The organism is Paraburkholderia sp. BL23I1N1 (assembly GCF_003610295.1).
Taxonomy (GTDB): Bacteria; Pseudomonadota; Gammaproteobacteria; order Burkholderiales; family Burkholderiaceae; genus Paraburkholderia.
The window spans coordinates 1-56,577 of the sequence record NZ_RAPV01000001.1 but is presented as its reverse complement, the minus strand read 5'-3'; the positions used below and the strand labels follow the sequence as shown (position 1 = coordinate 56,577).

Here is a 56,577-nt window from a genome sequence, read left to right as displayed (position 1 = left end):
CCGACCAATAGCACCGCCGCCCAGATTGCCAGCGCTGCGCCGATACCCCGGCCGAGCCTGCGCCAGACGGAAGCGCCCGCCGCTGGTGCCGAGAAAAGACCGAGCCCGGCCGCGGCGACCAGCAGCCACAGCGCGCTCAACAGCATGGTTGCGGTCGCACCGAGCACCGGCCAGACGATCCACAGGGCCGCCGCAAGCAGCACCACGCCGAAGAACACCTTGACCCCGTTCATCCATGCGCCGGCGCGCGGCAGCAACGTACCGGCGCCGAGCCCAATGATCAGGAGGGGCACGCCGAGCCCGAGTCCCATTGAAAATAGCGCCGCTCCGCCGAGCAACGCGTCGCCCTTATGCGCGATGAATGCCAGCACGGCAAATAGCGGTGCGGTCATGCAGGCGCCGACCACCAACGCGGACAGCGCGCCCATCACAGCCACCGCGGCGAACTTGCCGCCGGAACGCCCGGTCGACGCACGCGACACGCCGTCCTGCCAGCGCTGCGGCAATGCGATGTCGAAGCCCGCGATCAGCGTCAACGCGAAAACCGTCAACAGTACGCCGAACGTCCCGAGCACCCATGGGTTCTGCAGCCACGCGCCGAGACTTTGCCCAACGAGCGCTGCCGCAATGCCAAGCGCCGTGTACACGAGCGCCATGCCGATCACGTACGCAAGCGATAGCGCAAAGCCACGGGCACGCGTCACCCGCGCGCCTTCGCCAATGATGATTGCAGAGAGGATCGGAATCATCGGATACGAGCACGGCAGCAGACTGAGCACCGCGCCGGCCAAGAAATAGAGCCCGATGATCGCGAAAAAGCCACCACCTTGCAGTAGCGACTGCGCATAGTCGGCGCTGGTGGCACGCTCATACCATGACGCGCCCGCTGCCGCGGATGGTTGCGTGGCGGCAGCGGGCGCTACGCTACCGGCCGCCTGCAACGCCTCACCGCTCACGTGATACACGCGCTCCATCGGCGGGTAGCAGATGCCGGCATCGGCACAGCCTTGAGACGTAACGGCGAGATCGAACGGCCCGGCCGCCTGCTTGACGGGAATACGGATCGTCAGCTCATTGCGATAGGTTTCGACGTTCTTGTTGAAGGTCTGATCGAACTTGACGTGGCCAGCCGGCAATTGCGGCTCGCCGATCGTCGTCGTCCCGTTACGGGTCGCAAACGCGAAGCGCTCGCGGTACATGTAGTAACCGTCCGCGATCTTGTAGGTGACGTTGATCTCGCCGGGTTTCTCGGTCGCGCTGAATTTGAAGGCGATGGCGGGATCGAGGAAGTCATCCGCAGCATGGGCAAGCGTGCCGAACTGCGCGAGGATCAGGCAGCCAAGCAAGAAAAGAACGGTGCGCAGTGCATTGCGCGCACCTCGGTTGAGACCGTTAAACATGGAGAGGACGTTGGGTTTCAGCGGTGATCCACTGGCCGTATGCGGCCGATGCCGTAGCTTGCCACGAGAGGATTTCCGGCGTGTCGTAGGGATGGTGCGCCTGAATGTACTGCTCGAGTTCCAGCGCGCGTGCGGCGCTCGTCTTGAACAGTAACTGAATCTCCTGCGCCGCTTCGATCGTGCCCTGCCAGTGATAGCTGGACAACACGGTGCCCAACTGCGTGACGCAGGCGCATAGCCGCGCGGCCAGTGCATCCTCGGTGAGCTTCTGAGCAACGCCGGCATCGGGTACCGTCGTCAGAATCAAGGTCACATTCATGCTCACAAAGGCTCCGCACAGGCACGATTCAGGTGCCGATATCGTATCACCTAGCCTTGCGATGCCGCAGACGCCGCCGCCGTGTGCATGCGGCATTTGGCCGCCGTGATCGACATGCCACTATGAAATTCGCCGCCATAAAACAAAAAAGCCAGGCTCGATGCCTGGCTTTTTTCTTCGATGCTAAAAAGCTTACTCAGCTTCTTGCACTTCAACTTCTTCGACTTCCGGACGGTCGAGCAATTCGACCAGTGCCATCGGTGCGTTGTCGCCGACGCGGAAGCCGAACTTCAGGACGCGCAGGTAGCCGCCCGGACGGGTAGCGTAACGCGGGCCGAGGACTTCGAACAGCTTCGTGACCGAGTCACGATCGCGCAGGCGGTTGAACGCCAGACGACGATTTGCCAGCGACGGCTTCTTGCCGAGCGTGATCAGCGGCTCGACGACTTTACGGAGTTCTTTCGCCTTCGGCAGCGTCGTCTTGATGACTTCGTGCTCGATCAACGAGTTGGACATGTTACGGAGCATTGCCAGACGGTGGCTGCTCGTGCGGTTCAGTTTCCGCAGACCATGACGGTGACGCATGTTAATTCCTTTGATTCAAAGTTTTGGTCCAGCTCTTCTATCGCGCTCGGTCGACCCTCGGTTTCCCAATGATGACGAGTGCACGGGCCGGTAGTGAAAAAAGACAAGACGCGGATTTTAAAGGAAAATCCGCGTCTTTGCCAGTTCAGCAGCGGGTTCTGTCCCGAGATTACTTCTCGACTTACTTGTCCAACCCTGCAGGCGGCCAGTTTTCGAGTTTCATGCCGAGCGTCAAACCACGCGACGCCAGTACTTCCTTGATTTCGTTCAACGACTTGCGACCCAGATTCGGGGTCTTGAGCAACTCGTTTTCCGTACGCTGGATCAGGTCGCCGATGTAGTAAATGTTCTCGGCCTTCAAGCAGTTCGCCGAACGAACCGTCAGTTCGAGATCATCCACCGGACGCAGCAGGATCGGATCGATCTGCGGCGCACGCGACGGCGCTTCTGCCGTAGCTTCGGTGCCTTCCAGAGCAGCGAACACCGACAGTTGATCAACCAGAATACGCGCCGATTGACGGATCGCTTCTTCCGGGGAGATCACACCGTTGGTCTCGATGTTCATCACGAGCTTGTCGAGGTCGGTACGCTGTTCGACGCGCGCGCTTTCAACGGCGTAGCTCACGCGGCGAACCGGAGAGAACGACGCGTCCAGCACGATACGGCCGATGATCTTGGCCGATTCTTCGCCGTAGCGACGCACATTGCCCGGCACATAACCACGGCCCTTTTCGACCTTGATCTGCACGTCGAGCTTGCCGCCCTTCGACAGATGCGCAATCACGTGATCCGGGTTGATCACTTCGCAATCGTGCGCGAGTTCGATGTCGCCAGCGGTGACAACGCCTTCGCCTTCCTTGCGCAGCGTGACCGTCACTTCGTCACGGTTATGCAGCTTGAACACTACGCCCTTCAGGTTCAACAACAGGTTGACCACATCCTCTTGCACACCGTCGAGCGTCGAATACTCATGTACGACGCCCGCGATCGTCACTTCGGTCGGCGCGTAGCCGATCATCGACGACAGCAGCACGCGCCGGAGCGCGTTACCCAAGGTGTGGCCGTAACCGCGTTCAAACGGTTCCATGACCACTTTCGCGTGGCTCTCACCAAGCGATTCAACTGCGATGATCTTGGGCTTCAACAAACTGGTTTGCATAGGTTTTCCTTTTCAATACCCTCGGCTCGTTACACCGATAAGGCTGACCGGTAACAACCTGAAAATAAACAGCCGAGACGCCCCCTTGCGCAACGCAATCGGGGTGCCCCGGCCGTTAATCCGATTACCGCGAATACAATTCGACGATCAGGCTTTCGTTGATATCGCCAGCGATGTCGCTGCGTTCCGGCTTGCTCTTGAACGTGCCTTCGAACTTCTTCGAATCGACAGCGACCCAGCTCGGCAGACCACCTTGCTCAGCCAGCGACAGCGCTTCGAGAATACGCGCCTGCTTCTTCTTTTGTTCGCGCACTGCGACGACGTCGCCTGACTTCACTTGCATCGACGGGATGTTCGACACGACACCGTTCACCGTGATCGCCTTGTGGCTCACGAGCTGACGCGCTTCAGCGCGCGTCGAGCCGAAGCCCATGCGATACACGACGTTGTCGAGACGCGATTCGAGCAATTGCAGCAGGTTTTCACCCGTGTTGCCCTTCAGGCGGTCGGCTTCAGCGAAGTAACGGCGGAATTGACGCTCGAGGACACCGTAGATGCGCTTCACTTTTTGCTTTTCGCGCAGCTGCGTGCCGTAGTCGGACGTACGTGCACCCGACGTGCGGCCGTGTTGGCCAGGCTTGCTGTCAAGCTTGCACTTGTCAGCGAGCGAACGACGGGCGCTCTTCAGGAAGAGGTCAGTGCCTTCACGGCGGGACAGCTTGGCCTTCGGGCCGATATAACGTGCCACGTTGATTCCTTCTATGATTAATCACACGAATGCATGCACTCGTGCTAGTCCGAACCCTTTGGGTCGAACGGTGGGCTTAGTCAATTCAATAGCGCAAGCAGCCTGTGGTCGCCGGCTTACGAAGGCCGACGGCAACAGGCGCTAGCGAAAACAGCGTCTTAGATACGACGACGCTTCGGCGGACGGCAGCCGTTGTGCGGGACCGGAGTCACGTCGGAGATCGCGGTGATCTTGATGCCAAGACCATGCAACGCGCGCACCGCCGATTCACGGCCAGGACCGGGGCCCTTGATCCGCACTTCGAGGTTCTTCACGCCGTATTCCATCGCCACGCGGCCAGCCGATTCGGCCGCCACCTGGGCTGCAAACGGGGTCGATTTACGCGAACCCTTGAAGCCCTGACCACCCGACGTTGCCCAAGCAAGTGCATTGCCTTGACGATCAGTGATCGTGATGATGGTGTTGTTGAACGACGCGTGAACGTGAACCACGCCCTCGGCGACGTTCTTCTTGACCTTCTTGCGAACGCGTTGCGCCGCGGAGTTGTTCGAAGCCTTAGCCATTACGTTTTCCTGTAACTGTCAATTCCGCTTACTTCTTCAGCGATTGCGCTGCACGACGCGGACCCTTGCGCGTACGGGCATTCGTACGCGTGCGTTGGCCACGCAGGGGCAAGCCCTTGCGATGACGCACGCCACGGTAGCAGCCGAGATCCATCAGGCGCTTAATGTTCATCGTCGTTTCACGGCGCAGATCGCCTTCAACGATGAACTTGCCGACTTCTTCACGCAGCTTTTCGAGGTCTGCGTCGTTCAGGTCCTTGACCTTCTTCGAAAATGCCACACCAGCAGCGACGCAAATGTCGCGCGAGCGCGTGCGGCCGACACCGTAAATAGCCGTCAGGCCGATTTCGGTATGCTGGTGATTCGGGATGTTAACCCCTGCGATACGAGCCATTGTTTTTCCTCAAACAAAAAGCGCAGCAAAAAGCGCGGCGTTCAGCCTTGACGCTGTTTGTGGCGCGGATCAGAGCTGCAAATCACGCGCACAACGCCTTTGCGCTTGATGATCTTGCAATTGCGGCAAATGCGCTTAACCGATGCCATCACTTTCATGATATTACCCTTTTTTCAAATCACTTCGCCCGGAACACGATCCGCGCACGCGACAGATCGTAAGGCGTCAATTCAACCGTTACCTTGTCGCCCGGCAAGATTCGGATGTAGTGCATCCGCATCTTGCCGGATATGTGTCCCAATACGACATGGCCGTTTTCCAGCTTCACCCTAAAGGTAGCGTTAGGCAGGTTTTCGATGACTTCACCCTGCATCTGGATAACATCGTCTTTGGCCATAAGTCCTTTCAACGCATCGGGACGCCGCCGCCTTTGAAATTAGCTTTCTTCAGCAGCGATTCATACTGTTGCGACATAACGTACGACTGCACCTGCGCCATGAAATCCATTGTGACGACGACAATGATCAGCAGCGACGTTCCACCAAAATAAAACGGCACGTTCCAGCGCAGTACCAAAAATTCAGGCAGCAGACAAACAAACACGATGTAGATCGCACCAGCCAGCGTCAGACGCGTCAGGATACGGTCGATATATCGCGCAGTTTGATCGCCCGGGCGGATGCCTGGGACGAAAGCGCCACTCTTTTTCAGGTTGTCGGCCGTTTCCCTGCTGTTGAACACCAGTGCGGTGTAGAAGAAGCAGAAGAAGACGATCGCCAACGCGTACAGCAACACGTACACGGGTTGACCGGGCTTGAGGGCTTCGGCCACGTTGTGCAACGTGTCTGCGAACCAGCTGGTACGCGACCCCGAACTAAACCAGTTCAGGATGGTTGCCGGGAAGAGAATGATCGACGATGCAAAGATCGGCGGAATCACACCCGACATATTCAACTTCAGCGGCAGATGCGAAGACTGTCCGCCGTAAATCTTGTTACCGACTTGCCGCTTGGCGTAGTTCACAAGAATCTTGCGCTGGCCACGTTCGATGAACACAACCAGATACGTCACAGCAGCAATCAGCGCGACCACGATAATCGCCGAGATGATGCTCATCGAGCCGGTTCGCACCAGTTCGAAAAGACCACCAATTGCGTTCGGGAAGCCGGCCGCAATACCGCCGAAAATGATGATCGAGATACCGTTACCAAGCCCACGTTCCGTGATCTGCTCACCCAGCCACATCAGGAACATCGTGCCGGTCACCAGCGTCACGACCGTCGTCAACCGAAACACCATCCCCGGATCGATCACGAGGCCTGGCTGATTTTCCAGTGCGACGGCGATGCCGAACGCCTGGAATGTCGCCAGCAGGACCGTAAAGACACGCGTGTACTGCGTAATCTTCCGTTGACCCGCCTGCCCTTCCTTTTTCAGCGCTTCCAGCTGCGGCGAGACAATCGCCAGCAACTGCATGATGATCGACGCCGAAATGTACGGCATGATCCCCAGCGCAAAAATCGTGAACCGCGAAAGTGCGCCACCCGAAAACATGTTGAACATGCCAAGGATGCCGCCCGACTGGCTTTGGAACAACTTTGCCAGCTGGTCCGGGTCAATACCCGGCACCGGAATGTGCGCGCCGATACGATAGACGATCAACGCCAGCAGCAGGAACACTGCACGCCGACGCAGATCGCCAAACTTCGCCGCGCTGCGACCGGGTTTTGCGAGACTCGGACTGTTAGCCAAGTACCTTCTCCGATGCAAATGCTAGTGACGGCAAATAACTTGCGCGTTACTCGGCAAAAGAGCCGCCGGCTGCTTCAATCGCAGCGCGCGCACCCTTCGTCGCACCCAGACCCTTCACAACGACCTTGCGCTTCAGCTCGCCCGTCGCGATGATCTTGGCGCTCTTGATCAGCTCGCCGACCAGGCCGGCTTGCTTCAGAGCCAACAGATCGATTTCGTCGACCGGCAGCTTTTCCAGATCGGAGAGGCGCACTTCACCGACGAATTCCTTCGTCAGCGAGGTGAAGCCTCGCTTCGGCAGGCGACGTTGCAGCGGCATTTGACCGCCTTCGAAGCCAACCTTGTGAAAGCCGCCCGAACGCGACTTCTGACCCTTGTGACCGCGGCCAGCCGTCTTGCCCAGACCGGAGCCGATGCCACGACCGACGCGACGCTTAGCGTGCTTCGAGCCTTCAGCCGGCTTCAGGTTATTCAATTCCATTATCAACTCCTTGAGTCCTGGTCAGCCGCTTAGCTGATGACCTTAACGAGGTACGAAACCTTGTTGATCATGCCGCGCACAGCCGGCGTGTCCTGCAACTCGCTAACCGAGTTGAGTCGGCGCAGGCCCAAGCCACGCACCGTTGCACGGTGCGTTTCACGGGTGCCGATCAGGCTCTTGACGAGCTGGACCTTGACAGTTTTATCAGACATGGTGTCCACCTTAGCCCAGAATATCTTCGACGGACTTGCCGCGCTTCGCCGCGATATCACCCGGCGTGGACTGCTTGCGCAGACCGTCGAGCGTTGCACGAACGAGGTTGTACGGGTTCGTCGAACCGTGGCTCTTGGCCACAACGTTCTGCACGCCCATCACGTCGAACACTGCGCGCATCGGACCGCCAGCGATCACACCGGTACCGTCCTTCGCCGGAGCGAGGAGGACCATGGATGCGCCATGCTTACCGTGCACTTCGTGTTGCAGGGTACCGTTCTTAAGCGGCACCTTGAACATGTTGCGGCGAGCCTGTTCCATCGCCTTCTGAACAGCGACCGGCACTTCCTTCGCCTTGCCCTTGCCCATACCGACGCGGCCATCACCGTCGCCAACCACGGTCAGTGCGGCGAAGCCGAGAATCCGGCCACCCTTCACAACCTTGGTCACGCGGTTGACCGAAATCATTTTTTCACGAAGGCCGTCGTCGCGTTCGTCAGCCTGAACTTTCGCTTGCATCTTTGCCATGACGAATTCTTCCCTTAGAACTTGAGTCCGGCTTCGCGCGCCGCATCAGCCAGCGCTTTCACGCGGCCGTGGTAACGGAAACCCGAACGGTCGAAGGCGACGGATTCGATGCCGGCAGCCTTAGCCTTTTCTGCAATGCGCTTACCGATCAGGGTCGCAGCATTGACGTTGCCGCCCTTGCCGGTCTGATCAGCCAGTTGCGCACGCACTTCGGCTTCGAGCGTCGACGCGCTGGCGAGCACCTTGGTGCCGCACGGCGAGAACACTTGCGCATAGATGTGCGTGTTCGTGCGATGCACGGCGAGACGCGCGACCTGCAGCTCAGCGATCTTGATACGCGTCTGACGAGCGCGGCGCAGGCGAGATTGAGTCTTATCCATGATTGCGCACCCTTACTTCTTCTTCGTTTCTTTGAGGATCACAACCTCGTTGGCGTAACGCACACCCTTGCCCTTGTAGGGCTCCGGCGGGCGATAGCCGCGCACTTCTGCAGCGACCTGGCCAACTTGTTGCTTATTGATCCCCTTGATCACGATTTCGGTTTGCGTCGGGGTTTCAGCCTTGACGCCTTCCGGCATCTGGTGCACCACGGGGTGCGAGAAACCCAGCGACAGGTTCAGCTTGTCGCCTTGCGCCTGTGCGCGGTAACCGACGCCAACCAGCGTCAGCTTGCGCTCGAAACCCTTCGTCACGCCGTTCACCATGTTCGCAACCAGTGCGCGCATCGTGCCCGACATCGCATTCGCTTCGCGGCTTTCGTCCACCGGCTCGAACTTCAGCGTGCCGTTGTCGTTCACCACCTTCACGAGGCTGTTTGCAGCCTGCGAAATCGTACCCAGCGGGCCCTTGACGGTAATGCGTTCGTCGCTAAGGGCCACTTCTGCGCCTTGCAGCGCGATCGGGCTTTTACCTACTCGAGACATGTTTCTCTCCTTTCGGCCTTAAGCGACGTAGCAGATGACTTCGCCGCCAACGCCCGTTGCACGTGCTTTACGGTCCGTCATCACGCCCTTAGGCGTCGACACGATTGCCACGCCGAGGCCATTCATGACCACGGGGATGTCGTTACGGCCGCGGTACACACGCAGACCAGGCTTCGAAACGCGTTCAATGCGCTCGATCACCGGACGGCCAGCGTAGTACTTCAACACGATGTTCAATTCAGACTTCGCACCTTCGGACTTCACTGCGAAATCATCGATATAGCCTTCGTCCTTCAGGACCTGCGCAATCGCAACCTTGACTTTCGACGAGGGCATTGTCACCGAAACTTTCTCAACCATCTGCGCATTGCGGATGCGAGTCAGCATATCGGCGATAGGATCACTCATGCTCATTTACGTTTCTCCTATTACCAGCTCGCCTTGGTCAGGCCAGGGATCTCGCCGCGGAACGCGATTTCGCGAATCTTGTTACGCGCCAGCCCGAATTTACGGAACGTGCCACGCGGGCGACCGGTAATTGCGCAACGATTGCGCTTACGGGTCGGGTTAGAGTTGCGCGGCAGTTGTTGCAGTTCAAGACGTGCTACGTAATGCTCTTCGTCCGACTTGCTCATATCGCCAATGATCGCTTTCAGCTCAGCACGCTTGGGAGCGTACTTAGCGGCCAGGCGAGCACGCTTCTTTTCACGTTCGATCAGTGCCAGTTTAGCCACGGTAACCTCAGTTTCTGAACGGGAACTTGAAGCTGGCGAGCAGAGCCTTTGCTTCGTCGTCGGTCTTCGCAGTTGTCGTGATGCTGATGTTCAGCCCACGCAGTGCGTCGATCTTGTCGTAGTCGATTTCGGGGAAAATGATCTGCTCTTTCACACCGATGTTGTAGTTGCCGCGACCATCGAATGCACGACCCGACACGCCACGGAAGTCACGCACACGGGGGAGCGCAACCGTCACGAAACGGTCCAGAAATTCGTACATTGCCTGACCACGCAACGTGACCATTGCACCGATCGGATAGCCCTGACGGATCTTGAAGCCAGCGATTGCCTTGCGTGCCTTCGTGATCACCGGCTTCTGGCCTGCGATCTTCGTCAGGTCGCCAACGGCGTTTTCGATGATCTTCTTGTCAGCAACCGCTTCGCCAAGACCCATGTTCAGGGTGATCTTGGTGATGCGCGGCACTTCCATCACGGACTTGTAACCGAACTTCTCGATGAGGCCGGGTACAACCTTCTCTTTGTAAAACTCTTGCAAACGAGCCATTTTTTTACTCCGCAGCGTCAGGCGCTCAGCACAGCACCGGTCGTCTTAAGGAAACGGACCTTCTTGTCTCCTTCGACCTTGATGCCTACACGCGACGCCTTGCCATTCGCGTCGACCAATGCGACGTTCGAAATTTGCAGCGGCATCGTCTTGGCTTCCACGCCACCCGTCGTACCCTTCATCGGGTTCGGCTTGACGTGCTTCTTGACGAGGTTGATACCCTCGACAATGACTTTGCCTTCGCCAACGGACAGCACGACGCCGCGCTTGCCTTTATCTTTGCCGGTGATGACGATAACTTCGTCACCTTTGCGAATCTTGTTCATCGCGACTCCTTACAGCACTTCAGGTGCCAACGAAACGATCTTCATGAATCGTTCGCTGCGCAACTCGCGCGTAACAGGCCCGAAAATACGGGTGCCAATAGGTTCGAGCTTGGCATTCAACAGCACTGCAGCATTGCCATCGAACTTGATCAGCGAGCCGTCCTGACGGCGCACGCCCTTGGCGGTGCGAACCACCACGGCGTTGTAAATTTCGCCTTTCTTCACGCGCCCGCGCGGCGTTGCTTCTTTGACGGTCACCTTGATGATGTCGCCAATGCTGGCATAACGACGCTTCGAGCCGCCGAGAACCTTGATGCACATGACTTCACGCGCACCGGTGTTGTCGGCCACTTCAAGCCGAGTTTCGGTCTGGATCATGGTTTATCTATCCCAACTTAATCCGGTCACACCACCATGGCGTACCCGGTCAGTCTTGGTCCCGTCAGCCAATCGGCTGCTTGGGTATGAACAGCAGCGACGGCAAACGAAACCCGCCATCGCAATCCGGTGAATCCTTCGGAACAGACTGGCGCCTGAACCGCTTCCCCCACCAACTTCGCCCGCGACGGGGCTCCCATAAAAGAGGGAAGACCGAGATTATAACTGATAATCTCGGTCTTGCAAGCGAAACTTACTGCGATTTCAACTACTTCTACAACTTTGCGGCGTCAGATGACGCGAGCAGCCTCGACCAGGCGAGCCACAACCCAAGCTTTCGTCTTCGAAATCGGACGCGTTTCCTGGATTTCAACGAGGTCACCCTCGTTGTACGTGTTCGCATCGTCGTGCGCGTGGTACTTCTTCGAACGCACAACGTACTTGCCGTAGATCGGGTGCTTCACGCGGTGCTCAACCAGCACGGTGACCGTCTTGTCCATCTTGTTGCTGACGACCTTGCCGACCAGCGTCCGCTTGAGCGAGGTTTTTACGCTATCGTTCATTTCTGGTTCGCCTTCTCAGTCAGGACGGTCCGCACACGAGCGATGTCGCGACGAACCTTCTTCAGCTGGCTCGTATTCGTGAGCTGCTGGGTCGCGAGCTGCATGCGCAGGCCGAATTGCGCCTTCAACAGGTCCGTCAGCTCCTTGTTGAGCGCGGCCTGATCTTTCTGGTGAAGTTCGGAAGCCTTCATCATTTACTCCTTAGGCGCCGAGCTGACGCACGATAAACGTCGTCTTGAGCGGCAGCTTAGCTGCAGCCAGACGGAACGCTTCGCGTGCCAGCTCTTCGGTTACGCCGTCCATTTCGTACAGCATCTTGCCCGGTTGAATCTCCGCGACGTAGTACTCAGGGTTACCTTTACCGTTACCCATACGTACTTCAGCCGGCTTATGCGAGATCGGCTTGTCCGGGAAGATGCGGATCCAGATGCGGCCACCACGCTTGATGTGACGCGTCATTGCACGACGTGCCGCTTCAATCTGGCGCGCGGTCAAGCGACCGCGACCGACAGCCTTCAAGCCGAACTCACCGAACGACACCGCGTTGCCGCGGGTAGCGATACCGGTGTTACGACCCTTCTGCTCTTTGCGATACTTTCTGCGTTTCGGTTGCAGCATCGTTATTCTCCAGTCTTCCCGCCGTCGCCGGCACCGCCAGCACGACGGGGAGCGCCACGGCGTGCACCTGCCGGGCCACCACCTTCACCATCGCGACGCGGACGGCGATCGCCACCCGGACGTGCGTTGCGGCGCGGACGCTTTTCTTCGGCGACTTCTTCAACCACCGGTGCGTCGTTGCGGCCGAGCGTATCGCCCTTGTAGACCCACACCTTCACACCGATGATGCCGTACGTCGTCTTCGCTTCCGAAGTTGCGTAGTCGATATCAGCACGCAGCGTATGAAGGGGGTACGCGACCTTCGCGATACCATTCCGTACGAGCGATTTCGATACCGTTCAGGCGGCCAGCGCTCATGATCTTGATGCCTTGGGCACCCAGACGCATTGCGTTTTGCATCGCACGCTTCATCGCGCGGCGGAACATAATCCGGCGCTCGAGTTGTTGCGTGATCGAATCCGCGATCAGTTGCGCATCGGTTTCCGGCTTGCGGATTTCTTCGATGTTGACGTGGACCGGAACGCCCATGCGGCGTTGCAGTTCCGACTTCAGCAGCTCGATATCCTCGCCCTTCTTACCGATGACGACACCCGGACGCGAGCTATAAATCGTGATGCGCGCGTTTTTCGCCGGACGCTCGATAACGACGCGACCAACCGAAGCGTTTTTCAGCTTCTTCTTCAGGTATTCACGAACACCGATGTCTTCCTGCAACATCGCCGCGAAATTGTTGTTGTTCGCGTACCAACGCGACGCCCAATTGCGGCTGACGGCCAAACGGAAGCCAGTCGGATGAATTTTCTGTCCCATCGTATGACCCCTTAATTCCCGACCGTCACAGTGATGTGACAGGATTGCTTCTCGATGCGGTTACCACGGCCTTTAGCGCGCGCGGTAAAACGCTTGAGCGATGCAGCCTTGTCGACCATGATGCTCGTTACTTTGAGCTCGTCGATATCGGCGCCTTCGTTATGCTCCGCATTCGCGATCGCCGACAGCACGACCTTTTTCACGATTCCCGCAGCCTTCTTCGGCGAGAACGTCAGAACGTTCAGCGCCTTGTCGACCGGCAAACCGCGGATCTGGTCAGCCACAAGGCGCGTTTTCTGCGCCGAGATGCGGGCACCGCGATGAATTGCTTTCACTTCCATCATGAGCCCCTTATTTCTTAGCCTTCTTGTCGGCTGCGTGACCCTTGAACGTCCGGGTCAATGCAAACTCGCCAAGCTTGTGGCCGACCATGTTTTCCGAGATGTACACCGGGACGTGTTGACGGCCGTTATGCACGGCAATCGTCAGACCGATGAAATCCGGCAGAATCGTCGAACGACGCGACCAGGTTTTGATCGGCTTCTTGTCACGCGCAGCGGCTGCCGACTCAACTTTCTTCAGCAAATGGGCGTCGCAGAACGGACCTTTTTTTACAGAACGTGCCATTGCCTACTCCTTAACGCTTGTGACGGCGCTGGACGATCATGCTCGTCGTGCGCTTGTTGCTGCGGGTGCGATAACCCTTAGCAGGCGTGCCCCACGGGCTCACCGGATCGCGACCTGCAGCCGTCTTGCCTTCACCACCACCGTGCGGGTGATCGACCGGGTTCATTGCAACGCCACGCACCGTCGGGCGGATACCGCGCCAGCGGTTCGCGCCAGCCTTACCGATTTGACGGAGGCTGTGCTCTTCGTTGCCAACTTCACCAATCGTCGCGCGGCATTCAACGTGAACGCGGCGGATTTCACCTGAGCGCAGGCGGACCTGTGCGTAGATGCCTTCACGAGCCAGCAACATCGCCGACGTGCCAGCCGAACGCGCCATTTGCGCGCCCTTGCCCGGCAGCATTTCGATGCAGTGAATCGTCGTACCGACCGGAATGTTGCGGATCGGCAGCGCATTACCTGCGCGGATCGGAGCTTCCGAACCCGACATCAGTTGCTGGCCAACTGTCACACCCTTCGGAGCGATGATGTACTTGCGCTCGCCGTCTGCGTACAGAACCAGCGCGATGTTCGCGCTACGGTTCGGATCGTACTCAAGACGTTCGACCTTCGCCGGAATGCCGTCCTTGTTGCGACGGAAATCGACGACGCGATAGTGATGCTTATGACCACCACCCTTATGGCGCGTGGTGATGTGGCCGTTGTTGTTACGGCCGGCGGTCGTGGATTGCGAATCGAGCAGCGGTGCGAACGGCTTGCCCTTATGCAGATCCTTGTTGACCACCTTGACCATCGCACGGCGACCCGGCGAAGTCGGCTTAACTTTAACGATTGCCATGATTACTTGGCCTCCGCTTCAAAGTTGATTTCCTGGCCGGGCTTCAGGCAGACGTACGCCTTCTTCACGTCCTTGCGCTTACCCATGAAGCGGCCAAAGCGCTTGGCTTTGCCCTTCGAGACCAGCACGTTGACGGAATTGACTTCCACCTTGAACAGCAGCTCGACTGCAGCTTTCACTTCCTGCTTCGTGGCATCGGGCGCGACTTCGAACACAACTTGCTCGTTCTTGTCGGCCACCAGCGTCGCCTTTTCGGAGATCACCGGCGCGAGCAGGACCTGCATCAAACGATGATCGTTCTTGCGAATCTCGCTCATGACAGCAACTCCTCGATCTGGGCGACCGCAGCCTTCGTGATCAGGATCTTCTTGAAGTAGATCAGCGACAGCGGGTCGGCGTAACGCGGCTCGACAACCGCCACGTGGGCGAGGTTGCGTGACGCGAGGTACAGGTTTTCGTCAACCGTGTCGGTAATCACCAGCACGGAATCGAGACCCATCGCCTTGAATTTTTCGGCCAGCAGCTTCGTCTTCGGCGCTTCGAGCGTCAGCTCGTCGACCACCGAGATGCGGCCTTCGCGGGCCAGCTGCGAGAAGATCGAGCAGAGACCTGCGCGATGCATCTTCTTGTTGACCTTGTGCGAAAAGTTTTCTTCCGGCGAATTCGGGAAGATCCGGCCACCGCCGCGCCACAGCGGGCTCGACGACATACCGGCACGGGCGCGGCCCGTACCCTTCTGGCGCCACGGCTTCTTGGTCGTGTGCTTGACTTGCTCACGGTCCTTCTGCGCGCGGTTACCGCTACGGGCATTCGCTTGATACGCCACCACAACCTGGTGAATCAGGGCTTCGTTATAGTCGCGGCCGAACACTACGTCCGACGCGCTAACGCCTGCACCTTCCTGACCATTGGCATTCAGGAGCTTAAGTTCCATTATTTCGCTCCTTTCACGGCACGCGTCTTCACGGCCGGCGTAACGAATACCTTGCCACCCTTCGCACCCGGAACGGCGCCCTTGACCAGCAACAGCTTGCGGTCAGCGTCGATACGAGCGATTTCGAGGTTTTGCACGGTTACCGTATCGTCACCCATGTGACCGGTCATGCGCTTACCCGGGAAAACACGACCCGGATCCTGCGCCATACCGATCGAACCCGGCACGTTGTGCGAGCGCGAGTTACCGTGCGATGCACGGCCGGATGCGAAGTTGTAACGCTTGATGGTACCGGCGTAGCCCTTACCGATCGACACGCCTTGCACGTCGACCTTCTGGCCTACTTCGAACAGATCGGGACCGACCACGGTGCCGTTCGACAACTCGGCAGCCTTGGCAGCATCGATCTGGAATTCTTTGAGGATTTCACCGGCTTGAACACCGGCTTTGGCGAGATGACCGGCCAACGGCTTCGTCACACGCGATGCACGGCGCGTACCGAATGCAACCTGCACGGCGGTGTAGCCGTCGGTTTCAACAGTCTTGATCTGCGTCACGCGGTTGTCGGACACGTCCAGCACGGTAACGGGAATCGAATCCCCTTCTGCCGTGAAGATACGGGTCATGCCAACCTTGCGACCTACGAGTCCAAGGCTCATCGTTTTCTCCATTCCCGACTGCGATTGGTCGGGGCTAATTTACAAAATGCCGGTGCCGTTTCAGGCATGCGCTTCGGGTGAAGCCATGCTGCAGCACACCGACTTTTTTGCGCAAATGCGCGAAAAGCCCACTATTATAGCGAGGCCTTTCGTTTTTCGCAAGCAATCAATGACTTAGCGCTGTCCAGCATACTGGGCAACGCTCTGAAGCCTTATTGGAGCTTGATTTCCACGTCCACGCCAGCCGGCAGGTCCAGCTTCATCAGTGCGTCGACGGTCTTGTCCGTCGGATCGACGATGTCCATCAGGCGCTGGTGCGTACGGATTTCGAGCTGATCGCGCGACGTCTTGTTAACGTGCGGCGAACGCAGGATGTCGAAACGTTGAATGCGGGTCGGCAGGGGCACCGGACCACGAACGATTGCGCCAGTCCGCTTTGCCGTGTCGACGATTTCAGCTGCCGATTGATCGATCAGGCGATAGTCGAAAGCCTTCAGGCGAATGCGGATTTTCTGGTTCTGCATGACAATTCCTTGGAAAGAGCGAGGCGGTATTGCGCCGCCAGATAGTAAAAGAACGTAGAGCCGGGCACCCGCTGTGGGCTGGCGCCCGGCTCCGGGCACCACTTACTGCAACTTCAGCCCTCGATTTTACTCGAGAATCTTGGCAACCACACCTGCGCCGACCGTACGGCCGCCTTCGCGAATTGCGAAGCGCAGACCTTCTTCCATCGCGATCGGGTTGATCAGCTTCACCGTGATCGACACGTTGTCGCCCGGCATGACCATTTCCTTGTCCTTCGGCAACTCGATCGAGCCCGTCACGTCCGTCGTACGGAAGTAGAACTGCGGACGATAGTTGTTGAAGAACGGCGTGTGGCGACCGCCTTCGTCCTTGCTCAGCACGTACACTTCAGCCGTGAAGTGCGTGTGCGGGTTGATCGAACCCGGCTTCGCCAGAACCTGGCCACGCTCCACGTCTTCACGCTTCGTGCCGCGCAGCAGGATACCCACGTTGTCGCCGGCCTGACCCTGGTCGAGCAGCTTGCGGAACATTTCCACGCCCGTGCACGTCGTCTTCACCGTCGGCTTGATACCGACGATTTCGATTTCTTCGCCGACCTTCACCACGCCGCGCTCAACGCGACCCGTCACCACCGTGCCGCGACCCGAGATCGAGAACACGTCTTCCACCGGCATCAGGAACGCACCGTCAACTGCGCGCTCCGGCGTCGGGATGTACGTATCCAGCGCGTCGGCCAGGTTCATGATCGCCACTTCGCCCAGCTCGCCTGCGTCGCCTTCCAGCGCCAGCTTGGCCGAACCCTTGATGATCGGCGTGTCGTCGCCCGGGAAGTCGTACTTCGACAGAAGTTCGCGAACTTCCATCTCGACCAGCTCCAGCAGCTCAGCGTCGTCCACCATGTCGCACTTGTTCAGGAAACACGATGATGTACGGAACGCCAACCTGACGCGCCAGCAGGATGTGCTCACGCGTTTGTGGCATCGGGCCGTCGGCGGCCGAGCACACCAGGATCGCGCCGTCCATCTGCGCTGCGCCCGTGATCATGTTCTTCACATAGTCAGCGTGGCCCGGGCAGTCGACGTGTGCGTAGTGGCGGTTAGCCGTTTCGTACTCGACGTGCGCCGTGTTGATCGTGATGCCACGTGCCTTTTCTTCCGGCGCCGCGTCGATCTGGTCGTATGCCTTTGCTTCGCCGCCAAACTTCTTGGTCAGCACCGTCGTGATCGCTGCCGTCAGCGTGGTCTTGCCGTGGTCAACGTGACCGATCGTGCCGACGTTCACGTGCGGCTTGGTCCGTTCGAATTTACCTTTAGCCATGTTTCTCTTCTTTCAAAAAGTTAATCGTTGAATGACTTGCCGCGTACTTACTTCGACTTCGCGTTGATGATCGCTTCAGACACGTTGCGCGGTGCTTCGGAGTAGTGCTTGAACTCCATCGTGTACGTTGCACGACCTTGGGTCAGCGAACGCAGCGACGTCGAGTAGCCGAACATTTCCGACAGCGGTACTTCGGCGCGAACGATCTTGCCGCCGCCAACCATGTCGTCCATGCCCTGAACGATACCGCGACGGCCCGACAGGTCGCCCATCACGTTGCCCATGTAATCTTCAGGCGTTTCGACTTCCACAGCCATCATCGGTTCGAGGATGACCGGCTGCGCCTTGCGCATTGCTTCCTTGAACGCCATCGAACCAGCCATGCGGAACGCATTTTCGTTCGAGTCAACGTCGTGGTACGAACCGAACGTCAGGTGAACCTTCACGTCAACGACCGGGAAGCCTGCCAGCACGCCAGCCTTCAGCGTTTCCTGGATACCCTTGTCGACTGCCGGGATGTATTCACGCGGAATCACACCGCCCTTGATTTCGTCCAGGAACTCGTAGCCCTTGCCCTGCTCATTCGGCTCGAGCGTAATGACCGCGTGACCGTACTGGCCGCGACCACCCGACTGCTTGACGAACTTGCCGTCGACGTCTTCCGCCTTGCCGCGAATCGTTTCGCGGTAAGCCACCTGCGGCTTGCCAACCGTTGCTTCGACGCCGAATTCACGCTTCATCCGGTCAACCAGAATTTCCAGGTGGAGCTCGCCCATGCCCGAAATAATGGTTTGACCCGATTCTTCATCCGTTTGAACGCGGAACGACGGATCTTCCTGAGCCAGACGGTTCAGGGCCAGACCCATCTTTTCCTGGTCCGGCTTCGTCTTCGGCTCAACAGCCTGCGAAATCACCGGCTCCGGGAAAATCATGCGTTCGAGCACGATCGGGTGCAGCGGATCGCACAGCGTGTCGCCCGTCGTTGCGTCTTTCAGGCCAACAGCAGCAGCGATGTCGCCTGCGTGCACTTCCTTGATTTCTTCACGCTGGTTTGCGTGCATCAGCAGAATACGACCGAGACGTTCCTTCTTGTCCTTGGTCGCGTTCAGCAGCGTGTCGCCCGACTTCGTCGTACCGGAGTACACACGGAAGAAGATCAGCTGGCCGACAAACGGGTCGGTCATGATCTTGAACGCGAGGGACGAGAACTTCTCGTCGTCAGCTGCGCGACGCTCAGCCTTTTCACCGTTTTCGAGTTCGCCCGTAACCGGCGGAATGTCGATCGGCGACGGCAGGAAGTCGAGCACGGCGTCCAGCATCCGTTGCACGCCCTTGTTCTTGAACGCGGTACCGCACAGCATCGGCTGGATTTCGCACGCAATCGTACGGTCGCGCAGACCCTTGATGATTTCCGCCTCGGTCAGTTCGCCCGACTCGAGGTACTTGTTCATCATGTCTTCGCTCGACTCAGCCGCGGCTTCGACCATCTTCTCGCGCCATTCGTTGCACGTGTCGACGAGTTCTGCCGGGATTTCTTCGTACGAGAACTTCGTGCCTTGGGACGCCTCGTCCCAAATGATCGCTTTCATCTTCAGCAGATCGACCACGCCCGTGAACGTCTCTTCAGCGCCGATAGGCACCACGACCGGAACCGGGTTTGCCTTCAGACGCAGCTTGAGCTGGTCGTAGACCTTGAAGAAGTTCGCGCCGGTACGGTCCATCTTGTTGATGAACGCGAGACGGGGAACCTTGTACTTGTTAGCCTGACGCCACACAGTTTCCGACTGCGGCTGCACACCGCCCACTGCGCAGTAGACCATGCATGCACCGTCGAGCACGCGCATCGAGCGCTCAACTTCAATCGTGAAGTCGACGTGGCCCGGGGTGTCGATGATGTTGATGCGGTGCTCAGCGCGGTCGCCGGCCATGCCTTTCCAGAACGCCGTGGTAGCAGCGGACGTGATCGTGATGCCGCGTTCCTGCTCCTGCTCCATCCAGTCCATGGTGGCAGCGCCGTCGTGAACTTCACCAATCTTGTGGTTCACGCCGGTATAGAACAGGATGCGCTCGGTCGTCGTCGTTTTGCCGGCGTCGATGTGAGCGCTAATACCGATGTTACGGTAGCGCTCGATAGGTGTCTTGCGAGCCACTTTGATCCTCTATTGGGATGACGCGATGCGAGAAAATACCCATCACGCTGTAACACAAACGGGCGAGGCGCTTTGTAAGCGCACCCGCCCGGAATTTCTTTCCGCTTTTTCTGCTAAACCCGGGTTCGGGAAGCTTAGAAACGGAAGTGCGAGAACGCCTTGTTGGCTTCTGCCATCCGGTGAACTTCGTCGCGCTTCTTCATCGCGCCGCCACGGCCTTCGGCCGCTTCGGAGAGTTCACCTGCCAGACGCAGGGCCATCGACTTCTCGCTGCGCTTCTTCGCGGCTTCACGCAACCAACGCATCGCCAATGCCATACGACGCGACGGACGCACTTCGACCGGAACCTGATAGTTCGCACCACCAACGCGGCGGCTCTTAACTTCGACCACCGGCTTGACGTTGTTGAGCGCTACCGTGAACACTTCCAGCGGGTCCTTGCCACCCTTGGTCTGGATCTGTTCGAAAGCGCCGTACACGATACGCTCAGCAACCGACTTCTTGCCGGAGAGCATCAGCACGTTCATGAACTTTGCAACATCTACGTTACCGAACTTCGGATCCGGCAACACTTCCCGCTTGGGGACTTCGCGACGACGCGGCATGTTTCTTCCTTTACTTTTTCAGTTGGAGCTGTTTTTAGCCCCGCGGCCACCAACTAACCCGATTCATCTCTAACGACTTACCAGCCCGGTCGGGTGACCACTTACTCGACAGCACCGGCGATTCCGGCACCACCGCTATTACCGCCTTTGCAGGCGACCTGAAACTACACTGACCGGCTAATTACTTGCCGGCCTTGGCACGCTTCGCACCGTACTTCGAGCGAGCCTGCTTACGATCCTTGACGCCCTGGGTATCCAGCGAGCCGCGAACCATGTGGTAACGCACACCCGGCAAGTCCTTAACACGACCGCCGCGAATCAGCACGACCGAGTGTTCCTGCAGGTTGTGGCCTTCACCACCGATGTACGAAATAACTTCGAAGCCGTTCGTCAGACGAACCTTGGCAACCTTACGCAGTGCCGAGTTAGGCTTCTTAGGCGTCGTGGTGTACACACGGGTGCACACGCCGCGACGCTGGGGGCAGTCCTGCAAAGCCGGGCTCTTGCTCTTCGTCGTTTCCGACGCGCGGCCTTTGCGAACCAGTTGATTGATGGTTGGCATTGTTTATTCCTGAAATTGAACAAAATCGACGCATCTGTTTCCGGGCAAAGCAGAAACGATTGCGCATCGAACTTCCGAACTAGGGTGTCGGCGCACGAATTGACTTCGCACACAGGCATTCCAAGAACCGGAACCTAGCATAATATTCCGAAAATGCTAAGCGAGTCAACAGGTTGCATTGTTTCGCACGCCTGCCGACCTCAAACTAGGCTCACCGACACTCAGTCGGCAGCAACGACTTCCAGCAACTCGTCGCCAAAACGGTCGAGTTTGCGGGCACCCATGCCCGGAATGCCGCGCAAATCCTCGATGGAATCGGGGCCGTTGCGGGCAATTTCGGCCAGCGTGGCGTCGTGGAAAATAACGTAGGCCGGCACGCCGTCGCTTTTCGCCGTCTCCGTGCGCCAGGCGCGCAGTCGTTCCCAGCGGGCGCGCTCGCGCGGGCCCATGCCGATCGTCGGGTCGGCGCGCTCGCTGGTGCGACCGGATGACTGGCGGGTGCGCGTTGGCTTCACGTAGCGGCGCATCGTGACGTTCTGCTCACTCTTCAACACTGCTTTGGCCGCCTCGGTCAGCATGAGCGAGCCGAAACCTTCGTGGTCGACGGTGAGATAGCCGAATGCGACGAGCTGGCGAAAGATGGCGCGCCACTCCGGCTCGCCGAACGCCGCCCCGATCCCAAAGGTGGTGAGCTTTTCGTGGCCGCGTTGCAGGATCTTCTCGCTGCGGTTGCCACGCAGAATGTCGATCAGGTGCCCGGCGCCAAAGTGAAATCCACTCGCCCGCTGCGCGCGGAACACGCATGACAGCGCCATCTGCGCTTCGCGCGTCGCGTCCCATGTATCGGGCGGCTCGATGCAGTTGTCGCAGTTGCCGCACGGCTTGCTGGATTCGCCGAAATACGCGAGCAGCCGCACCCGGCGGCAGGTCGCCGCTTCGCACAGCCCGAGTAACGCGTCGAGCTTGCCGGTCTGCACGCGCTTATGCGCATCGTCGGCGTCGGACTCGTCGATCATCTTGCGCTGCTGTACGACGTCGCCCAGACCGTACGCCATCCAGGCGTTCGCCGGCATGCCGTCGCGGCCTGCGCGCCCGGTTTCCTGGTAGTAACCTTCGACACTCTTCGGCAAATCAAGATGCGCCACGAAGCGCACGTCCGGCTTGTCGATGCCCATGCCGAAGGCGATCGTCGCGCACATCACGATGCCCTCCTCGCGCTGAAACATCTCCTGATGCTTCTGGCGAATTTCGAACTCCATGCCGGCGTGGTAAGGCAACGCGCGCATCCCTTTCTCTTTCAGCCACTCTGCCGTTTCTTCGACCTTGCGACGCGACAGGCAGTAGACAACGCCGGCGTCGGTCGTGCCATCCGGTTTCGAGTGTTCGGCGCGAATGAAGTCGAGCAATTGCGTACGCGCATTGTCCTTTTCGACGATGCGATAGCGGATGTTCGGGCGATCGAAGCTGGAAACAAAGATGCGCGCGTCATCGAGCGCGAGACGGTGGACGATTTCGTCGCGCGTAATCGCGTCGGCGGTCGCGGTGAGTGCAATGCGCGGCACGTTCGGAAAGCGCTCATGCAGCACCGACAGCTGAATATATTCAGGACGGAAATCGTGCCCCCATTGCGACACGCAGTGCGCTTCGTCGATGGCGAACAATCCGATGCGCGTGCGCTCGAGCAACTCCTGGAAACGAGGCGTCATCAAGCGTTCCGGCGCCACATACAGCAGATCGATTTCACCTTCACGCAACGCGCGCTCGGTGGCCATCGCCTCCGCGCTCGACAGCGTCGAGTTCAGGTAAGCGGCGCGCACGCCGACCTCCGTGAGTGCGGCAACCTGGTCCTGCATCAACGCGATCAGCGGGGACACCACGATCCCCGCTCCGCAGCCTGCTTCGCGCCGCACCAGCGACGGGATCTGATAGCACAGCGATTTACCGCCGCCCGTTGGCATCAGCACGAGACAATCGCCACCGCCGGCGACGTGTTCGACAATTTCGCCCTGCTGTCCTCGGAATGCGGGGTAGCCAAAAACTTCGTTGAGGATTTCGAGCGGACGGGACATGAATTGGAGAGAAGCAGCTTGATGCCGGTGACACGAATTTTACCAACGCATTCGTGCTGCGCCCGCGCTTTGATGCAACGTTAGCCGTTCGGCCTACGAAGTCACAAAGAAGCGCGTGAGAAAGCAGCGCAAAAAAAAGCCGCTCAGTCGAAACTGAGCGGCTTCGCTGGCTGGTGAGCCCAGGCGGCTTGCGCCGCCGGGACTTACTCGCCTGAGTGCTGCTGTTCGGCAGCCGGGGTTTCCGGCGTACCGAATTCGAACGACTCTTCCGCTGCGATCTGATCGAAACGCTCGCGGTCGGACAGTTCCTTGCTCTTGCGTGCCTTGTGGAAGGCGAGACCCGTACCAGCCGGAATCAGACGACCAACGATCACGTTTTCCTTCAGCCCGCGCAGATCGTCGCGCTTGCCCATGATCGCCGCTTCGGTCAGCACGCGAGTCGTTTCCTGGAACGACGCCGCGGAGATGAACGAATCGGTCGACAGCGATGCCTTCGTGATACCGAGCAGCACGTTGTCGTAGGTTGCCGGGATCTTGCCTTCCGCAGCCATCCGGTCGTTCTCGTCGAGCATATCCGAGCGCTCGACCTGTTCGCCCATGATGAAGCGCGTATCGCCGTTATCGACGATCTGCACGCGGCGCAGCATCTGACGGACGATCACTTCAATGTGCTTGTCATTGATCTTCACGCCCTGCAGACGATACACGTCCTGCACTTCGTCCACGATGTAACGCGCCAGCGCCTCGACGCCCTGCAAACGCAGAATGTCGTGCGGATCAGCCGGCCCGTCGACAATCATTTCGCCCTTGTTGACGACCTGACCATCGTGCACCAGAACCTGCTTTTCCTTCGCGATCAGGAACTCGTGCTGATTGCCTTCGAGGTCCGTGATAACGAGACGCTGCTTGCCCTTCGTGTCCTTACCGAACGACGTCGTGCCCGTGACTTCCGCCAGAATACCGGCGTCCTTCGGCGAGCGCGCTTCGAACAGTTCGGCCACACGCGGCAGACCACCGGTAATGTCGCGAGTCTTTTGCGATTCAACCGGGATACGTGCGAGCACTTCACCGACCTGCACTTGCTGACCATCCTTCACGGTGATCAGAGCGCCGACCTGGAAGCCGATCTGCACCGAGTGCTCGGTGTTCGGGATCTTGACTTCTTCGCCGTTCGCGTCGAGCAGCTTGACCTGCGGGCGCACCGTCTTCGACGCTTGCGAACCGCGGCGCTTCACGTCGATCACGACCAGTGTCGAGAGACCCGTCACATCGTCGATCTGCTTGGCAACCGTCACGCCTTCTTCGACGTTTTCGAACTTCACCGTACCACCGTATTCGGTGATGATCGGACGCGTCATCGGATCCCACGTCGCCAGTTGCGTGCCGGCCTTGATCTGCGCGCCGTCCAGTTGCAACAGCGTCGCGCCGTACGGCACCTTGTGACGTTCGCGCTCACGGCCGTGGTCGTCGGTGATCATGGCTTCGCCCGAACGCGAGATGACGATCTGCTCGCCCTTCGCATTGGTAACGTAACGCATGGTCGCCGTGAAACGCACCGTACCGTTCGACTTGGCTTCAACCGACGAAGCCACTGCTGCACGCGATGCCGCACCACCGATGTGGAACGTACGCATCGTGAGCTGCGTGCCCGGTTCACCGATCGACTGAGCAGCGATCACGCCGACTGCTTCACCGACGTTGACCGACGAGCCACGACCCAGGTCGCGGCCATAGCAGGCTGCGCACAGGCCGTAACGCGTTTCGCAAGTCAGCGGCGTACGCACGCGCACTTCGTCGATGCCGAGGCGTTCGATTTCTTCGACCGCGTCTTCGTCGAGCAACGTACCCGTTTCGTACAGCGTTTCCTGCGATTCCGGATTGACGACGTCAGCCACCGTCACGCGACCCAGGATACGGTCACGCAATGCTTCGACGACTTCACCGCCTTCGACCAACGCCTTCATGGCGACGCCGTTGGACGTACCGCAATCGTCCTCGACCACCACCAGATCCTGCGTCACGTCGACCAGACGACGCGTCAGGTAACCCGAGTTTGCCGTCTTCAGTGCCGTATCAGCCAGACCCTTACGTGCACCGTGGGTCGAGATGAAGTACTGCAACACGTTCAGGCCTTCACGGAAGTTCGCCGTAATCGGCGTCTCGATGATCGAGCCGTCCGGCTTCGCCATCAGGCCGCGCATACCGGCCAGCTGACGAATCTGAACCGCCGAACCACGAGCACCCGAGTCAGCCATCATGTAGATGGAGTTGAACGATTCCTGACGCGTTTCGTTGCCGTCGCGATCGACCACCGGTTCCGTCGACAGCTGTTCCATCATCGCCTTGCCGACCGCTTCCGACGTTGCCGACCAGATGTCGACCACGTTGTTGTAGCGTTCTTGCGACGTGACGAGACCCGACATGTACTGACGGTCGTATTCCTTCACCTTCTTCGCGGCGTCGCCGACGATCTGTTCTTTCTGCGGCGGCACGAGCATGTCGTCGACGCAGATCGAGATACCAGCGCGCGTTGCCAGGCGGAAACCCGACTGCATCAACTGATCGGCGAAAATCACCGTTTCACGCAGACCGCACTTGCGGAATGCGGTGTTGATGAGGCGCGAGATTTCCTTCTTCTTCAGCGGCTTGTTCAGCACCGAGAACGGCAGGCCCGGCGGCAGAATTTCCGACAGGATCGAACGGCCAACCGTAGTCGCATACAGCGTGATCTTCGGCACGAATGCCGGCGCACCTTCCGACTTGTCTTCGTTGTGGACCATTTCCGTGATCCGCACGTTGACGCGCGAGGCCAGCTCGACTTCCTTGTTCTCGTACGCACGCAGCGCTTCCGAGACGCCGGTGAACGTCAGGCCTTCGCCCTTGGCGTTCACTGCTTCACGGGTCGCGTAGTACAGGCCGAGCACAATATCCTGCGACGGCACGATCGACGGATCGCCGTTGGCCGGGAACAGGATGTTGTTCGACGCCAGCATCAGCGTACGCGCTTCCATCTGCGCTTCGAGCGACAGCGGCACGTGCACAGCCATCTGGTCACCGTCGAAGTCGGCGTTGAACGCCGCGCAAACGAGCGGATGCAGCTGGATTGCCTTACCTTCGATCAGCACCGGCTCGAAAGCCTGAATGCCAAGACGGTGCAGCGTAGGCGCACGGTTCAGCATGACCGGATGCTCGCGGATCACCTCTTCGAGGATGTCCCACACCACCGGCGTCTGGCTCTCGACTTCCTTCTTCGCAGCCTTGATGGTGGTAGCAACACCCATCACTTCGAGCTTGTTGAAGATGAACGGCTTGAACAGTTCGAGCGCCATCAGCTTCGGCAGACCGCACTGATGCAGCTTGAGCGTCGGGCCGACCACGATCACCGAACGGCCCGAGTAGTCCACGCGCTTACCAAGCAAGTTCTGACGGAAGCGACCGCCCTTACCCTTGATCATGTCAGCGAGCGACTTCAGCGGACGCTTGTTCGCGCCGGTCATTGCCTTACCGCGACGACCGTTGTCGAGCAGCGAATCGACGGCTTCCTGCAGCATCCGCTTTTCGTTGCGAACGATGATTTCAGGCGCCTTCAGTTCGAGCAGACGCTTCAACCGGTTGTTACGGTTGATCACGCGGCGATACAGGTCGTTCAGGTCCGACGTCGCGAAGCGCCCGCCATCCAGCGGCACCAGCGGACGCAGTTCCGGCGGCAGCACCGGCAGCACTTCGAGCACCATCCAGTCAGGCTTGATGCCCGAACGCTGGAAAGCCTCGAGCACCTTCAGGCGCTTCGCATACTTCTTGATCTTCGCTTCCGAACCCGTGTTCTTGAGTTCGGTGCGCAGCATCTCGACCTGTTCGTCGATATTGATCGCGCGCAGCAGTTCGCGAACGCCTTCCGCGCCCATCTCGGCACGGAATTCGTCACCGTACTCTTCGACCTTGTTGTAGTAATCCTCTTCCGTCATGATCTGCCGCGCTTTCAGCGGCGTCATGCCCGGATCGATCACCACGTAGGCTTCGAAGTACAGCACGCGCTCGATGTCGCGCAGCGTCATGTCGAGCACCATGCCCAGACGCGACGGCAGCGACTTCAGAAACCAGATGTGAGCGACCGGCGAGGCCAACTCAATGTGGCCCATCCGTTCGCGACGCACCTTGGCGAGCGTCACTTCGACGCCGCACTTTTCACAGATCACGCCACGATGCTTCAGGCGCTTGTACTTGCCGCAAAGGCATTCGTAGTCTTTGATCGGCCCGAAGATCTTCGCGCAGAACAGACCATCGCGTTCCGGCTTGAACGTCCGGTAGTTGATGGTTTCCGGCTTCTTCACTTCACCGAACGACCACGAACGGATCTTGTCTGGCGAGGCCAGACCGATCTTGATCGCGTCAAAAACTTCAGGCTGTTGGACTTGCTTGAATAGATCGAGCAGAGCTTTCATTGCTTTCTCTCCGTAGTCCGATTAGTTGCGGTCGAGGTCGATATCGATACCGAGCGAGCGGATTTCCTTCACCAACACGTTGAAGGATTCCGGCATGCCTGCATCGATCACGTGATCGCCCTTGACCAGGTTTTCATAAACCTTGGTCCGGCCCGCCACGTCATCCGACTTCACCGTCAGCATTTCTTGCAGCACGTACGATGCGCCGTACGCTTCGAGCGCCCACACTTCCATTTCACCGAAACGCTGGCCACCGAACTGCGCCTTACCGCCCAACGGCTGCTGTGTCACGAGCGAGTACGGGCCCGTGGAACGCGCGTGCATCTTGTCGTCGACCAAGTGGTGCAGCTTCAGGTAGTGCATGTAGCCGACCGTCACCGTACGTTCGAACATCTCACCCGTGCGGCCGTCATACAGACGCACCTGGTTCTTCGACGGCGTCATGCCGAGGTTCTTCGCGATGTCGTCCGGGAAGGCCAGATCCAGCGCGCGCGACATTTCTTCTTCCGTCGCACCGTCGAACACCGGCGTGGCAAACGGAACGCCTTCGCGCAGGTTCTTCGCCAGTTCGACGATTTCGTCGTCCGTGAAGCTGTCCAGCTCTTCAGCGCGGCCCGACTCGTTGTAGATCTTGGTCAGGAATTCGCGCAGTTCAGCAATCTTCGCCTGACGTTGCAGCATTTCGCCGATACGCCAGCCGAGACCCTTCGCGGCCCAACCCAGATGCACTTCGAGAACCTGACCCACGTTCATCCGCGACGGCACGCCGAGCGGGTTCAGAACGACGTCAGCCGGACGGCCGTCGGCCATGTACGGCATGTCTTCGATCGGAACGATCTTCGACACCACACCCTTGTTACCGTGACGGCCGGCCATCTTGTCGCCAGGCTGCAGACGACGCTTGACTGCCAGATACACCTTGACCATCTTCAGCACGCCCGGCGGCAGTTCGTCGCCTTGCGTGAGCTTCTTGCGCTTTTCTTCGAACGCCAGATCGAACTGGTGACGCTTCTGTTCGATCGAGTCCTTGATAGCTTCGAGCTGTGCCGCTGCTTCTTCGTCCGCGAGGCGGATGTCGAACCAGTGGTAGTGGTCGAGATCTTCCAGGTAAGCCTGTTCGATCTTCGTACCCTTCGCGAGCTTCTTCGGACCGCCGTTCGCGACCTTGCCGGTCAGCATACGTGCGAGACGCTGGAATGCATCGCCTTCCACGATACGCAGTTGGTCGTTCAGGTCGAGGCGATAACGCTTCAGTTCATCGTCGATGATCTGTTGCGCACGCTTGTCGCGCTGAATGCCTTCACGCGTGAACACTTGCACGTCGATGACCGTGCCGCTCATGCCCGACGGCACGCGCAGCGACGTGTCCTTCACGTCCGAAGCCTTCTCACCGAAGATCGCGCGCAGCAGCTTTTCTTCCGGCGTCAGCTGGGTTTCGCCCTTCGGCGTCACCTTACCGACCAGCACGTCGCCTGCTTCGACTTCAGCGCCGATGTAGACGATGCCCGACTCGTCGAGACGGCCAAGTTGCACTTCGGCCAGGTTCGAGATGTCGCGCGTGATTTCTTCCGGTCCGAGCTTCGTATCGCGAGCTACGACGTTCAGTTCTTCGATGTGGATCGACGTGTAACGGTCGTCAGCGACCACCTTCTCCGAGATCAAGATCGAATCTTCGAAGTTGTAGCCGTTCCACGGCATGAACGCCACCAGCATGTTCTGGCCGAGAGCCAGTTCGCCGAGGTCGGTCGATGCACCGTCAGCCAGCACGTCGCCACGCGACACGATATCGCCGACCTTCACGATCGGGCGCTGGTTGATGTTCGTGTTCTGGTTCGAACGCGTGTACTTGATCAGGTTGTAGATGTCCACGCCGACGTCGCCGGCAACGGCTTCATCGTCGTTCACGCGAATCACCATACGGCCTGCGTCGACGTAATCGACCACGCCACCGCGGAATGCCTGAACCGTCGTACCCGAGTCGACTGCCACCGTGCGTTCGATACCCGTACCGACCACGGCCTTTTCAGGACGCAGACACGGCACAGCCTGACGCTGCATGTTCGAACCCATCAATGCGCGGTTCGCGTCATCGTGCTCGAGGAACGGAATCAGCGATGCTGCCACCGAGACGATCTGCGACGGCGCCACGTCCATGTACTGGATGCGGTCCGGCGTGACCATCAGCGTTTCGCCTGCTTCACGCGACGACACCAGTTCGTCGGTCAGCGAGCCATCAGCAGCAACCGCCGCGTTCGCCTGAGCGATCACGTAACGGCCTTCTTCGATCGCCGACAGATAGTCGATCTGATCGGTCACCTTGCTGTCCACAACCTTGCGATACGGCGTTTCGAGGAAGCCGTATTCGTTCAGGTGCGCGTACAGTGCGAGCGAGTTGATCAGGCCGATGTTCGGACCTTCCGGCGTTTCAATCGGGCACACACGGCCGTAGTGGGTCGGGTGCACGTCGCGGACTTCAAAGCCAGCGCGCTCACGCGTCAAACCGCCCGGGCCAAGTGCCGAAACACGGCGCTTGTGGGTGATTTCCGACAGCGGGTTGGTCTGGTCCATAAACTGCGACAGCTGCGACGAACCGAAGAACTCGCGAATCGCCGACGAAATCGGCTTCGAGTTGATCAGGTCGTGCGGCATCAGGTTTTCGCTTTCGGCTTGACCGAGGCGTTCCTTCACAGCACGTTCGACACGCACGAGACCTGCGCGGAACTGGTTTTCAGCCAGTTCGCCGACGCAACGCACACGACGATTGCCCAAGTGGTCGATGTCGTCCACTTCGCCCTTGCCGTTACGCAGTTCGACCAGGATCTTGATCGTTGCGAGGATGTCGTCGTCCTGCAGCGTCATCGGGCCGACGATTTCGTCGCGACCGACACGGCGGTTGAACTTCATACGACCCACCTTGGACAGGTCGTATGCGTCTTCGCTATAGAACAGACGATTGAACAGCGCCTCGACCGCTTCTTCGGTCGGCGGTTCGCCCGGACGCATCATGCGGTAGATCGCGATGCGAGCGGCCATCTTGTCCGCGGTTTCGTCGATACGCAGCGTCGACGAAATGTACGGACCTTGATCCAGATCGTTCGTGTAGAGCGTCTGGATGTCTTTGATCTTCGATTCGCGGAGCTTCTCGAGGACGGTTTCGGTGATTTCGTCGTTCGCGTTAGCGATGACTTCGCCCGTATCGCCGTCGACGACATTCTTCGCCAGCACGCGCCCGAGCAGATAGTCTTCCGGCACCGAGATGAACTTCGTCTTCGCGTTGTCGAGATCGCGAATGTGCTTGGCGTTGATCCGCTTGTCCTTCTGGACGATCACGTTGCCGTCACGATCCGAAATGTCGAAACGTGCGACTTCACCACGCAGACGCTCGGGCACGAATTCCATCTGCGCGCCTTCCGGCATCAGCGTGAAATTGTCGAACACGAAGAAGTTTGCGAGGATCTGTTCCGGCGTCAGGCCGATCGCCTTCAGCAGGATGGTGACCGGCATCTTGCGACGGCGGTCGACGCGGAAATACAGCACGTCCTTCGGATCAAATTCGAAGTCGAGCCACGAACCGCGGTAAGGAATGATACGTGCCGAGAACAGGAGCTTGCCCGAGCTGTGCGTCTTGCCCTTGTCGTGTTCGAAGAACACGCCCGGCGAACGATGCAGCTGCGAAACGATCACACGTTCCGTGCCGTTGATGACGAACGAACCCGTCGGCGTCATGAGCGGAATTTCGCCCATGTACACTTCCTGTTCCTTCACTTCCTTGACGACCGGCTTGCTCGGCGATTCCTTGTCGAGCAGCACCAGACGCACTTTCGCGCGCAGTGCCGAGCAGTACGTCAAACCGCGCTGCTGACATTCCTTGATGTTGAATGCCGGCGGCGACAGCATGTAGCTGACGAACTCGAGACGAGCAAAGCCGTTATGCGAAACGATCGGGAAAACGGACGTGAACGCAGCTTGCAGGCCTTCCGGCTTGCGCTGCGTGGACGACGTGTCTGCTTGCAGAAACGTGCTGAATGATTCAAGCTGGGTAGCCAGCAGGAAAGGTACTTGGTGAACGATGGGGCGCTTCGCAAAACTCTTGCGAATGCGCTTCTTCTCGGTGAAGGAATATTGCATACGATCTCCGAATCACGGCGGGCATTGTTGTCGAGGCAGGATACCTTGATGAGACAACCCGAGTGTTCACCGACTGAGACCCGTTGGCCGTCCGATGGCTTGAACGAGCCTTGAAGCTTGGTGGTTGGCCGCTACCAACCGCTGGCTGACGGCAGCGGATGCCTGTGTTGCCCGCTACCCGACCAAACTTGCCTTCTGCAGTCGCTTCAGAAGACAAAGAGAAGTGCCGGTCAAAAATACCGATAGGCGATTTTCTTTGGCTTCTGGGGCTTCCGTTCCTGCCGAAACTGGCTGGCAAGAACGTAGTCCCCACAAAGCACAAAAAGGCCGGCGGTGGAAAACCGCCAGCCTTCGCACAACGCGCTGAAACTTACTTGATTTCAGCCTTCGCGCCGGCTTCTTCCAACTTCTTCTTGGCTTCTTCAGCAGCAGCCTTCGGTACCGATTCCTTAACAGGCTTCGGTGCACCGTCGACCAGGTCCTTCGCTTCCTTCAGGCCGAGACCCGTCAGTTCACGAACAGCCTTAATAACCGAAACCTTGTTCGCGCCGACTTCCGTCAGGTTGACCGTGAATTCGGTTTGCTCTTCAGCAGCAGCAGCAGCGCCGCCGCCTGCCGGGCCTGCCACTGCAACAGCAGCTGCCGACACGCCAAACTTTTCTTCGAACGCCTTGACCAGCTCGTTCAGTTCCAGAACCGACATCGAGCTTACTGCCTCGAGGATGTCATCTTTTGCGATTGCCATTTGAAATACTCCTAAATTGAATTCGGATACAGCCAGCGATCAATCACGCTCGACTGAAGTGCGTTACGCAGCAGCTTCTTCGCCTTGTTTCTTTTCTGCCAGCGCGGCCAGAGCGCGCGCAAAGCCGGAAACAGGTGCTTGCATAACGTACAACAGCTTGGAGAGCAGCTCTTCGCGGCTCGGGATGCTTGCCAGCGCTTGCACGCCAGCCTTGTCCATCACCTTGCCTTCGTAGGAACCAGCCTTGATGACTAACTTGTCATTGCTCTTGCTGAAGTCATTGACGACCTTAGCAGCAGCAATTGCATCTTCCGAGATGCCGTAGATCAGGGGGCCAGTCATCTGCTCTGCCAGCGAAGCAAACGGGGTACCTTCGACAGCGCGACGCGCCAGCGTGTTTTTCAACACGCGCAGGTACACCTGTTGCTCACGCGCTTTCGCGCGCAGCTTGGTCAGATCGCCAACCGCGATTCCACGATACTCAGCCAGAACCACGGTCTGGGCTTTCGCGACTTGCGCGGCAACCTCAGCGACGACGGCCTGCTTGCTTTCTTTGTTAAGTGGCACGGTTAACCTCCAGATTCGATACACGCAGCGTGCGCTTTGTGTACCGCGTTCAATAACGGCGTCCGACCAGTCAGGAGTATTTCGACCGCCTGAAACCCACATTGCTGCGGGCTTCAACCGGCTTCATCACTACAAAACCTTTTCGGGTTCGCCATCTGCGTTGGCTTTACATTAAGGGACCGCCTACCTGCTGCGTTCCCGCCAACGGTCTTTGACAACCGGTCGCTCGACGCAGACTGCCATCTTGCGACCGCCCAAAGCCCATAAAACCGCCTCGACTCACATCGAGGCGATGAAAATTATTACTGTGCTGCGATCGATGCCTGGTCGACGCGAACGCCAACACCCATCGTGCTCGACAGCGCAACCTTGCGCAGGTAGACACCCTTGCTCGTTGCCGGCTTAGCCTTTTGCAGCGCGTCGACCAGAGCGTTCAGGTTGCTACGCAGAGCCGTCGGCTCGAACGAAGCACGGCCGATCGTGGCGTGGATGATACCGGCCTTGTCGACACGGAATTGCACCTGACCAGCCTTGGCGTTCTTGACCGCAGTCGCGACGTCCGGCGTAACCGTGCCAACCTTCGGGTTCGGCATCAGGCCGCGCGGGCCGAGGATCTGACCGAGCGTACCGACAACGCGCATCGTGTCCGGCGAAGCGATGACGATGTCGAAGTCCAGCTTGCCAGCCTTGACCTGTTCAGCCAGGTCTTCCATACCGACGACTTCTGCGCCAGCTGCACGAGCTTGCTCAGCCTTTTCGCCTTGTGCGAACACTGCCACGCGAACCGACTTACCGGTACCAGCCGGCAGGACGACCGAGCCGCGAACCACTTGGTCCGACTTCTTCGCATCGATGCCGAGCTGCACTGCGACGTCGATCGACTCGTCGAACTTCGCGCTTGCGCATTCCTTCACGAGCGACAGAGCTTCGTCGATCGCGTACAGTTTTTGACGATCAACCTTGGCTGCAAATGCTTGCAGACGCTTTGAAAGCTTAGCCATTTACACGCCCTCCACGGTGATGCCCATCGAGCGGGCGCTACCAGCGATCGTACGAACTGCTGCGTCCAGATCAGCTGCCGTCAGATCGGGCATCTTGGTCTTGGCGATGTCTTCAGCTTGAGCGCGGGTGATCTTGCCGACCTTGTCGGTATGCGGCTTTGCCGAACCCTTGTCGATCTTCGCTGCCTTCTTGATCAGAACCGTAGCCGGCGGCGTCTTCAGAACGAACGTGAAGCTCTTGTCCGCGAACGCGGTGATCACGACCGGAATCGGCAGACCCGGTTCCATTGCTTGAGTCTGCGCGTTGAACGCCTTGCAGAACTCCATGATGTTCAGGCCGCGTTGGCCCAGTGCCGGACCGACCGGCGGCGACGGGTTGGCTTTACCTGCAGGAATCTGCAGCTTGATAAAGCCGATGATTTTCTTTGCCATTTTGAAAACCTCTTAGGAACGCCGCAGTGGTACAAGCGGACATTCAGTGAGTAGTAGCGCGCGTTCGTCAAAATGCAGACTACTTACGCTCCTCAACGGCCATTACGCGGACCGTAAGCGCGAAATACGGAACGCACCGACTGGTGCGCCCCGTAGAATTCTGGATTACAGCTTTTCGACCTGGCCGAATTCCAGCTCGACCGGCGTTGCGCGGCCGAAAATCGTAACGGAAACACGGACACGCGACTTCTCGTAATTCACTTCTTCGACGCTGCCGTTGAAATCCGTGAACGGACCATCCTTCACCCGCACCATCTCGCCTACTTCGAACAGGGTCTTCGGACGCGGCTTTTCCACGCCTTCCTGCATTTGCGACATGATCTTCTCGACTTCCCGCGGGGAAATCGGGCTCGGACGATTACGCGCACCGCCTACGAAACCCGTCACCTTTGCCGTGTTTTTCACGAGGTGCCACGTTTCGTCTGTCATTTCCATTTCCACGAGCACGTAACCCGGAAAGAAACGACGCTCGGTCACTGACTTGTGACCGCCTTTCACCTCGACCACTTCTTCAGTCGGAACGAGGATTTGACCAAATTGGTCTTGCATGCCAGCACGTTCGATGCGCTCCTGAAGCGCACGTTGCACGCTCTTCTCCATGCCGGAGTAGGCGTGCACCACATACCAACGCTTGCCGCTCGGGGATGCCGGAGTATCGCTCATATCATTTCCAACCCAGAATCACCGAGAAAATCGCCCATTCAATGGATTTATCGCTAACCCAAAGAAAGATTGCCATGACGAACACGAAGCCGAACACTACGAGCGTTGTCTGGGTAGCCTCTTTACGAGTCGGCCAGACAACCTTACGAACTTCTTTGTACGAGTCTTTGGCGAAAGCGATGAAACCCTTGCCAGGCGCGGAGAGAAGACCGACTGCAACACCCGCGATAGCGCCAACAGCCAAGGCGGCTCCGCGGACGTACCATTCCTGGCCGCTGAGCCAGAAGAACCCCACGAACCCGGCCAAGACCAACAATACGCCCGCGACGAGCATCAGCTTGTCGCCGGATGTATTTACAGTTTCGACGGAAGGATTCGCCATAACACCTTAACGAAGCGCCACATGTGGCGCGAGAGTTGGCAGGGGCAGAGGGAATCGAACCCCCAACCTTCGGTTTTGGAGACCGACGCTCTGCCAGTTGAGCTATACCCCTAAACCATTTTGGGGTTGACGGCACCGCCAACCCCGAAACAACCGATCAACGAGAACTATCTGGCGTTACTCGAGAATCTTGGCAACCACACCTGCGCCGACCGTACGGCCGCCTTCGCGAATTGCGAAGCGCAGACCTTCTTCCATCGCGATCGGATTGATCAGCTTCACCGTGATCGACACGTTGTCGCCCGGCATGACCATTTCCTTGTCCTTCGGCAACTCGATCGAGCCCGTCACGTCCGTCGTACGGAAGTAGAACTGCGGACGATAGTTGTTGAAGAACGGCGTGTGGCGACCGCCTTCGTCCTTGCTCAGCACGTACACTTCAGCCGTGAAGTGCGTGTGCGGGTTGATCGAACCCGGCTTCGCCAGAACCTGGCCACGCTCCACGTCTTCACGCTTCGTGCCGCGCAGCAGGATACCCACGTTGTCGCCGGCCTGACCCTGGTCGAGCAGCTTGCGGAACATTTCCACGCCCGTGCACGTCGTCTTCACCGTCGGCTTGATACCGACGATTTCGATTTCTTCGCCGACCTTCACCACGCCGCGCTCAACGCGACCCGTCACCACCGTGCCGCGACCCGAGATCGAGAACACGTCTTCCACCGGCATCAGGAACGCACCGTCAACTGCGCGCTCCGGCGTCGGGATGTACGTATCCAGCGCGTCGGCCAGGTTCATGATCGCCACTTCGCCCAGCTCGCCTGCGTCGCCTTCCAGCGCCAGCTTGGCCGAACCCTTGATGATCGGCGTGTCGTCGCCCGGGAAGTCGTACTTCGACAGAAGTTCGCGAACTTCCATCTCGACCAGCTCCAGCAGCTCAGCGTCGTCCACCATGTCGCACTTGTTCAGGAACACGATGATGTACGGAACGCCAACCTGACGCGCCAGCAGGATGTGCTCACGCGTTTGTGGCATCGGGCCGTCGGCGGCCGAGCACACCAGGATCGCGCCGTCCATCTGCGCTGCGCCCGTGATCATGTTCTTCACATAGTCAGCGTGGCCCGGGCAGTCGACGTGTGCGTAGTGGCGGTTAGCCGTTTCGTACTCGACGTGCGCCGTGTTGATCGTGATGCCACGTGCCTTTTCTTCCGGCGCCGCGTCGATCTGGTCGTATGCCTTTGCTTCGCCGCCAAACTTCTTGGTCAGCACCGTCGTGATCGCTGCCGTCAGCGTGGTCTTGCCGTGGTCAACGTGACCGATCGTGCCGACGTTCACGTGCGGCTTGGTCCGCTCAAACTTACCCTTGGCCATTTTCGACTCCTAAGAGGATTTATCCGTACGTTGCGCCGCGCGCAAACAATCACCGAGTACTTCTGGTGCCCATGGGCAGGATCGAACTGCCGACCTCTCCCTTACCAAGGGAGTGCTCTACCACTGAGCCACATGGGCGCTACTTCTTTGTTACTGGAGCGGGTGAAGGGAATCGAACCCTCGTCGTAAGCTTGGAAGGCTTCTGCTCTACCATTGAGCTACACCCGCAAGGATCCATGGATTCCCAACTACTGCTACAACTTGCATTCTGGTGGAGGAGGTTGGATTCGAACCAACGTAGGCGTAAGCCAACAGATTTACAGTCTGCCCCCTTTAGCCACTCGGGCACCCCTCCGCAGAGAACTGATGATTATGAGGGAACAACCGCTTGCTGTCAAGGCTTGCTTGACCGTTCCAAACTCATAGCTCTCACTTATATAGTGAGTCGAACGCCGCCGTAAACGCAGAAACCCCACCTTTGCGGGTGGGGTTTCTGTTTGCTGCGGGGGAGCCTGACGATTACCTACTTTCACACGGGAATCCGCACTATCATCGGCGTGGAGTCGTTTCACGGTCCTGTTCGGGATGGGAAGGGGTGGGACCGACTCGCTATGGTCATCAGGCATGACTTGTTGCCGTGTCGCCCTGGCGGGCGGCACAACCAATCGGGAAGAAGTAGTTTCTGATGATGGTTTCATCAGATGAAGTCTGGGCTGTGTTGTTTCCGGCACAACACTGATCTCAACCGTGCGTGTGTAAAACACACCGGTTATAGGATCAAGCCTTACGGGCAATTAGTATCAGTTAGCTTAACGCATTACTGCGCTTCCACACCTGACCTATCAACGTCCTGGTCTTGAACGACCCTTCAAGGGGCTCGAAGCCCCGGGGATATCTCATCTTAAGGCGAGTTTCCCGCTTAGATGCTTTCAGCGGTTATCTCTTCCGAACATAGCTACCCGGCGATGCCACTGGCGTGACAACCGGTACACCAGAGGTTCGTCCACTCCGGTCCTCTCGTACTAGGAGCAGCCCCCTTCAAATATCCAGCGCCCACGGCAGATAGGGACCAAACTGTCTCACGACGTTTTAAACCCAGCTCACGTACCTCTTTAAATGGCGAACAGCCATACCCTTGGGACCGGCTACAGCCCCAGGATGAGATGAGCCGACATCGAGGTGCCAAACACCGCCGTCGATATGAACTCTTGGGCGGTATCAGCCTGTTATCCCCAGAGTACCTTTTATCCGTTGAGCGATGGCCCTTCCATACAGAACCACCGGATCACTATGACCTGCTTTCGCACCTGCTCGACTTGTCGGTCTCGCAGTTAAGCACGCTTATGCCATTGCACTATCAGCACGATTTCCGACCGTACCTAGCGTACCTTCGTACTCCTCCGTTACACTTTGGGAGGAGACCGCCCCAGTCAAACTGCCTACCATGCACTGTCCCCGACCCGGATCACGGGCCAAGGTTAGAACCTCAAACAAACCAGGGTGGTATTTCAAGGACGGCTCCACGCAAACTGGCGTTCACGCTTCATAGCCTCCCACCTATCCTACACAGATCGGTTCAAAGTCCAATGCAAAGCTACAGTAAAGGTTCATGGGGTCTTTCCGTCTAGCCGCGGGGAGATTGCATCATCACAAACACTTCAACTTCGCTGAGTCTCGGGAGGAGACAGTGTGGCCATCGTTACGCCATTCGTGCAGGTCGGAACTTACCCGACAAGGAATTTCGCTACCTTAGGACCGTTATAGTTACGGCCGCCGTTTACCGGGACTTCAATCAAGAGCTTGCACCCCATCATTTAATCTTCCGGCACCGGGCAGGCGTCACACCCTATACGTCCACTTTCGTGTTTGCAGAGTGCTGTGTTTTTATTAAACAGTCGCAGCCACCAGTTTATTGCAACCCCTTCACCCTTCTCGCGCAGGCGAGTCAGGCTACAGGGGCGTACCTTATCCCGAAGTTACGGTACCAATTTGCCGAGTTCCTTCTCCCGAGTTCTCTCAAGCGCCTTAGAATACTCATCTCGCCCACCTGTGTCGGTTTGCGGTACGGTCTTGTTAAACTGAAGCTTAGAGGCTTTTCTTGGAACCACTTCCGATTGCTTCTTCACCTAAGTGAATGGCCTCGCACCCTTGAATTGCGCGCCCGGATTTGCCTAAGCGCCTTCTCCAATGCAAGGACCGGGACTTCCAACACCCGGACAACCTTCCGCGATCCGTCCCCCCATCGCATTTAACAATGGTGCAGGAATATTAACCTGCTTCCCATCAGCTACGCATTTCTGCCTCGCCTTAGGGGCCGACTCACCCTACGCCGATGAACGTTGCGTAGGAAACCTTGGGCTTACGGCGAGGGGGCCTTTCACCCCCTTTATCGCTACTCATGTCAGCATTCGCACTTCCGATACCTCCAGCGCACTTTTCAGTGCACCTTCGCAGGCTTACGGAACGCTCTCCTACCATGCACATCAATGTGCATCCGCAGCTTCGGTATATTGCTTAGCCCCGTTACATCTTCCGCGCAGGACGACTCGATCAGTGAGCTATTACGCTTTCTTTAAAGGATGGCTGCTTCTAAGCCAACCTCCTGACTGTTTTAGCCTTCCCACTTCGTTTCCCACTTAGCAATATTTGGGGACCTTAGCTGGCGGTCTGGGTTGTTTCCCTCTTGACACCGGACGTTAGCACCCGATGTCTGTCTCCCGTGATTGCACTCTTCGGTATTCGGAGTTTGCTATGGCGTAGTAATCCGCAATGGACCCCACAACCATGACAGTGCTCTACCCCCGAAGGTGATACACGAGGCACTACCTAAATAGTTTTCGGAGAGAACCAGCTATTTCCAGGTTTGTTTAGCCTTTCACCCCTATCCACAGCTCATCCCCTAACTTTTCAACGTTAGTGGGTTCGGACCTCCAGTACGTGTTACCGCACCTTCATCCTGGCCATGGATAGATCACCTGGTTTCGGGTCTACACCCAGCGACTGAATCGCCCTGTTCGGACTCGCTTTCGCTACGCCTGCCCTAATCGGTTAAGCTTGCCACTGAATGTAAGTCGCTGACCCATTATACAAAAGGTACGCAGTCACCCCTTGCGAGGCTCCTACTGTTTGTATGCATGCGGTTTCAGGATCTATTTCACTCCCCTCCCGGGGTTCTTTTCGCCTTTCCCTCACGGTACTGGTTCACTATCGGTCGATCACGAGTATTTAGCCTTGGAGGATGGTCCCCCCATCTTCAGACAGGATTTCACGTGTCCCGCCCTACTTGTCGTACCCCTGGTTCTTCCTCGCTGTTTTCGTCTACAGGGCTATCACCTGCTATGGCGGCACTTTCCAGAGCCTTCGACTAACAATGAAGATAAAGAGTACAGGCTGGTCCCATTTCGCTCGCCACTACTCTGGGAATCTCGGTTGATTTCTTTTCCTGCGGTTACTTAGATGTTTCAGTTCACCGCGTTCGCTTCACATGACCTATGTATTCAGTCATGGATGACCCATTCGGGCCGGGTTTCCCCATTCGGATATCGGTGGATCAAAGCTCGTTTGCCAGCTCCCCACCGCTTTTCGCAGGCTACCGCGTCCTTCATCGCCTGTGATCGCCAAGGCATCCACCACATGCACTTGTTCGCTTGACCCTATAACGGGTGTGTCTCCCACCTCATCCACTGGGAATGACGTGTTCCTCACAATCGCTACAGGTTGAGTATTCGTGTTGCGCCGTATTCCAAAAGCGATCTCTCGATCCCTCTTTTCATACATTGATACAATCACAACCCTGATTCACCTACTCAATCACCCATCTCCAGGCGATCTTTCGTGAATCTCTTTACTACTTCTTCCTGATTGTTAAAGAACGACAGCCGATATTGCGGTTGCTATAACCGCATATCACTCTGACTGGCTCAATCGCCAATGCCCGTTTCACTACACCGCAAACCTCTTTCAGGGTTTGCCGCAGTAAAACCGGCATTGAAGATTGGTGGAGGATGACGGGATCGAACCGACGACCCCCTGCTTGCAAAGCAGGTGCTCTCCCAGCTGAGCTAATCCCCCAGTCACACAAGTACCTCAGGTGTCTCCGGTTGGTTAGGTCAGCCACCGCAGAAACAGTGGTGGGTCTGGATGGATTCGAACCATCGACCCCCGCCTTATCAAGACGGTGCTCTAACCAACTGAGCTACAGACCCCTGAGTCTGTCCTGTTCACAGCCGATAAGCGTGAGCGCTCAACGCATTGACACGTTAGCTCGAGAAAGGAGGTGATCCAGCCGCACCTTCCGATACGGCTACCTTGTTACGACTTCACCCCAGTCATGAATCCTACCGTGGTGACCGTCCTCCTTGCGGTTAGACTAGCCACTTCTGGTAAAACCCACTCCCATGGTGTGACGGGCGGTGTGTACAAGACCCGGGAACGTATTCACCGCGGCATGCTGATCCGCGATTACTAGCGATTCCAGCTTCACGCACTCGAGTTGCAGAGTGCGATCCGGACTACGATCGGTTTTCTGGGATTGGCTCCACCTCGCGGCTTGGCGACCCTCTGTTCCGACCATTGTATGACGTGTGAAGCCCTACCCATAAGGGCCATGAGGACTTGACGTCATCCCCACCTTCCTCCGGTTTGTCACCGGCAGTCTCCCTAGAGTGCTCTTGCGTAGCAACTAGGGACAAGGGTTGCGCTCGTTGCGGGACTTAACCCAACATCTCACGACACGAGCTGACGACAGCCATGCAGCACCTGTGTTATGGCTCCCTTTCGGGCACTCCCACCTCTCAGCAGGATTCCATACATGTCAAGGGTAGGTAAGGTTTTTCGCGTTGCATCGAATTAATCCACATCATCCACCGCTTGTGCGGGTCCCCGTCAATTCCTTTGAGTTTTAATCTTGCGACCGTACTCCCCAGGCGGTCAACTTCACGCGTTAGCTACGTTACTAAGTCAATGAAGACCCAACAACTAGTTGACATCGTTTAGGGCGTGGACTACCAGGGTATCTAATCCTGTTTGCTCCCCACGCTTTCGTGCATGAGCGTCAGTATTGGCCCAGGGGGCTGCCTTCGCCATCGGTATTCCTCCACATCTCTACGCATTTCACTGCTACACGTGGAATTCTACCCCCCTCTGCCATACTCTAGCCCGCCAGTCACAAATGCAGTTCCCAGGTTAAGCCCGGGGATTTCACATCTGTCTTAGCGGACCGCCTGCGCACGCTTTACGCCCAGTAATTCCGATTAACGCTTGCACCCTACGTATTACCGCGGCTGCTGGCACGTAGTTAGCCGGTGCTTATTCTTCCGGTACCGTCATCCCCCCACCGTATTAGGGCGGAGGTTTTCTTTCCGGACAAAAGTGCTTTACAACCCGAAGGCCTTCTTCACACACGCGGCATTGCTGGATCAGGGTTGCCCCCATTGTCCAAAATTCCCCACTGCTGCCTCCCGTAGGAGTCTGGGCCGTGTCTCAGTCCCAGTGTGGCTGGTCGTCCTCTCAGACCAGCTACAGATCGTCGCCTTGGTAGGCCTTTACCCCACCAACTAGCTAATCTGCCATCGGCCGCCCCTGTAGCGAGAGGTCCTAAGATCCCCCCCTTTCCTCCGTAGAGCGTATGCGGTATTAATCCGGCTTTCGCCGGGCTATCCCCCACTACAGGACACGTTCCGATGTATTACTCACCCGTTCGCCACTCGCCACCAGGGTTGCCCCCGTGCTGCCGTTCGACTTGCATGTGTAAGGCATGCCGCCAGCGTTCAATCTGAGCCAGGATCAAACTCTTCAGTTCAAACCTGTTACTGTTTTTCGGTCTCTTTCGAAACCGGTCGCTCACTCAACGTACTGACGAATGATCATCCTGCCAGCATGAATCCATACCAGCAGGAAAACCTTCCTTTAATACTAGTGTGAGACTTGATACTTTCGCTTACGCCAGATCCCGAAAGATCCGGCTCGCGTCGCGCATCAAGCGCCCACACTTATCGGCTGTTAATTTTTAAAGATCGAGTCCGCATCCACTACCAAACCGGCACCGCGCTGCAACCATCACAACCACCCGGCACCGCTTCGTTCTGCGTCGCTGCATCAGCAGCAGAGAAACGAGATTATGAAGGCTCTTTTTCGTTTCGTCAACATCATTTTTTCGCTTTCGCTTAAAACCTTGTTGACGCTACAGCCGCTGGTTTCCGCCGCGGCCCTCGTTCACAAACGAGGAGCCGAACTATAGGTGAACATCGGTCATGTGACAAGCGTTTGACGGAAAATTTTTCCTGGCAGCTCACTTCCGGGTCGAGTTCACTACAGCAGCCACTGGAATCGCTTCGGCCATTGCGGCATATCCGGCATCGCTGGGATGGACATGGTCGCCACTGTCAAAGGCGCGCTGCAGGCGATTCGGTTGCGCCGGGTCACGCAGCGCTGCGTCGAAATCTACGATGCCATCGAAAGCGTGACCGGTTCGAATCCACTGGTTGACCGCGAGCCGGATCGTCTCGCGCGGCGCCGGCAACGATGCCGGCGTCAACGTTGCGCCGAACACCTTCACGCCGCGGTGCCGTGCATCCGCAATCACCCGCTGGTAGCCAGCAATCAGATCGGCTGCCGTCACCGAGGTATGAGGAAAGTCGCAATCAAGGCCGCTGCGAGCAGGCATCTCGGCAAAGTTGATGTCGTTGATTCCGATCAACAGAATCGCCGTCTTGACGCCCGGGCGTTCCAGCACGTCCCGGTCGAAACGCCGGACGAGCGCGTCACCGTAGCAGGGTGAATCGCTCAACAAGCGATTGCCGCTAATGCCAAGATTGACGATTGCCGTCGAGTGGTCGCCGGTGCTGGCGAACCGACGCGCCAGCGCGTCCGGCCAGCGCCGGTTCTGATTCAGGCTGGAGCGCATGCCGTCGGTGATTGAATCGCCGATCGCAGCGACGGCAGCCGACGAAGGCGCCTCCACCGACAAACCCGTCACCCACACATATTGCGTGAACCGGCCGCGAAACGACTCAGCGGAAGCGTCGGCGGTATGATTACCCGGTGCGGAAACGAAGTTCAACTGGTTCGAAACCCGGTGCCATGCCACGATCCGCTGCTCAGGCCCCATAAACGTGCTAATCGCATAGGGCGCACCTTCGACGATGTCGATAGCTATCGGATCGCTGTCCAACTCAGCGCCCGCCGGTACGCTCACCGAACTCTTACCGCCAAACGTCACACGCGTCTCGCCGTCGCTCAACGCCGCCGCCCCACCGACCGAGCGCGCAATGCGCAAATCCTCGATGACGAGCGCCGTCTTGCCGTACTCGTTGCTGAGATGGACTCGTGCGGATTTACCTGACAGCGTGGAATAGACGATCTGACGAACCGTGCGCCCTGCGACTTCCGGGACACGGTAAAGCGGCGGCAAATCCGACCGTTGCGGGATAGGTTGCAAGGCCGTCGCCCACGCAGTGACCCAATGCGTCGAGGCGTCGGCGGCAAAAACAGTCGGGGAGACGGAAAATTGGCAAAGCAGCGCCGCGCCACATGCGGCAGCCAGGGTGCGAATGGTCATTCGGGTGGTCAGTACGATGCGAAACGTGCATTGTGCCCGATCGCCATGGCCATCGCGGCCGACCGGGCAAACTCTATCGCCGGATCAGTCCGCCTGCGATGCCCCCGCCATCTTCAGCGCAAGCGCTTCGGCCACTTCGATCCCGTCGATGGCTGCCGAGTAGATGCCGCCGGCATACCCCGCTCCCTCGCCGGCCGGATATAAACCCTCGACATTCATGCTCTGAAAGTCGTCCCGGCGCCGCACGCGAATCGGCGACGACGTTCTCGTCTCAACGCCAGTCAGCACGGCGTCATGCATGGCAAAACCGGCGATCTTCTTGTCCATCTGCGGCAACGCCTCGCGGATCGCTTCGATCACGTAGTCGGGGAGCGCGGTACTGAGATCCGTCGGATGCACGCCCGGTTTGTAGGACGGCACCACCGACCCCAGCGACGTAGACGGCCGCCCGGCGATAAAGTCGCCGACCAGCTGGCCAGGCGCCATATAGTTGCCTCCGCCCAGTTCGAACGCCCGCTCTTCCCATTTACGCTGAAAGGCGATGCCGGCGAGCGGGCCGCCCGGATAATCGTCCGGCGTGATGCCGACGACGATCCCCGCGTTGGCATTTCGCTCCGCCCGTGAGTACTGGCTCATGCCGTTGGTCACTACGCGGCCCGGTTCGGACGTTGCCGCAACCACCGTACCGCCCGGACACATGCAGAAACTATAAACCGCGCGCCCATTGCTGCAGTGATGCACCACCTTATAGTCCGCCGCGCCGAGTTGCTTGTGACCCGCGAACTTGCCGAAACGGCTGCGATCGATCAACCCTTGCGGATGCTCGATCCGGAAACCGAGCGAAAACGGCTTTGCTTCGATATAGACACCGCGGTCGTTCAGCATCTGGAAGGTATCGCGCGCGCTATGGCCAACCGCCAGCACCACATGGTCACAGCGCAGATGCTCGCCCGTCGACAGTTTGAGCCCGCGCACCTTGCCCTGTTCGATTTCGATATCGTCGACGCGCGTCTCGAAACGCACTTCGCCACCCAATTCGTGAATGGTCGCACGCATCTTTTCGACCATGCTGACGAGGCGGAACGTGCCGATATGGGGCCGGCTCAGAAAAAGAATGTCCTCGGGCGCACCCGCGCGGACGAATTCATCGAGCACCTTGCGGCCGTAGTGTTTCGGATCCTTGATCTGACTGTAAAGCTTGCCGTCCGAGAAGGTACCCGCGCCGCCTTCGCCGAACTGCACGTTCGACTCAGGATTGAGCACCGACTTGCGCCACAAGCCGAACGTATCTTTGGTGCGCTCGCGCACGGCCTTGCCGCGCTCGAGAATGATCGGACGAAAGCCCATTTGGGCGAGGATCAGCCCGGCAAACAAGCCGCACGGCCCCATGCCGATCACGACCGGGCGCGGGGAGGTCATCTGCGCCGGTGCTTTGGCGACAAAATGGTACCTCATGTCCGGCGTCACGCCGCAATGCGGCACGTCGGCGAGCCGCTTGAGCGCGGCCGCTTCATCCTTCACCTCTACGTCGACGATGTACGTGAGCTTGATGTCGGCGCGCTTGCGCGCGTCGTGCGCGCGGCGGAATACGGTGTACCGGATGAGCCCGTCGTCGCCCACGCCGAGTTCAGCGAGGCGCGCGCGGACGGCGGCTTCGAGAACGCTCTCGGGATGATCGAGCGGGAGTTTGATTTCGCTTAGACGTAACATGAGTACCGGGGGATGCAGGAAGGCCGCAAATCGCAGCCAATTCGCAATTTTATAGGTTAAGTGTCGGCACGGGGCGGCAGCGCAAGCGAAACGCCTTCGGCAGCGTCCCTTCCTCCTCCTATCGACAATTGCGATCTTTCTCAAAAAATTTATTAACCGACCGGTCGGTTGGCTTATACTGCGCAAACACAGACAACTTCCGCTGAGAGCGTCCCCATGTACACGCAATCCCTGGATATCCCCGGCAATGTTGCCCCGCTCGACGCGGCAGCGAGTTCGCCCGAGCAGGCGCAATTCGACGCGGTCATGACCGCCGACGGCAAAATCGAGGCGCAGGACTGGATGCCTGACGCCTACCGCAAGACGCTGGTGCGGCAAATCTCCCAGCACGCGCATTCTGAAATCGTCGGCATGCTGCCGGAAGGCAACTGGATTTCGCGCGCACCCAGCCTGAAGCGCAAGGCGATCCTGCTGGCCAAAGTGCAGGACGAAGCCGGCCACGGCCTCTATCTATATAGCGCGGCCGAAACGCTCGGCGTGTCGCGCGATCAACTGATCGCCGCGCTGCACTCGGGCAAAGCCAAATATTCGAGCATCTTCAATTACCCGACGCCCACGTGGGCGGACGTCGGCGTGATCGGCTGGCTGGTGGACGGCGCGGCGATCATGAACCAGATTCCGCTGTGCCGCTGCACTTACGGTCCGTATGCACGCGCAATGATCCGTATTTGCAAGGAAGAGTCGTTCCATCAGCGCCAGGGCTTCGACGCGCTGATGTCGATGATGAGCGGCACGGAAGCGCAACGTGAACTGGTCCAGCAAGCCGTGAACCGCTGGTGGTGGCCCGTTCTGATGATGTTCGGCCCGAGCGACAAGGACTCGATCCACAGCAGCCAGTCGTCGAAATGGGGCATCAAGCGGATTTCGAACGACGATCTGCGCCAGAAATTCGTCGACGCCACTGTCGACCAGGCCAAGGTGCTCGGCGTCACGCTCCCGGACCCGGACCTGAAGTGGAACGAAGCCCGTGGCCACCACGACTACGGCAACATCGACTGGGAAGAATTCTGGCGCGTCGTGAATGGCGACGGCCCGTGCAACCGCGAGCGCCTCGCGACCCGCGTGAAAGCGCATGACGACGGCGCCTGGGTACGCGAAGCTGCCCTCGCCCACGCCGAAAAGCAACGCCGGCGCGCACAACAGCACGCCGCTTAACTGACGCGGCAACCCGGACAAAGTATCAGGAGATCAGCGATGAACAAGGAATGGCCGATTTGGGAAGTCTTCGTGCGCAGCAAGCAGGGACTCGACCATAAACACTGCGGCAGCCTGCACGCCGCCGACGCGCCGATGGCGCTGCGCATGGCACGCGACGTCTACACGCGCCGCCAGGAAGGCGTGAGCATCTGGGTGGTGCCGTCGTCGGCGATCACAGCGTCCGCGCCGGAAGACAAGGCGGAACTGTTCGAACCGGCTGGCGACAAGATTTACCGCCACCCGACGTTCTACACGCTCCCCGACGAAGTCAACCACATGTAAGCGCGGCCATGACCATCACGCCCCAACATCTGCAGTACGTGCTGCGCCTCGCGGACACCGCGCTGATCCTCGGTCAGCGCAACACCGAGTGGTGCGGTCACGGCCCGATCCTCGAAGAGGACATCGCGCTGTCGAACATGAGTCTCGATCTGATCGGCCAGGCGCGCCTGCTGTACACGCACGCCGCCTCGCTGGAACAGCAGCTCACCGGCAAAAGCCGCACGGAAGACGACTACGCCTACTTCCGCGCCGAACGCGAGTTCGCCAATTACACGCTGGCCGAGTTGCCGCATTACGGCCCGCTCGCCGGTACCGCGCAAGCCGAGAAGGACTACGCAGTCACAATCGTGCGCAATTTCCTGTACTCGACGCTGATGGCGCACGTGTGGACTGCCCTCACTACGTCGAAGGATGAACAGCTCGCAGCGATCGCCTCGAAGTCGATCAAGGAAACCAGCTATCACGTGCACCACGCGAGCGAATGGCTGATCCGTTTCGGCGACGGCACGGACGAATCGCATCAGCGCGCACAAGCCGCACTCGACTATCTGCTGCCGTACACGCGCGAGTTTTTCAGTGCCGACGCAGTGGAAGAGACCATCGCCGCGGCCGGCATCGGGCCGCTGACGTCGGACCTTAAGGCGGCGTGGCTCGAAGACGTACAGGCCACGCTCGACCAGGCCACGCTCACGCTGCCCGAAGCAGTCAAGCACATCACGACCGGCAAACATGGCGAGCATTCAGAACACATGGGCTTCGTGCTGGCCGAAATGCAAAGCCTCGCGCGCCAGCATCCCGGCGCCACCTGGTAAGCGCGCCACCACGCGCACAAGCGGAACCCGACGGAACTTCACGATGACGACCTCGACTGCCATGCCCACCGCCGACGCCACGCTCGAACGCGCATGGGCCGTACTCGAAACGGTGCCTGATCCGGAGATCCCGGTGGTATCGATTCGAGAACTCGGCATTTTGCGCGACGTGCGACGCGCCGCCGACGGCACGCTCGAAGTCGTGATCACGCCGACCTATTCCGGTTGCCCGGCGATGTCGCAGATCGCCGAAGACGTCGCCCATGCACTCGATGCCGCTGAGCTGAAACCGTATCGGATCGCCACGGTCCTCGCGCCCGCCTGGACCACCGACTGGATGACCGCCGACGCGCGTGAAAAGCTGCGCGCTTACGGAATCGCGCCGCCCACGGGCAATTGCGGCTCCGTCGTGCCGTCGCAGGAAAAAGTGCTGCGCTTCATGCCGCGCGCGTTGCCGGCGCCGTCCTGTCCCCGTTGCGGCTCGGCGCATACCGAGCGTCTCGCGCAATTCGGCTCGACGGCCTGCAAGGCGCTGTACCGATGCCTCGACTGCCGCGAACCCTTCGACTACTTCAAACCATACTGATATGGCTACTCCGCAATTTCATCCGCTGCGTATCCGCGAAGTGCGTCCCGAAACCGCCGACGCAGTCTCGGTCGCCTTCGAAGTCCCCGACGAACTGCGCGACCACTATCGCTTCACGCAGGGCCAGTTCGTCACGCTGAAAACGCACATCGACGGTGAGGAAACGCGCCGTTCGTATTCGATCTGCGTCGGCGTCACCGATTACGATCGCGACGGCGAACTGCGCATCGGCATCAAGCGCGTGCGCGGCGGGCGTTTCTCGAACTTCGCGTTCGACACGCTGCAGCCCGGCCACACCATCGACGTGATGACACCGGATGGGCGCTTCTTCACCCATCTGAACGCCGACCAGGGTCAGCAGTACATCGCGTTTGCCGGTGGGTCGGGCATCACGCCGGTGCTCGCCATCATCAGGACCACGCTCGAAGTCGAGCCGCGCAGCACCTTCACGCTGGTTTACGGCAACCGCAGCGTCGATCAGATCATGTTCGCGGAAGAACTCGAAGATCTGAAGAACCGCTTCATGAACCGCTTCGTGCTCTATCACGTGCTGTCGGACGACCTGCAGGACGTCGAGCTGTTCAACGGTGTACTCGACCAGCAGAAGTGCGCGGCTTTCATCGAAAACCTGCTGCCGGCCGATGCAATCGACGAAGCCTTCATCTGCGGCCCCGCCCCGATGATGGACGCCGCCGAGGCCGCACTCGAAGCCGCGGGCGTGCCTTCGGCAAAAGTGCACGTGGAACGCTTCGGCTCGCCACTGCCGCAAGCGGGTGTGCCGCCGGTCGAAATCACCGACGACACCCCGGCCGCCGACCTCGAAATCGTCCTCGACGGCAAAAGGCGCAGGCTGCGCCTGCCGTATCAGGGCGTGAGCGTGCTCGACGTCGGCTTGCGTGCCGGCCTCGCGCTGCCGTATGCGTGCAAGGGCGGCGTCTGCTGCACCTGCCGCGCGAAGGTGCTTGAAGGCGAGGTCAAGATGGAAAAGAACTACACGCTGGAAGAGCACGAAATTCGCGACGGTTTCGTGCTGACCTGCCAATGCCATCCGCTCAGCGATCGTGTGGTGGTGAGTTACGACGAGCGTTGAACCAAACGTGCCGGGCAGCCATGCGGCGCCCGGAATGCTTTCAGCAGGTCCGCGATCCGCTTACACTAGGGGCCGCTCGCGATAGGACATCTGTCCCGATCGATGAGCGGCCCCTTTCTGTCGTTTGTCATTTGCGTTTTTTGCCAGCCCAAGCCACTGCCGATGAGCACCATCCACCTCACCAATGGCGATGTCGCCGCCGAATCCCTGCGCGCCGCGCTAGCCGAAGCGGGCCGCGACGATCGCGTGCACGCACTGCGCGACGATCTGGCGGTCGGTCCGCTGCGCGGTATCGATGACGGACCCGACGTGCGAGCGGAATTCTGGGACCGTGTCAGCACGGACACCCGGCGCGATTTCCTTCGGGAATTCCGCGAGCAGGCCGCCGCGCTGGAGAGCATCGCGCGCGGTGACGCGAACCTGGTAGTCTGGCACGGCGAAAGCGCAGCCGATCAACTTATGTTGCGCCGCGTTGCCTACCACCTGCGCAACAACCCGCAACGGTTGAATGAAGTACGTCTGTCGATTGGCGACCTCACCGATCCGGGTGCATGGGCGCACAGCCGCAAAGATCGCGCGACATCCGTCGGCATGTTCGCGCCGGCTGTACTGCAAGGGCGCCTGCCGGACGCGGCGCCGATTTCGGTTCTGCGCATTAGCCGGCTCGCGCTCGAATGGCAGGAAGCCAAACACGCGAACGGCGAAACACGGCGCTGGCGCGACAACACGTTCACGAGCGGCAGCTTCGCCGATCTGGACGCGCTGATTCTCGAGCAGGCCACCGGCGATTGGCAACCCGCGGCGCGAGTGGCCTCCGAACTGATGACCGCCGAACTCGGGTATCTGGTGAGCGACAGCATCGTGCTGTGGCGCTTCCGCGAACTGGCCGCGACACGTCGCATCAAGCTGCGTGGCGACGCGAACGCATGGCGCACCCTGGAACTGTGCGCGGCGCTCGCCCCCTGTCCACACTAATAAAACAGACGACTATGGCCCGCACCCGAGCTCCCGACCACGAAACCCAGCGCGACCAGATCCTCGAACTGGCCGCGGCGAAATTCGCCCAGACCAGCTACCCAAGCACCTCGATGGCTGACCTCGCCGCTGCGAGCGGCACCTCGAAAGCGCGCCTGTACCACTACTACGCGAGCAAGGAAGCGATCCTGTTCGATCTGCTGGACCGCTACACGAAGCGGCTAATGCTGATCATTGCCGAGGTGCAAGGTGCGAGCCAACGTCGCGGGCTATCGGAGCGGGAAACCTTCGCGGAGCTGATCCGCGCGTTTCTGTCCGAGTATGAGACGTCGCACAGCCGCCATGTCGCGCTCCTCAACGACGTGAAGTATCTGGTCGACATCCAGCGAGAAATCGTCCTGAACCGCCAGCGCGACGTGGTCGCGGCTTTTGCGCGGCAACTGGCGCGCGCCTATCCGGAACGCGCCACGCGCGAAAACCAGACCGCCCTCACGATGATGGTGTTCGGCATGATCAACTGGACGTTCACCTGGCTCAAGCCGGACGGCCGGATGGGCTACCGTGAATTTGCCGAGCAGGTGGTCAATATGGTGGATCACGGATTGAGCCCTGCCGAAAGCTGATTGCGCGTAGCAACATTGTTCAGATGAAACAATTGGCGCTAGTTGCCTGGATGCGACATCTCTTCCCGAACGCTCGTTCAATTTATTTTTCTTTAATAATCAATACCCTAAAAATAGGGCGCTAACTTTTTAGGCACTCTCTTCAAATATTGATACGGGTTTTCCCTAGTACGAGACCAGGGTTTCCGCTAAAATCGTTTTTGCGGTGCACCATGCCGCTCGATCACAAGGAGAACCCGACCATGAACTTGATTACACCCCACGCCGCTGAGCCGATCGTCTCGCACGACCGTCGGTTGCAGGCAGGCGGTCGTGCGCCTGCTCTGGTCCGTGAGCTCACCGCCATCGATCGCGATCGGCTGCTAACCCACTTTCTCTCGCTCGACGAAGACGACCGCCTTCTGCGCTTCGGCCAGATCGTGCCGGACCACGTTATTGAAAACTATGTCCGCGCGATTGATTTCACGCGCGATACGGTCTTCGGTGTGTTCAACACCCAGTTGCAACTCATCGGCGTCGGTCATCTGGCGTATCTGCCGGCTGAAGGCGACAAGCGCACCGCTGAGTTCGGCGTGTCGGTGCTGGAAACCGCCCGCGGGCAAGGTATTGGCTCGAAGCTCTTCGAGCGCGCCGCCATCCGCAGCCGCAATACGCATGTCACCACGCTGTACATGCACTGCCTGTCGCGCAATTCGACCATGATGCACATCGCGAAGAAGGCCGGCATGAAGATCGAATACGCGTACGGTGAAGCCGACGCCTATCTGACGCTGCCGCCGGCGGATCAAACGAGCATCATCGCTGAGATGCTGCAGGAGCAAGCCGCGGTGTTCGACTATGCGCTCAAGCGCCAGGCGCGTCAGGCGTCGAAGTTGTTCGAATCGTTCTTGCCCACCGCTGAAGCTGCTTAACCGGCCTGCGCTTCGGCGAAGAAAAGGGCAGCCTTGCGGCTGCCCTTTTTGTTTGTCCGTCGCCTGAGCGCGGCCCGGCGCTCACAAAATCGGCAGCGCCGTTGTCTCCTTGAATTTCTCGAGCGAAAAGCTCGTCTTCACATCGATTACCGATGGATGGTGCAGCAACTGCTCCTGCACGAAACGTGAAAAGTGCGCCATATCCTCGACCTGCACACGCAGGAGGTAATCCATGTCGCCCGTCATCGCGTGACATGCGACCACTTCCGGCCACGTCTGCACCGCTGCCCGGAAAAGATCGGCATGCGTCGCGCCGCCGCGCGGACTGAGCGCCGGGCCGCTGCGTTTTTCCAGTCGCACGTTGACGTAAGCTAGCAGATCGAGCCCAAGCTTTTGCGCATCGAGCAGCGCGACGTAGCCGCGAATCACCCCGCTTTCTTCCAGCCGACGGATACGCCGTAAACACGGGCTCGGCGACAGATTGATACGCTCGGCGATCTCCTGATTCGACAGCCGGCCATTCTCCTGAAGGATTGCCAGAATCCGCCTGTCGATGGCGTCTATCTCTATTTTGGCCATGTTCTGCCGTCCATATGGAAAAGTGAGCTAGAAAATAGCGTAAGCGTATCGGCGCGTGATTAAGTTCGCAAGTTTCCGTCGCCAGCGCACCTTTACACTGGCCTCATTCAGTCGCGCAATGCGCGCCCCCTTTAGCTTTGCTTGGGACCGGAGTGAGCGCCGAAGCGCTAACTCCGGTCGACAACTTTGGATGGGACCGGAGTAAGCGCTAAAGCGCCAACTCCGGTCGACACAGGAGACAGACAATGCAGGTTTCAACTTGGGAAAACCCGGTCGGCACCGACGGCTTCGAATTCATCGAATACACCGCACCGGATCCGAAGGCGCTCGGCAAACTGTTCGAACAGATGGGCTTCACCGCCATCGCCCGGCATCGTCACAAAGACGTGACGCTGTATCGCCAAGGCGACATCAACTTTATCGTCAACGGCGAACAGCATTCGTTCGCGCAACGTTTCACGCGCCTGCATGGCCCGTCGATCTGTGCGATCGCTTTCCGTGTGCAAGACGCAGCGAAAGCTTACGAGCAGGCTCTGGAGAAAGGCGCCTGGGGCTTCGACAACAAGACCGGCCCGATGGAACTGAACATTCCGGCGATCAAGGGTATCGGCGATTCGCTGATCTATTTTGTCGACCGCTGGCGCGGCAAGAACGGCGCTGAACCGGGCAGCGTCGGCAACATCGATATCTACGACGTCGACTTCGAGCCGATTCCCGGCGCGAATCCGAACCCGGTCGGCCACGGCCTGACCTATATCGATCACCTGACGCACAACGTCCATCGCGGCCGCATGCAGGAATGGGCGGAGTTCTATGAACGTCTGTTCAATTTCCGCGAAGTGCGTTACTTCGACATCGAAGGCAAAGTGACCGGTGTGAAATCGAAGGCGATGACTTCGCCTTGTGGCAAAATCCGCATTCCGATCAATGAGGAAGGTTCGGATGTAGCCGGTCAGATTCAGGAATATCTGGACCAGTACCACGGCGAAGGCATTCAGCACATCGCTCTCGGCAGCAACGATATTTACCGCACTGTGGACGGTTTGCGCGCGGCGAACATCGCGCTGCTCGATACGATCGACACTTACTATGAACTGGTCGATCGCCGGGTGCCGAATCACGGCGAGCCGCTCGACGAATTGCGTAAGCGCAAGATCCTGATCGACGGCGCACCCGACGACCTGCTGCTGCAGATCTTCACCGAGAACCAGATCGGACCGATCTTCTTCGAGATCATCCAGCGAAAGGGCAATCAAGGCTTCGGCGAGGGTAATTTCAAAGCGCTGTTCGAATCGATCGAGCTGGACCAGATTCGCCGCGGTGTAGTGCAGGACAAGGCCTAACGGCCGAAGATCGGCGCGGAATCTGAGAGATTTTCAACCGACACGCCGCCTCAGCGACGCATCACGAATTCTGGTTTTCCTCGCCGGCCTTGGTGGATCGTGCACGGCGCTCCATCGCAATGCGTGCGGGCGCGACTTGCGCCGTGCTGATCGCGTTCGACAGTGCCCCAGCGCTACTCGCGCTTGAGCTCGAGCGCACCGGCGCGCTCATGGCAAAGAATGCGGCCGAAACCATCAGGAAAGTCTGGATGTTTCTCGTGTTCATGCGTACTCCTTTTCTAACTGCCCTGCTGTCCTGAAGCTCCACCGAATGCAGAGCGTTCCGCAGACAATGCCCGCAGGTGGGGGATTAGACAGACATTTCAACTGCGGTTCCGCAAATTTGTAGTTTTTACAGCTTGTTACAGCGGCAATCGGCGCCGGAAGTCGCCCGATACGCTCGGTGGAAATCACGCTGCACTGCCGCATTTCTTGCGTGCTGCGGCGGGTTTTCACCAGTGCTACCATCGCTTAAAACACGTCAATATGGCGACCCCGGCCCGAAGCATTCACAAGATGCAGCGGCCCAAAAAAGTTTTGGCGATCCCAAACTGGGTGGAGGAGTACACATAATGAATGCCCCGCTAGACGCAGATCAGCGAGCCTCGCTCGAAGCCGCGCTATCTTCCGTCACGCTCGACGATAAGTACACCCTCGAACGCGGCCGCGCGTACATGAGCGGTATCCAGGCGCTAGTGCGTCTGCCGATGCTGCAGCAGGAACGCGACCAGGCTGCCGGGCTCAATACCGCCGGCTTTATTTCCGGTTATCGCGGGTCGCCACTCGGCGGACTCGACCAATCTCTGTGGAAGGCGAAGCAGCATCTCGCCGCGCACCAGGTTGTCTTCCAACCCGGCGTCAACGAAGACCTCGCAGCGACCGCCGTGTGGGGTTCACAGCAGGTCAATCTGTACCCGAGCGCCAAATACGATGGCGTGTTCTCGATGTGGTATGGCAAGGGCCCGGGTGTCGACCGCTCCGGCGACGTCTTCAAGCACGGCAATTCGGCCGGCTCGGCGCAACACGGCGGCGTTCTTGTGCTCGCCGGCGACGACCACGCCGCCAAATCCTCGACGCTCGCGCACCAGTCGGAACACATCTTCAAGGCGTGTGGCCTGCCGGTGCTGTTTCCGTCGAACGTGCAGGAATATCTGGACTTCGGCCTACACGGCTGGGCAATGAGCCGCTACTCTGGCCTGTGGGTGGCGATGAAGTGCGTGACCGATGTGGTCGAATCGTCGGCTTCGGTCGATATCGATCCGCACCGCACAAAAATCATTCTGCCGGAAGACTTCGTCATGCCCGCAGGCGGCCTGAACATCCGCTGGCCGGATCCGCCGCTGGTGCAGGAAGCGCGTCTGCTCGATTACAAGTGGTACGCGGCGCTCGCCTACGTGCGCGCGAACAAACTGGACCGCGTCGAAATCGATTCGCCGCATGCGCGTTTCGGCATCATGACCGGCGGCAAGGCATACCTCGACGTGCGTCAGGCGCTGACCGATCTAGGTCTCGACGACGAAACCTGTTCGCGCATCGGCATCCGCCTGTACAAGGTCGGCTGTGTATGGCCGCTCGAGGCACAAGGCGCGCAAGCGTTCGCGCGCGGTCTCGAAGAAATTCTGGTGGTTGAAGAAAAACGCCAGATTCTCGAATACGCAATCAAGGAAGAACTGTACAACTGGCCCGACGCGCAGCGT

At 58.8% G+C, this 56,577-nt stretch carries 56 protein-coding genes, 6 tRNA genes, 3 rRNA genes and 3 pseudogenes (1 of these 68 only partly in view); 10 read left to right on the top strand and 58 right to left on the bottom strand.

Annotated elements, in window-relative coordinates:
* From dsbD to B0G76_RS00065, 56 genes and pseudogenes are all read right to left on the bottom strand, one after another.
* Positions 1-1,400 carry the 5' portion of a protein-disulfide reductase DsbD gene (gene dsbD, locus B0G76_RS00340; RefSeq protein ID WP_120289172.1) on the bottom strand. Its footprint begins 475 nt before the window's first position, so only the first 1,400 of its 1,875 coding nucleotides appear in the window; its start codon is at positions 1,398-1,400; its stop codon lies off the left edge, out of view.
* A complete protein-coding gene (gene cutA, locus B0G76_RS00335) occupies positions 1,393-1,719 on the bottom strand; it encodes a divalent-cation tolerance protein CutA (RefSeq protein WP_120289171.1) in 327 nt (108 codons plus the stop codon). The genes dsbD and cutA overlap by 8 nt, the downstream gene beginning before the upstream one ends.
* Before the next feature lie 192 nt (positions 1,720-1,911).
* Complete coding sequence (gene rplQ / locus B0G76_RS00330; protein ID WP_006052227.1) at positions 1,912-2,304, bottom strand: 50S ribosomal protein L17; 393 nt, start codon at positions 2,302-2,304, stop codon at positions 1,912-1,914.
* Positions 2,305-2,485: 181 nt separating this feature from the next.
* Positions 2,486-3,463 (bottom strand): DNA-directed RNA polymerase subunit alpha, encoded by a 978-nt coding sequence (locus B0G76_RS00325; RefSeq protein WP_006052226.1) that lies wholly within the window; start codon positions 3,461-3,463, stop codon positions 2,486-2,488.
* Positions 3,464-3,587: 124 nt separating this feature from the next.
* Complete coding sequence (rpsD, locus tag B0G76_RS00320) at positions 3,588-4,211, bottom strand: 30S ribosomal protein S4 (protein WP_120289169.1); 624 nt, start codon at positions 4,209-4,211, stop codon at positions 3,588-3,590.
* A gap of 158 nt (positions 4,212-4,369) precedes the next feature.
* Entirely contained in the window at positions 4,370-4,774 is a 405-nt protein-coding gene (gene rpsK, locus B0G76_RS00315) for a 30S ribosomal protein S11 (protein ID WP_006052224.1), read from the bottom strand.
* Positions 4,775-4,802: 28 nt separating this feature from the next.
* Positions 4,803-5,168, bottom strand: a complete 366-nt coding sequence (gene rpsM / locus B0G76_RS00310; protein ID WP_012434566.1) for a 30S ribosomal protein S13 — start codon at positions 5,166-5,168, stop codon at positions 4,803-4,805.
* 41 nt (positions 5,169-5,209) lie between these two features.
* The gene (gene rpmJ, locus B0G76_RS00305; protein ID WP_004199844.1) at positions 5,210-5,326 is read right to left on the bottom strand and encodes a 50S ribosomal protein L36; all 117 of its coding nucleotides are present in this window, start codon (positions 5,324-5,326) and stop codon (positions 5,210-5,212) included.
* Between the two features lie 20 nt (positions 5,327-5,346).
* Positions 5,347-5,565: a translation initiation factor IF-1 gene (gene infA, locus B0G76_RS00300; RefSeq protein WP_004521905.1), complete on the bottom strand. Its 219-nt coding sequence runs from the start codon at positions 5,563-5,565 to the stop codon at positions 5,347-5,349.
* 8 nt (positions 5,566-5,573) lie between these two features.
* Positions 5,574-6,920 (bottom strand): preprotein translocase subunit SecY, encoded by a 1,347-nt coding sequence (gene secY, locus B0G76_RS00295; protein WP_028199573.1) that lies wholly within the window; start codon positions 6,918-6,920, stop codon positions 5,574-5,576.
* 46 nt (positions 6,921-6,966) lie between these two features.
* Entirely contained in the window at positions 6,967-7,401 is a 435-nt protein-coding gene (gene rplO, locus B0G76_RS00290; RefSeq protein ID WP_007180125.1) for a 50S ribosomal protein L15, read from the bottom strand.
* A gap of 29 nt (positions 7,402-7,430) precedes the next feature.
* Entirely contained in the window at positions 7,431-7,613 is a 183-nt protein-coding gene (gene rpmD, locus B0G76_RS00285) for a 50S ribosomal protein L30 (protein WP_007180126.1), read from the bottom strand.
* 10 nt (positions 7,614-7,623) lie between these two features.
* On the bottom strand, positions 7,624-8,142 hold the full coding sequence (rpsE, locus tag B0G76_RS00280; RefSeq protein ID WP_006052219.1) for a 30S ribosomal protein S5: 519 nt from the start codon (positions 8,140-8,142) through the stop codon (positions 7,624-7,626).
* 14 nt (positions 8,143-8,156) lie between these two features.
* Positions 8,157-8,522: a 50S ribosomal protein L18 gene (gene rplR, locus B0G76_RS00275; protein WP_012434568.1), complete on the bottom strand. Its 366-nt coding sequence runs from the start codon at positions 8,520-8,522 to the stop codon at positions 8,157-8,159.
* Positions 8,523-8,534: 12 nt separating this feature from the next.
* On the bottom strand, positions 8,535-9,065 hold the full coding sequence (rplF, locus tag B0G76_RS00270) for a 50S ribosomal protein L6 (protein ID WP_028199570.1): 531 nt from the start codon (positions 9,063-9,065) through the stop codon (positions 8,535-8,537).
* An 18-nt stretch (positions 9,066-9,083) separates the two neighbouring features.
* Positions 9,084-9,479 carry a 30S ribosomal protein S8 gene (rpsH, locus tag B0G76_RS00265; protein ID WP_006052216.1) on the bottom strand — a complete coding sequence of 132 codons (396 nt, stop codon included), beginning with the start codon at positions 9,477-9,479 and terminating at the stop codon, positions 9,084-9,086.
* 14 nt (positions 9,480-9,493) lie between these two features.
* Positions 9,494-9,799 (bottom strand): 30S ribosomal protein S14, encoded by a 306-nt coding sequence (gene rpsN, locus B0G76_RS00260; protein WP_120289167.1) that lies wholly within the window; start codon positions 9,797-9,799, stop codon positions 9,494-9,496.
* A gap of 7 nt (positions 9,800-9,806) precedes the next feature.
* A complete protein-coding gene (gene rplE / locus B0G76_RS00255; RefSeq protein WP_006052214.1) occupies positions 9,807-10,346 on the bottom strand; it encodes a 50S ribosomal protein L5 in 540 nt (179 codons plus the stop codon).
* 17 nt (positions 10,347-10,363) lie between these two features.
* Complete coding sequence (gene rplX / locus B0G76_RS00250; RefSeq protein WP_115781222.1) at positions 10,364-10,672, bottom strand: 50S ribosomal protein L24; 309 nt, start codon at positions 10,670-10,672, stop codon at positions 10,364-10,366.
* Between the two features lie 9 nt (positions 10,673-10,681).
* Positions 10,682-11,050, bottom strand: coding sequence for a 50S ribosomal protein L14 (gene rplN, locus B0G76_RS00245; protein ID WP_006052212.1), 369 nt, complete (start codon positions 11,048-11,050; stop codon positions 10,682-10,684).
* Positions 11,051-11,340: 290 nt separating this feature from the next.
* Positions 11,341-11,613, bottom strand: coding sequence for a 30S ribosomal protein S17 (gene rpsQ / locus B0G76_RS00240; RefSeq protein WP_007180129.1), 273 nt, complete (start codon positions 11,611-11,613; stop codon positions 11,341-11,343).
* Positions 11,610-11,804, bottom strand: coding sequence for a 50S ribosomal protein L29 (gene rpmC, locus B0G76_RS00235; RefSeq protein WP_035933103.1), 195 nt, complete (start codon positions 11,802-11,804; stop codon positions 11,610-11,612). The genes rpsQ and rpmC overlap by 4 nt, the downstream gene beginning before the upstream one ends.
* Before the next feature lie 10 nt (positions 11,805-11,814).
* The gene (gene rplP / locus B0G76_RS00230) at positions 11,815-12,231 is read right to left on the bottom strand and encodes a 50S ribosomal protein L16 (RefSeq protein WP_042329259.1); all 417 of its coding nucleotides are present in this window, start codon (positions 12,229-12,231) and stop codon (positions 11,815-11,817) included.
* A 2-nt stretch (positions 12,232-12,233) separates the two neighbouring features.
* Positions 12,234-13,041: pseudogene (gene rpsC, locus B0G76_RS00225) on the bottom strand (30S ribosomal protein S3).
* A gap of 11 nt (positions 13,042-13,052) precedes the next feature.
* Positions 13,053-13,385 (bottom strand): 50S ribosomal protein L22, encoded by a 333-nt coding sequence (gene rplV, locus B0G76_RS00220; RefSeq protein ID WP_197070230.1) that lies wholly within the window; start codon positions 13,383-13,385, stop codon positions 13,053-13,055.
* 7 nt (positions 13,386-13,392) lie between these two features.
* Positions 13,393-13,668, bottom strand: coding sequence for a 30S ribosomal protein S19 (gene rpsS / locus B0G76_RS00215; RefSeq protein WP_054036552.1), 276 nt, complete (start codon positions 13,666-13,668; stop codon positions 13,393-13,395).
* 10 nt (positions 13,669-13,678) lie between these two features.
* Positions 13,679-14,506: a 50S ribosomal protein L2 gene (rplB, locus tag B0G76_RS00210; RefSeq protein ID WP_097390588.1), complete on the bottom strand. Its 828-nt coding sequence runs from the start codon at positions 14,504-14,506 to the stop codon at positions 13,679-13,681.
* Between the two features lie 2 nt (positions 14,507-14,508).
* Positions 14,509-14,823, bottom strand: a complete 315-nt coding sequence (gene rplW / locus B0G76_RS00205; protein WP_007180135.1) for a 50S ribosomal protein L23 — start codon at positions 14,821-14,823, stop codon at positions 14,509-14,511.
* Entirely contained in the window at positions 14,820-15,440 is a 621-nt protein-coding gene (rplD, locus tag B0G76_RS00200; RefSeq protein WP_007180136.1) for a 50S ribosomal protein L4, read from the bottom strand. Before rplD ends, rplW begins: the two co-directional genes overlap by 4 nt.
* The gene (gene rplC, locus B0G76_RS00195) at positions 15,440-16,099 is read right to left on the bottom strand and encodes a 50S ribosomal protein L3 (RefSeq protein WP_007180137.1); all 660 of its coding nucleotides are present in this window, start codon (positions 16,097-16,099) and stop codon (positions 15,440-15,442) included. Before rplC ends, rplD begins: the two co-directional genes overlap by 1 nt.
* 212 nt (positions 16,100-16,311) lie before the next feature.
* A complete protein-coding gene (gene rpsJ, locus B0G76_RS00190) occupies positions 16,312-16,623 on the bottom strand; it encodes a 30S ribosomal protein S10 (RefSeq protein ID WP_006998489.1) in 312 nt (103 codons plus the stop codon).
* Between the two features lie 126 nt (positions 16,624-16,749).
* Positions 16,750-17,941: pseudogene (gene tuf, locus B0G76_RS00185) on the bottom strand (elongation factor Tu).
* Positions 17,942-17,988: 47 nt separating this feature from the next.
* Positions 17,989-20,091 carry an elongation factor G gene (gene fusA / locus B0G76_RS00180; protein ID WP_120289165.1) on the bottom strand — a complete coding sequence of 701 codons (2,103 nt, stop codon included), beginning with the start codon at positions 20,089-20,091 and terminating at the stop codon, positions 17,989-17,991.
* 134 nt (positions 20,092-20,225) lie between these two features.
* Positions 20,226-20,696 (bottom strand): 30S ribosomal protein S7, encoded by a 471-nt coding sequence (rpsG, locus tag B0G76_RS00175; RefSeq protein WP_006053291.1) that lies wholly within the window; start codon positions 20,694-20,696, stop codon positions 20,226-20,228.
* Positions 20,697-20,877: 181 nt separating this feature from the next.
* Positions 20,878-21,258 (bottom strand): 30S ribosomal protein S12, encoded by a 381-nt coding sequence (gene rpsL / locus B0G76_RS00170; protein ID WP_006998493.1) that lies wholly within the window; start codon positions 21,256-21,258, stop codon positions 20,878-20,880.
* Between the two features lie 221 nt (positions 21,259-21,479).
* Positions 21,480-23,327, bottom strand: a complete 1,848-nt coding sequence (recQ, locus tag B0G76_RS00165; protein ID WP_120289163.1) for a DNA helicase RecQ — start codon at positions 23,325-23,327, stop codon at positions 21,480-21,482.
* Between the two features lie 203 nt (positions 23,328-23,530).
* The gene (rpoC, locus tag B0G76_RS00160) at positions 23,531-27,769 is read right to left on the bottom strand and encodes a DNA-directed RNA polymerase subunit beta' (RefSeq protein ID WP_120289161.1); all 4,239 of its coding nucleotides are present in this window, start codon (positions 27,767-27,769) and stop codon (positions 23,531-23,533) included.
* Positions 27,770-27,790: 21 nt separating this feature from the next.
* Positions 27,791-31,897: a DNA-directed RNA polymerase subunit beta gene (rpoB, locus tag B0G76_RS00155; protein WP_120289159.1), complete on the bottom strand. Its 4,107-nt coding sequence runs from the start codon at positions 31,895-31,897 to the stop codon at positions 27,791-27,793.
* A gap of 370 nt (positions 31,898-32,267) precedes the next feature.
* Positions 32,268-32,642, bottom strand: coding sequence for a 50S ribosomal protein L7/L12 (gene rplL, locus B0G76_RS00150; protein WP_054043372.1), 375 nt, complete (start codon positions 32,640-32,642; stop codon positions 32,268-32,270).
* A gap of 63 nt (positions 32,643-32,705) precedes the next feature.
* Positions 32,706-33,209, bottom strand: a complete 504-nt coding sequence (rplJ, locus tag B0G76_RS00145) for a 50S ribosomal protein L10 (protein WP_120289157.1) — start codon at positions 33,207-33,209, stop codon at positions 32,706-32,708.
* Between the two features lie 302 nt (positions 33,210-33,511).
* Positions 33,512-34,210 (bottom strand): 50S ribosomal protein L1, encoded by a 699-nt coding sequence (gene rplA / locus B0G76_RS00140; RefSeq protein WP_007180145.1) that lies wholly within the window; start codon positions 34,208-34,210, stop codon positions 33,512-33,514.
* The gene (gene rplK / locus B0G76_RS00135; protein WP_025496715.1) at positions 34,211-34,642 is read right to left on the bottom strand and encodes a 50S ribosomal protein L11; all 432 of its coding nucleotides are present in this window, start codon (positions 34,640-34,642) and stop codon (positions 34,211-34,213) included.
* A 165-nt stretch (positions 34,643-34,807) separates the two neighbouring features.
* Positions 34,808-35,365, bottom strand: coding sequence for a transcription termination/antitermination protein NusG (nusG, locus tag B0G76_RS00130; RefSeq protein WP_007180147.1), 558 nt, complete (start codon positions 35,363-35,365; stop codon positions 34,808-34,810).
* 1 nt (position 35,366) lies between these two features.
* Positions 35,367-35,747 (bottom strand): preprotein translocase subunit SecE, encoded by a 381-nt coding sequence (gene secE / locus B0G76_RS00125; RefSeq protein WP_011490062.1) that lies wholly within the window; start codon positions 35,745-35,747, stop codon positions 35,367-35,369.
* Positions 35,748-35,783: 36 nt separating this feature from the next.
* A tRNA-Trp gene (locus B0G76_RS00120) sits at positions 35,784-35,859 on the bottom strand.
* A 65-nt stretch (positions 35,860-35,924) separates the two neighbouring features.
* Positions 35,925-37,115, bottom strand: coding sequence for an elongation factor Tu (tuf, locus tag B0G76_RS00115; protein WP_120289155.1), 1,191 nt, complete (start codon positions 37,113-37,115; stop codon positions 35,925-35,927).
* 63 nt (positions 37,116-37,178) lie between these two features.
* A tRNA-Thr gene (locus B0G76_RS00110) sits at positions 37,179-37,253 on the bottom strand.
* A 16-nt stretch (positions 37,254-37,269) separates the two neighbouring features.
* Positions 37,270-37,343 (bottom strand) — tRNA-Gly (locus tag B0G76_RS00105).
* Positions 37,344-37,384: 41 nt separating this feature from the next.
* Positions 37,385-37,470 (bottom strand) — tRNA-Tyr (locus tag B0G76_RS00100).
* Positions 37,471-37,625: 155 nt separating this feature from the next.
* Positions 37,626-37,738 (bottom strand): 5S ribosomal RNA (gene rrf / locus B0G76_RS00095).
* A 150-nt stretch (positions 37,739-37,888) separates the two neighbouring features.
* Positions 37,889-40,768: ribosomal RNA gene (locus tag B0G76_RS00090) — 23S ribosomal RNA — on the bottom strand.
* 342 nt (positions 40,769-41,110) lie between these two features.
* A tRNA-Ala gene (locus B0G76_RS00085) sits at positions 41,111-41,186 on the bottom strand.
* Positions 41,187-41,243: 57 nt separating this feature from the next.
* A tRNA-Ile gene (locus tag B0G76_RS00080) sits at positions 41,244-41,320 on the bottom strand.
* 64 nt (positions 41,321-41,384) lie between these two features.
* A 16S ribosomal RNA gene (locus tag B0G76_RS00075) occupies positions 41,385-42,915 on the bottom strand.
* The 16S, 23S and 5S rRNA genes sit together here with 5 tRNA genes alongside, the layout of an rRNA operon.
* Before the next feature lie 489 nt (positions 42,916-43,404).
* Positions 43,405-44,673: an SGNH/GDSL hydrolase family protein gene (locus B0G76_RS00070; protein WP_120289153.1), complete on the bottom strand. Its 1,269-nt coding sequence runs from the start codon at positions 44,671-44,673 to the stop codon at positions 43,405-43,407.
* 84 nt (positions 44,674-44,757) lie between these two features.
* On the bottom strand, positions 44,758-46,383 hold the full coding sequence (locus tag B0G76_RS00065) for an NAD(P)/FAD-dependent oxidoreductase (RefSeq protein WP_120289151.1): 1,626 nt from the start codon (positions 46,381-46,383) through the stop codon (positions 44,758-44,760).
* A gap of 216 nt (positions 46,384-46,599) precedes the next feature.
* Here B0G76_RS00065 and paaA point away from each other — a divergent pair, with 216 nt between their 5' ends.
* From paaA to B0G76_RS00025, 8 genes are all read left to right on the top strand, one after another.
* Complete coding sequence (gene paaA, locus B0G76_RS00060) at positions 46,600-47,598, top strand: 1,2-phenylacetyl-CoA epoxidase subunit PaaA (protein WP_120289149.1); 999 nt, start codon at positions 46,600-46,602, stop codon at positions 47,596-47,598.
* A gap of 39 nt (positions 47,599-47,637) precedes the next feature.
* Positions 47,638-47,922, top strand: coding sequence for a 1,2-phenylacetyl-CoA epoxidase subunit PaaB (gene paaB, locus B0G76_RS00055; RefSeq protein WP_007179854.1), 285 nt, complete (start codon positions 47,638-47,640; stop codon positions 47,920-47,922).
* Between the two features lie 8 nt (positions 47,923-47,930).
* Complete coding sequence (gene paaC / locus B0G76_RS00050; protein ID WP_120289147.1) at positions 47,931-48,734, top strand: 1,2-phenylacetyl-CoA epoxidase subunit PaaC; 804 nt, start codon at positions 47,931-47,933, stop codon at positions 48,732-48,734.
* Positions 48,735-48,777: 43 nt separating this feature from the next.
* Entirely contained in the window at positions 48,778-49,320 is a 543-nt protein-coding gene (paaD, locus tag B0G76_RS00045; RefSeq protein WP_120289145.1) for a 1,2-phenylacetyl-CoA epoxidase subunit PaaD, read from the top strand.
* Between the two features lies 1 nt (position 49,321).
* On the top strand, positions 49,322-50,410 hold the full coding sequence (paaE, locus tag B0G76_RS00040) for a 1,2-phenylacetyl-CoA epoxidase subunit PaaE (RefSeq protein ID WP_120289143.1): 1,089 nt from the start codon (positions 49,322-49,324) through the stop codon (positions 50,408-50,410).
* A gap of 162 nt (positions 50,411-50,572) precedes the next feature.
* Positions 50,573-51,385: a DUF1835 domain-containing protein gene (locus B0G76_RS00035; RefSeq protein WP_120289141.1), complete on the top strand. Its 813-nt coding sequence runs from the start codon at positions 50,573-50,575 to the stop codon at positions 51,383-51,385.
* A gap of 14 nt (positions 51,386-51,399) precedes the next feature.
* Complete coding sequence (locus B0G76_RS00030) at positions 51,400-52,008, top strand: TetR/AcrR family transcriptional regulator (protein ID WP_120289139.1); 609 nt, start codon at positions 51,400-51,402, stop codon at positions 52,006-52,008.
* A gap of 242 nt (positions 52,009-52,250) precedes the next feature.
* Positions 52,251-52,919 (top strand): GNAT family N-acetyltransferase, encoded by a 669-nt coding sequence (locus B0G76_RS00025; RefSeq protein ID WP_120296109.1) that lies wholly within the window; start codon positions 52,251-52,253, stop codon positions 52,917-52,919.
* A gap of 81 nt (positions 52,920-53,000) precedes the next feature.
* Here the strand turns inward: B0G76_RS00025 and B0G76_RS00020 are convergent, their stop codons facing one another.
* Positions 53,001-53,498 carry an Lrp/AsnC family transcriptional regulator gene (locus B0G76_RS00020; protein ID WP_120289137.1) on the bottom strand — a complete coding sequence of 166 codons (498 nt, stop codon included), beginning with the start codon at positions 53,496-53,498 and terminating at the stop codon, positions 53,001-53,003.
* A 245-nt stretch (positions 53,499-53,743) separates the two neighbouring features.
* Between B0G76_RS00020 and hppD the strand changes: the two genes are divergently transcribed.
* A complete protein-coding gene (gene hppD / locus B0G76_RS00015; RefSeq protein ID WP_120289135.1) occupies positions 53,744-54,841 on the top strand; it encodes a 4-hydroxyphenylpyruvate dioxygenase in 1,098 nt (365 codons plus the stop codon).
* 61 nt (positions 54,842-54,902) lie between these two features.
* Here hppD and B0G76_RS00010 read toward each other — a convergent pair whose 3' ends face one another.
* Complete coding sequence (locus tag B0G76_RS00010; RefSeq protein WP_120289133.1) at positions 54,903-55,106, bottom strand: hypothetical protein; 204 nt, start codon at positions 55,104-55,106, stop codon at positions 54,903-54,905.
* A 346-nt stretch (positions 55,107-55,452) separates the two neighbouring features.
* Here B0G76_RS00010 and B0G76_RS00005 point away from each other — a divergent pair.
* Positions 55,453-56,577, top strand: a pseudogene (locus B0G76_RS00005) (indolepyruvate ferredoxin oxidoreductase family protein); the annotation flags it as partial.

Bases quoted from the DNA above. Each gene is read 5' to 3' on its own strand.
- rplA (WP_007180145.1), bottom strand. From the start codon at position 34,210: ATGGCTAAGCTTTCAAAGCGTCTGCAAGCATTTGCAGCCAAGGTTGAT.
- rpoB (WP_120289159.1), bottom strand. From the start codon at position 31,897: ATGCAATATTCCTTCACCGAGAAGAAGCGCATTCGCAAGAGTTTTGCG.
- rpsJ (WP_006998489.1), bottom strand. From the start codon at position 16,623: ATGCAGAACCAGAAAATCCGCATTCGCCTGAAGGCTTTCGACTATCGC.
- rplL (WP_054043372.1), bottom strand. From the start codon at position 32,642: ATGGCAATCGCAAAAGATGACATCCTCGAGGCAGTAAGCTCGATGTCG.
- B0G76_RS00010 (WP_120289133.1), bottom strand. From the start codon at position 55,106: ATGAACACGAGAAACATCCAGACTTTCCTGATGGTTTCGGCCGCATTC.
- rpsQ (WP_007180129.1), bottom strand. From the start codon at position 11,613: ATGAACGATAGCGTAAAAACCTCGCTCAAGCGGACGCTGGTCGGCAAG.
- rplO (WP_007180125.1), bottom strand. From the start codon at position 7,401: ATGGAATTGAATAACCTGAAGCCGGCTGAAGGCTCGAAGCACGCTAAG.
- tuf (WP_120289155.1), bottom strand. From the start codon at position 37,115: ATGGCCAAGGGTAAGTTTGAGCGGACCAAGCCGCACGTGAACGTCGGC.
- rplE (WP_006052214.1), bottom strand. From the start codon at position 10,346: ATGGCTCGTTTGCAAGAGTTTTACAAAGAGAAGGTTGTACCCGGCCTC.
- paaC (WP_120289147.1), top strand. From the start codon at position 47,931: ATGACCATCACGCCCCAACATCTGCAGTACGTGCTGCGCCTCGCGGAC.
- hppD (WP_120289135.1), top strand. From the start codon at position 53,744: ATGCAGGTTTCAACTTGGGAAAACCCGGTCGGCACCGACGGCTTCGAA.
- paaE (WP_120289143.1), top strand. From the start codon at position 49,322: ATGGCTACTCCGCAATTTCATCCGCTGCGTATCCGCGAAGTGCGTCCC.
- B0G76_RS00025 (WP_120296109.1), top strand. From the start codon at position 52,251: ATGAACTTGATTACACCCCACGCCGCTGAGCCGATCGTCTCGCACGAC.
- recQ (WP_120289163.1), bottom strand. From the start codon at position 23,327: ATGTCCCGTCCGCTCGAAATCCTCAACGAAGTTTTTGGCTACCCCGCA.
- rpsK (WP_006052224.1), bottom strand. From the start codon at position 4,774: ATGGCTAAGGCTTCGAACAACTCCGCGGCGCAACGCGTTCGCAAGAAG.
- rplR (WP_012434568.1), bottom strand. From the start codon at position 8,522: ATGGATAAGACTCAATCTCGCCTGCGCCGCGCTCGTCAGACGCGTATC.
- rpsM (WP_012434566.1), bottom strand. From the start codon at position 5,168: ATGGCTCGTATCGCAGGGGTTAACATCCCGAATCACCAGCATACCGAA.
- rplC (WP_007180137.1), bottom strand. From the start codon at position 16,099: ATGAGCCTTGGACTCGTAGGTCGCAAGGTTGGCATGACCCGTATCTTC.
- nusG (WP_007180147.1), bottom strand. From the start codon at position 35,365: ATGAGCGATACTCCGGCATCCCCGAGCGGCAAGCGTTGGTATGTGGTG.
- B0G76_RS00325 (WP_006052226.1), bottom strand. From the start codon at position 3,463: ATGCAAACCAGTTTGTTGAAGCCCAAGATCATCGCAGTTGAATCGCTT.
- rplP (WP_042329259.1), bottom strand. From the start codon at position 12,231: ATGCTGCAACCGAAACGCAGAAAGTATCGCAAAGAGCAGAAGGGTCGT.
- rpoC (WP_120289161.1), bottom strand. From the start codon at position 27,769: ATGAAAGCTCTGCTCGATCTATTCAAGCAAGTCCAACAGCCTGAAGTT.
- rplB (WP_097390588.1), bottom strand. From the start codon at position 14,506: ATGGCAATCGTTAAAGTTAAGCCGACTTCGCCGGGTCGCCGTGCGATG.
- paaA (WP_120289149.1), top strand. From the start codon at position 46,600: ATGTACACGCAATCCCTGGATATCCCCGGCAATGTTGCCCCGCTCGAC.
- rpsS (WP_054036552.1), bottom strand. From the start codon at position 13,668: ATGGCACGTTCTGTAAAAAAAGGTCCGTTCTGCGACGCCCATTTGCTG.
- B0G76_RS00035 (WP_120289141.1), top strand. From the start codon at position 50,573: ATGAGCACCATCCACCTCACCAATGGCGATGTCGCCGCCGAATCCCTG.
- rplX (WP_115781222.1), bottom strand. From the start codon at position 10,672: ATGAACAAGATTCGCAAAGGTGACGAAGTTATCGTCATCACCGGCAAA.
- rplV (WP_197070230.1), bottom strand. From the start codon at position 13,385: ATGATGGAAGTGAAAGCAATTCATCGCGGTGCCCGCATCTCGGCGCAG.
- rplK (WP_025496715.1), bottom strand. From the start codon at position 34,642: ATGGCAAAGAAAATCATCGGCTTTATCAAGCTGCAGATTCCTGCAGGT.
- rpsL (WP_006998493.1), bottom strand. From the start codon at position 21,258: ATGCCAACCATCAATCAACTGGTTCGCAAAGGCCGCGCGTCGGAAACG.
- rplF (WP_028199570.1), bottom strand. From the start codon at position 9,065: ATGTCTCGAGTAGGTAAAAGCCCGATCGCGCTGCAAGGCGCAGAAGTG.
- B0G76_RS00065 (WP_120289151.1), bottom strand. From the start codon at position 46,383: ATGTTACGTCTAAGCGAAATCAAACTCCCGCTCGATCATCCCGAGAGC.
- rplQ (WP_006052227.1), bottom strand. From the start codon at position 2,304: ATGCGTCACCGTCATGGTCTGCGGAAACTGAACCGCACGAGCAGCCAC.
- rpmC (WP_035933103.1), bottom strand. From the start codon at position 11,804: ATGAAGGCTTCCGAACTTCACCAGAAAGATCAGGCCGCGCTCAACAAG.
- secE (WP_011490062.1), bottom strand. From the start codon at position 35,747: ATGGCGAATCCTTCCGTCGAAACTGTAAATACATCCGGCGACAAGCTG.
- rpsH (WP_006052216.1), bottom strand. From the start codon at position 9,479: ATGAGCATGAGTGATCCTATCGCCGATATGCTGACTCGCATCCGCAAT.
- rpsE (WP_006052219.1), bottom strand. From the start codon at position 8,142: ATGGCAAAGATGCAAGCGAAAGTTCAGGCTGACGAACGCGACGACGGC.
- rplW (WP_007180135.1), bottom strand. From the start codon at position 14,823: ATGAGCGAGATTCGCAAGAACGATCATCGTTTGATGCAGGTCCTGCTC.
- B0G76_RS00070 (WP_120289153.1), bottom strand. From the start codon at position 44,673: ATGACCATTCGCACCCTGGCTGCCGCATGTGGCGCGGCGCTGCTTTGC.
- rplD (WP_007180136.1), bottom strand. From the start codon at position 15,440: ATGGAACTTAAGCTCCTGAATGCCAATGGTCAGGAAGGTGCAGGCGTT.
- cutA (WP_120289171.1), bottom strand. From the start codon at position 1,719: ATGAATGTGACCTTGATTCTGACGACGGTACCCGATGCCGGCGTTGCT.
- rplN (WP_006052212.1), bottom strand. From the start codon at position 11,050: ATGATCCAGACCGAAACTCGGCTTGAAGTGGCCGACAACACCGGTGCG.
- paaB (WP_007179854.1), top strand. From the start codon at position 47,638: ATGAACAAGGAATGGCCGATTTGGGAAGTCTTCGTGCGCAGCAAGCAG.
- B0G76_RS00020 (WP_120289137.1), bottom strand. From the start codon at position 53,498: ATGGCCAAAATAGAGATAGACGCCATCGACAGGCGGATTCTGGCAATC.
- rpsG (WP_006053291.1), bottom strand. From the start codon at position 20,696: ATGCCGCGTCGTCGCGAAGTCCCCAAGCGGGAAGTGTTGCCGGATCCG.
- rpmD (WP_007180126.1), bottom strand. From the start codon at position 7,613: ATGTCTGATAAAACTGTCAAGGTCCAGCTCGTCAAGAGCCTGATCGGC.
- B0G76_RS00030 (WP_120289139.1), top strand. From the start codon at position 51,400: ATGGCCCGCACCCGAGCTCCCGACCACGAAACCCAGCGCGACCAGATC.
- infA (WP_004521905.1), bottom strand. From the start codon at position 5,565: ATGGCCAAAGACGATGTTATCCAGATGCAGGGTGAAGTCATCGAAAAC.
- paaD (WP_120289145.1), top strand. From the start codon at position 48,778: ATGACGACCTCGACTGCCATGCCCACCGCCGACGCCACGCTCGAACGC.
- rpmJ (WP_004199844.1), bottom strand. From the start codon at position 5,326: ATGAAAGTGATGGCATCGGTTAAGCGCATTTGCCGCAATTGCAAGATC.